This window comes from Bifidobacterium hapali (assembly GCF_002259755.1).
Taxonomy (GTDB): domain Bacteria; phylum Actinomycetota; class Actinomycetes; order Actinomycetales; family Bifidobacteriaceae; genus Bifidobacterium; species Bifidobacterium hapali.
In genome coordinates this window covers 1-57,671 of sequence record NZ_MWWY01000002.1, presented here as the reverse complement: position 1 = coordinate 57,671, position 57,671 = coordinate 1, and the positions used below count along the sequence as shown (strand labels likewise).

Below are 57,671 nucleotides of genomic sequence, written 5' to 3'. Positions count from 1 at the left end.
CAATATCTCGCGAATCTGTTCCCACTGAAGCTGGTTCATGAGTAGGTCATAGGCAGGTTTATCACGGCGAAAACGTGATATGCCAAAACGGTCAAACGCATACTCGCACACAGCGAGAAGCGCTTCCCCGCCGCCAAGCATCGTTGCATATTCCGTGGCTTGCACAGATTGCGATTCCACCCCATGCGTTCTCAGCTCAGTCATAGGTTTCCTCCTGTGTAGCATTATCAGCGTCATCAGCATCATCAGCATCATCATCCGTATCGAACGACTCACTATCTGAATCTGAAGGAAGATACTCTTCCACTGCATTCATCAGCGTTGTCCGACTAGGGAACATGTCTTTAATCTGCGCAGCTAAATCACAAGCCGCTTTAAGCCCATACACCGCTTCTACTTTTCTCAGCCAACGTTTCACGCGCATAGCGGAATGGCTATCGTCCCGCTCGTATATAGGAGCGTCCGGATCGCCAAGCATCCTCGTGATCTGCGCCAACGCGAGATGCGCATTGTCAGGTTTTACCGCAACCACATCCAACATACGGACCAGAATGTCCGTAGATTTAATACGACAATATCGTTTCGCTGCATCGGAAAGTCCCTCCTCCCTCAGCAGCCGCTCATACGCTGGATTGGTCGGAGCGTCATGTTCAAAAATACGGCACTTTTCATACAATCTGACGATTTCATCACAATCTTCCTGCCAGTGTTCGCCGCTGATATTGCGCAGTTTCTGCACATACACCGCTTCAGGATCTGTCTGCGCGATAAGGATGTAGTAGATGTACAGTCGACGTAAACCTTCGGCATCATGCAAGTATTCGTATGACGCTTCGAGAATCGTCATCCATGTATGTGGAAGTTCATCGAAATGCGAGACATCAACAAACGGGACAATAAGCCGCATATTTGCCATGTTCTCATCGTGCTCTTTAGCGTTAGCGTGGCGAACACGTGCCCGATACCGTGACTCGTGCTGTTCGTACAAGGTTTCATGGCGAGATTCATAATCGTTCTCCATAGCACGTCTCGCCTCACGACGTGTCTCTGCAGTCGATATGTCTTCGGCATTGTTAACGGACGAATTAGTGAACGAATCAAGCACGACCTTTTCATGCAGCAGTTTTAGGGTTTCCTTCGTCAACGCAGCATACAGATCATTCACGCACAACAGCGTCTCAAAAATATGCCGTATCGACTGCCAATCGGCCTCGTTCAAACCTCGACCAGGAAACTCGCGCCTTGCGTAACACATCACACAATTAAGCGCATCATCAGGAAACGGCGAGTCATCTGAACCGCGCTGCATCGCCTCCATAGCGGTGAGCACAGCAGCCACATGCTTGCAATACATCGCACGCTGAGCATACGGGCACGTACAAGCAGCCGATACCACGTTGCCGTTGCGCAATCGAATGTCCACTTGATAATCTTCAGTGCCACGAACTACCGCATGCCACAGATTTTCCGCAATCACCGATGGCTGTCCGACTTTGCCCGCGTCATAGTACGCGACGCCACGTTCAAGTATCTTGGAATTAAACAGTTTTATATACCCATCGTTGATGATGCGATCCATATGGCCTCCTCGCCGCTGCCAGTGTCCCCTTGCTATAATCTCAAGTCTAGCGTTACGTTTCTATTATTTCATTCCTCAGTAGCGTTTACCAATGACTGATTACGCAGACACGGCGCGTATATGCAATAGCACGATGATTCTCAGATAACTTCCAGCTACTGCCCACGTAATGTACTAAAACAGGTGGTTATATGACTGTTAGCAGCTGAACAACTGCGAACAACTGAACTTCCTTTCTTCTTCCTTCTCCTCGCTGATGAAGCCCGACTACCTACCGGTCGGGCTTCATTGCGTTAAACGGGTTTGTTGTGGGACCTTGAGTGGCAGAAAACGCTCGCTGACGAGGTCCTCAGTGAGCGTTTTCTGCCACTCACATCAGTACGTGGCGGTTTTGCTCGCTGAGCCTATCGTCAGCGAGCGTTTTCCGCCATGCTTATGGAGCTGCTGGGTCTAGCGTGTCTCGTGTCTACCTAAAAATGGTGAGCGCCAGCGAAAAGCCAGTACGCGGATAATACGGTCATGAATCATAACGCAATCCAACATGCAATATCCCACGCATTATCACGCATCATTGCACCGGCAATACCGATCATCATGGCGGCCGGTTGCGGCAGCGCTATACCATCATCATCTGTCAAACAACAGCCAATTGGCTTGTTATGAAGTATATCTTGCAGTTCTAGGTCAGTCAACGAGATATCACGTCAATATTCACTACGATGCAAATAGTAGAAAGCCCGGAATTCCGGGCTTTCTACTATTTCAGTTTCACTCGCAACAAGCGTCATACATGGCTCAACAACCTAGAACTGCAAGATACACCCCACAACAAGCCACAAACCCCAACAACCCATTCCAAACCAACCACACCCGCAACGCCCAAATTAACTCACTCAGCGAAACCACACCCGTGTCGCGCCACAATCGGCTGCTAGTCTAAACACGGACCGCGGGCGAAGGAGGAAGAAGGAGGCACACGTGGCGGTTTTCCAACTCATCCTGTGTATTATCGCGGCGGTTGTGCTGTCTTCATTCATCAGCCGGTTTATTCCGAAAGTTTCCACGCCACTCGTGCAGATCGCTCTCGGCGCGATCGCCTCGCAACTCCCGTTTTTTCCCGACGTCAGCCTCGACCCGGAATTGTTCATGGTGCTGTTCATCGCCCCGTTGCTCTACCTCGAAGCGCACGAAATCGACAAATCAGAGCTACTGCGTTCGATCAAACTGTCCCTGTCGCTCGCAATCGGCCTCGCCATCGCAACCATGATCGCGGTCGGCTTCATTCTGCACGCGATCTGGCCGGCCATCTCACTCGCCGCCGCTCTCGCGCTCGGCGCCGCGCTTGGCCCGACCGACGCAGTCGCAGTCAGCTCGCTCGGCAAAGAGGCGGCACTCACCCGTCGCCAAACCGGCGTGCTCAAAGGCGAGTCACTGTTTAATGACGCGTCCGGCATCGTCGGCTTCCAATTCGCGATTGCCGCAGCGGTCACCGGCCAGTTCGAGGTCGGCGAAGCAGCAGGCGAATTCGTCGCGTCGTTTATCGGCGGCGCACTATTCGGCCTTGCGATCGGCATGATCGCTAACTGGTTGTTCGAGACAATCCGTTCGCTCGGCTGGGAGACGACCACCACGCGCATCCTCATGGAACTATTTCTGCCGTTCCTGCTGTATTTGGCCGCGGAGGACATCGCGCACGTGTCCGGCATTCTCGCGGTTGTCGCGTCCGGCCTGTTCATCCGCTTCGACCGCACCGGCATCGGCCCGAATGTTGCGCGCACGAATATTGTGTCGAATAGCGTGTGGGGCGTGCTTTCGTTCGCACTTAACGGCGCGGTGTTTATTCTGCTCGGCATGCTGTTGCCCGGTGCGATGGGCACGAGTTGGGATGATCCTGGCGTGAGTAATGCGCTGTTGATCAGTGTGATTTTGCTCGTATCTGGCGTTGTGATTGTGATGCGGTTTGTGTGGGTGACGGTGATGTTGCGACTCGCGCGTGATGTGACGACTGGTCAGCGGCGGCGGATGACACCGGAACGTGTTCGTTCGGCTGCGGTGATGACGTTCGGCGGACCGAAGGGCACGATCACACTGTCGCTGATGTTCACAATTCCGTACATGCTGATTGACGGCACGTGGTTTCCGATGCGTGACGAACTGATTTTCGTGGCGTCGGGCGTGATTATCGTAACGTTGCTACTCGCGAATTTCCTACTGCCGCTACTCGCGCCAAACCGGTCGAAGGACACGTCGGTTGAGCTGACAGAGATTACGATCGAAGTGTTGCGTCGCACGGTTGAAGAGTTGACGGGCCGCGTAACTGATGAGAATCGTCGTGCGATTTTGATGGTGATCGACTCGTATACCAAGCGTATTACGCGCCTGAAGCAGCGCGTCGGCGAGCTGGACCCGCAAGGCTACGCGCAGTTGCAGATTGATGCGCTCGGCTGGGAGAAGGATTACGTTAAGCAGCGGCTGATCGATACGAAACGTAGCAAGGAGGGCACGCAAGCGAGCCGTGATCTGGAGATTGAGGCGTGCGAACGACTGCTTGATCAGATTATGAATTCGCTGCGGCATATTGATACGGATCGCAAGTCTGGCCGTACGCTGTGGCAGATTAAGGGTCGGGCGCGCGCGTTGCAGCGGCGCACGATGACGCTGATTCGGCGCACGTCGAGTCGTATTCGTCGCACGGCTCCGCTGGTGAGTGACGACGCGATTTTTGCGCACTCGCGTATGGTGCAGCTCGACGCGTTTGATCATGTGATTGAGCGGTTGTACGAGGAGATGACGCGCGACACATATAACACTGAGCATTGTTCAGCGCTGCTGCTTGATTATCGACGCGCGGAGTCGGCGTTGCGCGCGCGGCCGAATATGAGCGGTAGTGCGAAGATGATTACGATGGCGGAGGATGTCAAGCGCGAAAGTTACGCGATCGAGCTCGGTGTGATTCAGGATATGCTTGCGGCTGGCGATATTACGCGAGCGCAGGCAAAAACCTTGCGCCGCAACGTCTACGTGATGAGCGTCGACGCCGATTCAAGCATCTAGTTTTGCCTTGGCAAAGCAAGTGAGCCGCGAGGTGTTTAATCGTGGCTCCCCTTGTCAGGACGTTGTCGTTAAGCAAACAGCGGAGCTGTTTGTAGGCAACGTGTGAGCCGACAGGCGAGCCAGCAAACTGCGCGCTTCGCGCGTCCCTAATTGCGGAACGAGCTATCGAGCGAAGACGACTGAGGGGCAGTTACACGGGTTGAACGTTCCAAAGGTATGCTACCCCTCAGTCAGCTTCGCTGACAGCTCTCCCCGCAATTACGGACGCGTCACGCACGCAATTGGCTCCCGGTCACAAAATGCCTGGGGCGATGTCGTTGAGGAGGAGCCACTGACGCAGATCAGCGAACTCGTCGAGACTCACTTCGTGGCCGAGTCCGTGATAACTGTGTGTCGTCAGCCACGTATGCTCTTCAAGCCACGCAGTGGCCGCAAACAACTCGTATTTGGGAATCACCTCATCGTTCTTCCCATACGCGAAGAACACGGGCGTATCAAACGCAGGCAGCCGATCGTCCGCCGCCGCAGTACCGGGCGCAAGAAAGCCGGACAGTGAGATCGCCGCACGATATCGCTCGGGATGAATCCGCAGCAAGTGCACGGCCAGCAGTCCGCCTTGCGAAAATCCGATCGGCACAACGTCACGTTCGATCGAAACCTGTTCGTCAACCCACTGGTCGATCGCTGTCGCAGCGGCGAGCGCAGCACGGTCGAGATCGTCTCCGGTAGGTGACTGTGCGGGAAACCACGAGTATGCGCCAGATGTGCGATCGTCGCGCGCCGGCTGCAGTACGATCGGCGCGCGCAGTGACGCGTAATCGTTGTACGGCGCAATGTATTGCATAATGTTGGCGATGTCGGTTTCGTTAGACCCCCAACCGTGCAGGCATAGGAACATTGGGCGCGCGGGCATCGTATTACCGCCGCCGCGCGAGTATTGCACATGCGTGATCGTCATCGGCGCGCGATGTGTGTCGTTTGTTGCGTCTTCGCTCATATCGAACATGATACGCGACGAAACAAGAAACCCCGGCGTGATTGGCGCCGGGGCGAGAAAGGAGAGAGAAGAAGAAAGGGATTCAATTATCGGGAACTGCTGCTGTTCCTGTTCAGCTCTCGCTGACAGTTATTATGTAACCACCCCTTTCTTGAGACAATGATGTGGTTGTCTGAAAAAATTCTGAGAATTATTGATAGCGGAGTTGCCGGCGACGTAGCAGATTTATGGCGGCAGCTAGACTGGGGAAAGATTGAAAGAATTGTCCCAGCTATACAAGGAGTGCTCATGCTGCTGTCCGATCGCGACATCCTCGCCGCCAAGGAAGACGGTCACATTTCGCTGGACCCGTGGACGCCTGAGATGGTACAACCAGCATCGATTGACGTGCGACTGGACCGTTACTTCCGCCTGTTCAATAATCATGCGTACACGTATGTTGATCCGGCGGAAAATCAGGGCGCGCTGACTGAACAGTTCGAGGTTGCGCCGGACGAACCGTGGATTTTGCATCCGGGAGAGTTTGCGCTCGGCTCGACGTGGGAGTATGTCAAGCTCGATGCGACGATTGCTGCGCGACTGGAAGGCAAGAGTTCGCTGGGACGCCTTGGTATTTTGACTCACTCGACTGCGGGCTTCATTGACCCGGGATTCGAGGGGCATATTACGCTCGAGTTGAGTAATGTTTCGACTCTGCCGGTGAAGTTATGGCCGGGTATGAAGATCGGTCAGATGTGCTTCTTTAAGCTGAGTTCGCCGGCCGAGCATCCGTATGGGTCGAAGGGCACTGGCTCGCACTATCAGGGTCAGCGCGGTCCGACCCCGAGCCGCTCGTACATCAACTTCTACAAAGCGCGCATCGACGACTGAGGCGGGAAGCCGAGCAGGCCGTAAGTCAGCACTAACGCAACAGTAGTGCTGACTTACGGCCTGTTTCCATATCTCAAACGACCGTAACTCAGCAGGAACCACATCCTGTCATTGAGTTACGGCCTTTTTCATGCCCTCAGAAGGCCGTAACTCAGCGGTGTGTCGTCACTCCTGCTGACTTACGGCCTTCCGGAGGCGTTTTGGAGGCCGTAAGTCAATGGAAACGAGGCGATAGCGCTGAGTTACGGCCTCTATCCACACCTAAAACGACCTTAAGTCAGCACTAACACGACGATAACGCAACGGCCTGCGTACCTATAACAAAGCTCCCTCTGACGGGCAACATACTCGTCAGAGGGAGCTGGTCGTGTAAAGGTCTGAGGGACAGTCGCACCTTTGTGGCCTCCACCCCGTGTGACTACCCCTCAGTCAGCTACGCTGACAGCTCCCCTAGCAAGGGGAGCCGAGTGCTCACAAGCTCGTTTTGCGTTCCCACCATCGAACAACTCCCCAGCAAGGGGAGCCGAGGTGGCAAGTCTCTCAATTGGCTGGCTGACCAAGGACAGCCCCCAAGCACGGGGAGCGGAGTACTCGCACGAATAATCTCACGATTATGCCCGGGGACAGCCCCCAGCACGGGGAGCCGAGAGCGATAGCAGCTCGCTACGCGACTACGCCGCGACGCTTGTCAACAGCGCGCATGACCGCCTTGTAGATTTCAGAGGCCACGAGCACGACCGCTGCGAGTCCGATGCACTCGAACCATGCCACGAAGTCAAGCGGCGTGGTGCCGAACGCTTCGTTCAGGAACGGCACGTAAATCACCACCAGCTGCAGCAGGATCGAAATGCCGATCGCGCCCCACAGCCACTTGTTGCTGAACAGACCCACGAACGCGGACTGGCGAGACGAACGCGAAGCAATCGCGTTGAACAGCTGCGCGAACACGAGAATCGTGAAGCCCATCGTACGAGCCTCAGTCATCTGCGCATCGTGGCCGAGCGCGTCCACGGAACGGTCGGTGAACAGGCCACCCGCGAGGTGCATATCCATGCCGATCAGCGTCACCGCGGCCATAATCAGACCGATAAACGCAATATCAATCCACATGTCCTTGTCGATCACGCGGTCAGTCAGGCGACGCGGACGGCGAGCCATCACGTCGTCGGTCTGCGGGTCAACGCCCATTGCGAGGGCCGGAGCCGCATCGGTGAGCAGGTTGATCCACAGCAGCTGCGTGGCGAGCAGCGGCACGGTCACGCCTTGCGTGCCGGGCTGAGTAATACCGAGCACACCGGCGAGCATAACGCCGCCGAACACGGTGAACACCTCGCCCACGTTGGAGCTCAGCAGGTAGCGCAGGAACTTGCGGATGTTGTCGAAGATCACACGGCCTTCGCGCACGGCGGCGACGATGGTGGAGAAGTTGTCGTCCGCGAGAATCATCTTCGCGGATTCCTTCGTGACTTCGGTGCCGGTAATACCCATCGCCACGCCGATATCAGCGGACTTAACAGCCGGCGCATCGTTCACGCCGTCGCCGGTCATAGCGGCGATGTTGCCTTGACGTTGCAACGATTCGACGATCTTGAGCTTGTGCTCCGGGGCCACACGCGCGTACACGGAGACTTCAGAAGTCGCCTTGTCGAGACCGGCTTCATCGAGAGCATCGAGCTGGTCGCCAGTAAGCGCGCGACCACCCTTGGCGATAATGCCAAGATCGGAAGCGATACGCGCCGCAGTCAGCGGGTGGTCGCCGGTGATCATAACCGTACGGATGCCTGCGCGGTGAGCCTCGGCGACCGAATCGCGCACCTCGGTACGCGGCGGGTCGATGATGCCGACCATACCGGCCCAAATCAGGTCGGATTCGATCACGTCGGACTGTTCGGCGATATCGGTAACTTGACCAGCCGAGTTCGCGACGATACCGGGCACGTCGGTCAGCGAGGAAACGCCGAGCGGACGGTACGCCTCACCCAGCGTACGGTACGCCTCACCGGACAGCTTCTCGACGGTTGCGAGAATCGTTTGACGGTCGCCTTCGGTGAGCGGACGAACCGCGCCGCCCACGGCGATGCGCGTGCAGTAGCCGAGCAGCACGTCAGGCGCACCCTTGGCGAATACGGTCAAGTTGCCGGCGTCGGCGTTGTCTTTCGCGACGATCGCCATACGCTTGCGTTCGGACGTGAACGGTACTTCGGCCACGCGCTCGAAATTCGCATACTTGCGATCGGCGTGCACCTTACGCGCGGCAACGATGAGCGAGACTTCGGTTGGATCGCCAATCGCTTCCCACGTACCGGGCTTGGATTCGCTTTCGCGCAGGTCACCGTCGTTTGCGAGCGTACCAGCGCCGAGCGTCGCCATGACTTCGGTAGACACTTCGGCAGGAACAGTCAGATCGCCGTCAGCCGCGCCGACCATGACCATGCGGCCTTCCGGCGCATAACCGGTACCGGTAATCTGCACTTCGCCGGACGGCGTGACCACGCGTTCGACGGTCATTTCGTTACGAGTCAGCGTACCGGTCTTATCGGAGCAGATCACGGACGCGGAACCCAGCGTTTCCACGGACGAGAGCTTCTTGACGATCGCGTTGTGCTTAGCCATGCGCTGCACGCCGAGCGCGAGCACGACGGTCAGGATTGCAGCCAGACCTTCCGGCACCGCGGCGACGGCCAGCGAAACAGCCAGCAGCAGCGAGTCGATGATGTCGTGCACTGAGTGGAAGCCCTGCGTGATGGCGAGCGCAGCCAGCACGACCACGGCGATAATGCACACGGCGAGGCCGAGGATCTTGGAAACGTGAGCCATTTCCTTCTGCAGCGGCGTGGCTTCGTCGTCGGTTGCGGCGAGCATGTCGGCGATTTTACCGACCTGCGTATTCATACCGGTGCCGGTGACGATTGCGCGGCCGGTACCCTGCGTGACGGACGTGCCGTTGAAGATCATGTTCGCGCGATCGCCGAGAGCCTTGGCTTCGGCCAGCGTTTCCGGCTTCTTACCGACCGGCACGGATTCGCCGGTCAGGCTCGCTTCTGCGATGCGCAGGGATGCGGCGGCGAACAGTCGACCGTCGGCGGAGACGGTGTCACCTTCGCCGAGTACGACGATATCGCCGGGGACGACGTCGGTCGTGTTGATATGGACGACTTTGCCGTCGCGCAGGACTGCGGTTTGCGGCGCGGTCATTTGCGCGAGCGCGGCGACGGCCTGTTCGGCGCGGGCTTCCTGAATGTAGCCGAGGACGGCGTTGACGATCAGGATGAGCACGATGACGAGTGCGTCGAACGGTAACGGCTCGCCAGCGCCCGGCGTGTTGGCGCGTTCGATAAACCATGCGACCACCGAGATTGCGGTGGCGACGAGCAGCAGGTAGACCAGCGGGTCCTCGAACTGTGCGAGGAATTTCTTCCACTTTGGCACGGGCGGCGCGCTGGCCAGCTGATTCGGGCCGAACTTTTCGAGTCGGCGTGCCGCTTCGGCCGAGGTCAGGCCGGTAGCCGTGTCGACGTTCAGCGCCTTGGCTACGTCAGCCGCGTCGGTCAGCGAAGGGTCAGTATTGTTCAACAGCGCTTGCTGAGCGCGTACTTCTTCTGAAATAGCGTCCTCGTTCACTGCGGACGCCTTGGATTGACCGTTACGATCAACCATTGTCTTTCTCCTTGGTATAGCCGCGGAGTAGTCAGCCCTCGCACTGCTCGGATTCGTTCCCTACATCCGGTGCGCGCGATAAAGCTGCGCGGTTTTGTGGGCACCGGCGCAACTGCTGCCGATGCGTACGCGTGCCATTATTCCATAAGGTCGTAACCACGGCGTGGCACACACGCTAGGCATGTTGCCCAATTTTGCGCATAGTGTGTGTGCAATTGCGTGACGCTGTCAGCGAAACAAAAAACGGCTCCCTTGCTAGTGGAGCCGTCGAAGTCGACTGAAGGGTAGTTACACCCTTGGAGCGTCCGAAGGTGTGCTACCCCTCAGTCAGCTACGCTGACAGCTCGACCCGCAATAAAGGACGCGCTACGCGCAGTTTACTGGCTCGCCTGTCGGCGAGCACGTTGCCTACAAACAGTCCACTGGACTGTTTGCTTAACGGCAACGTCCTTCAAGGGGAGCCAAGGATACTATTTATCACGCGCGACGGCGGATGACTACCGTGACACCAGCCGCGGCAGCGAGGATGAGCATGATCGCGACCACAGTCATCACACCAGCACCACTCTGCGGCAGAGTATCCGTCTTAGCCTGCGGATTCTGCGTGTTCGTGTTGTTCTCAGTCGGCTGAGTCGGCTTCTGCGTATCAGTACCAGCAGTATTATCCTCGGAACCCGTATTATTATCTGGCTGCTGAGCCGCAGCCTTCACGGTCACACTATCCCACACCAGCTTCGACGGATCAGACCACAACTTCACCGCAATACGGTGCGTGCCAGCAGGCGTATCAGACGGAACCTTTACTTTCACCGTACCATCAGACGCCACGGTAACACCAGTAGCAAGCACACGCGGCGTAGAGAACATAGTCACGTCAGCCTTATCACCCGCATGATCAGCACCAACATTCACCGTCACTTCACCGCCAACAGTCACCGAAGTAGCAGCAATCAAACCAGTAGCCTGCGTGTCCTCAGTCAAATCACCCTCAGACGGGACAACAGTAGTAACCGTCACCGTACGTTTCGCGGTAGCAGTATTACCAGCCTTATCCTTCACCGAGTATTCAACGGTATACACACCCGGATTCGACGTATCAACCGGATTCGACGTAACCGTAACATTCCCAGTCACATCACCATCAGTCACATCAGACGCACTCACACCAGCCAACGGATCAAACGACGATCCCATAGGCAACGTCACATCAGACACACCAGCAAACTTCGGAGCCTGCGTATCCGGACGATCAAACATAACCAAGTAATCTTCGTAACCAGCAATGCCACCTACGCCAATACCATTACCACCAGAACCACCAGAAACATAATGATGGATTGCTACACCAGTAATCGCATCATTGTTCAACCAAGCAGCCAACACTTGACGCATATGCTCAGGCATTAAACCACTCACAGGAGCCTGCCCCGCAGCAATATTCACTTCAATCGTATTAAACGCATAGTAAAAAGTCTCATGCGGCGGATTCATCGCCACAGTGTAATCAAGATCTTCTTCAAAATCAGCACCTTTGCCACAATAAGCATGTGTCGGGTCATCATCATCCATGCCTCCCCAACAAACGGGTGTTCCATCCGCCCAGACAGGCGACACCGCGAAATCAATGCCATACGACGCTGTTTGACCAGGTTCCAACCCCTCGGAACTATACGTGTATCCCAATTGATTCACGTTCTCAGCAGTCAACGTGTCACCCGACAACGTCAACGACAGTCGCGGGTCCACATTCGGCGATGTTTCATATGCATTCGCCACGCTTGCACCGCTTAGCATCATTGCCAGCAAGCATGCTGTCGCGGCTACAATGCCAAGTCCCTTCTTCCAACCACCTCGCATAGTATGTCCTTTCTCACGAGGTCTGATAAGACACTCTCACCAATACCCCCCCCCGAGACAAAAACGCCCGGCATACCAACCACAATCAACCCAAAGCCATAAAAACAGTCACAACGCTTGAAACACTCAGGCCAACCGCCAAGCTAAACGCTCAGTCCAAACTAGGCCGAACCAGTCCAAACCCCAAGCCAAACTCACACCAAAGCTCATTCCGGAATGAAATGGGGCTAACGGAATGAAATAGGGGCTAAAGGTCAAACCGCGTGGCGGTTTTCGCTCACTAACAGTGCTCTCAGCAAGCAAAAACCGCCATTCCTACTCGCGCGTGGCGGTTTTCGCTCACTGAGCACCGTCTTAGCGAGCGTTTTCCGCCACGCTGCGTCATGAGTGGCAGAAAACGCTCACTGAGGAGCACTCAGCGAGCAAAAACCGCCACTACCGTATCAACCACCACACGGTGAAACAGCCATACGTGACATCATGACCACCATCACACCACTACCCACCACAACGGCACACTAAAAAGAACAAGTAGCGTGACATTCTGGCGATCAAACCATTCAACACCACCAAAACATCACGCCTAGAAGCGCATTACCGTGATGTTTTGGCGATCAGCCCATCTCTTGCCGCCAAAACATCACGCTCAGGCAATCACCAGCGTGACAATTCGGCGATCATCACACCACTGACCGCCATAATGTCACGTTCACACACCCAATTCCATGACATACGACCATCAAACCCGAAAACCCATGCCACACAAGATGGGTATAACGTTATATGACAGTTGTGTGTACACGAGATTTGCCACACAAACGAATTTTCGACGATTTTTCGGTTGTGTGGCAACACCCGTTAAAACGAGTACGGGGGCATACTACTCAAAAACGTTGAAATTCCAACAATTTAAGGATTATTAGGTTTGCCACACAAACGGGATATAACGTTATACAACAGTTGTGTGGCAACACGAATTGCCACACAACGGGATTTTTAACGATTTTTCGGTTGTGTGGCAGAGAGCGATGGATGATGGACGATCAACACACTCACGAGAGGCAACAAGCATTGACACGGGTTGGTCGTTCCAAGGGTGTGACTACCCCTCAGTCGACTTCGTCGACAGCTCGTCCCGCAATTAGGGACGCGCGAAGCGCGCAGTTTGCTGGCTCGCCTGTCGGCTCACACAGCACCTACAAACAGCTCCGCTGTTTGCTTAACGGCAACGAACCAGCAATTCCAGACGCGCTACGCGCGGCGTTTTTCTGGCTCGCCTGTCGGCGAGCACGTTGCCTACAAACAGCTCTGCTGTTTGCTTAACGGCAACGTCCTTCAAGGGGAGCCGAGATAAAACGCTTTGCTGGGCGGGCGGCTCGTTTGCGATTTTGGGCGCGCTGCGCGAGCCAAACCCGCGATGACGTGGAAATTTTGCACCCAAATGTAACGAATCGGGCCGAAATTTTGGCCTAATTCCCCACTGCCGCGTAGGATGGACGAAGATATGTAGAAAGGGATCACCATGAGCGTTCTCGACCGTTTTGAGAAAAGTGTAGAAGGCGCGGTCAATGGCGTGTTCGCCAAGTTCGGGTCTAAGGACCTGCAGCCCGTCGACCTCTCCAGCGCCCTCGAACGCGAAATCGACAATGAGGCGATGCCAGTAGGCCGCGACCGCACAGTGGCTCCGAACGAATATCGTTTCAAGCTGAGCACCCCCGATTTCGACCGCATCGAACAGTGGGGGTCCGAAACCCTCGCCAACGAGCTGGCCGACAATCTAACCCAGTACGCCAAGAGCCAGCACTACGCATTCGTTGGCCCGGTCGTCGTCATCTTTGAAGAAGATCTCGACCTGACCAAAGGCAACTTCAACCTAAGCTCCGAATCGGTGCAAGGCAACGCAGTCCCGGTCACCACGAACGAACAGTCGCAGTCCAACCCGATGCTCGAAGTCAACGGCAACCAATACCTACTCACCAAGGAAAAGACCGTGATCGGCCGCGGCTCCGGCTGCGACATCATCATCGACGACCCGGGTATTTCCCGCCGTCACATGGAAATCGATATCACGCCGAACGGTGTTATCGCGCGCGATCTCGGTTCCACTAATCACATGTATATTGAAGGCCATCAGGTCCCGATCGCCACGCTGCTCGACGGCAACACGATCACCATTGGCCGCACGCGTATCCTCTACTGGGCTTCCGCGCAGGATCAGGAGTAAGCCCGCGAAGGAGCCGTTCTATGACCGAATTGACCTTCGCCATTCTCAAGTACGGACTGCTCGCCCTGCTGTGGGTGTTCGTATGGCTTGCCATGCGTTCTCTGCACAAGGATATGGAGACGTTTAGTCCGCGCACATCGCGCACGCATCGCCGTAAAGAGCGTCGTGCGCGCAAGGCCGCCGCATCCCCGGCGCCCGTGGCGACGTCAACGGCCGTCCCGGTGCGCACTCCGGTCGCTGAACGTGCCAGCCAAGCGAATAACGATTTAACATTGCTCGTGATTATTGACGGTCCGCTTGCCGGCGCGTCAGTGCCGCTGACTGGCGGTTCGATTACGCTCGGCCGTGCCGCGTCGAATACCGTGGTGTTGGAAGACGAGTTCGCATCGTCGCATCATGCGCGCGTATATAAGGACCCTGTCACCGGTTCGTGGGCGATTGAAGATCTCGGCAGTACGAACGGCACTGTGGTCAACGGCCAGCGTATTAATACGCCTACGATTCTTGCGGCGCGTGTGCCGGTGCGCATCGGCGCGACCACCTTCGAACTGAGGTGATCGCGATGCCAAATTCTGCTGCTTCACAAACGCTTTTCCTCTACTCGACGACGGTTTCTGACGTCGGTACTGTGCGCGCTAACAATCAGGATTCGTCGTTCGCCGGCGAACATTTGGCCGCGATCTGCGACGGCATGGGCGGTCACGCGGGCGGTGATACTGCGTCTACGATTGCAATCCGTTCGCTCGCGCATATCGAGCAGGATGATGTCGACGGCGACATCCAAACCGTTTCGCACGTACTCGAATCTTCCGTAATCGCCGCGCACGACGCGATCGTCGGCAAAGCGAAACACGAGCGCAAGCTCGCCGGCATGGGCACTACGGTTGTCGCGTTGGTACTCGTGTCCGGATACTGGGTTCTCGCGCATATCGGCGACTCGCGCGCGTACTTACTGCGCGACGGCAAACTCACGCGCATGACGCATGATCACAGTTACGTGCAGCATTTGATTGATATGGGCCGCATCACGCCGTCCGAAGCGAAGAATCATCCGCAACGTAACGTGGTGATGCGCGTGCTCGGTGATTTCGACATCGACCCACGACCTGATATCGCGATCCGCAAGGCACATCCTGCGGATCGTTGGCTGTTGTGCTCGGACGGCTTGTGTGGCGTGCTCGAAGACTCGACAATCGAACAAGTACTGGCCGATTGCACTGATCAGGAAGAGTGCGCGCAACGGCTCGTCAGCATGGCGTTGAAGGCCGGCAGTACCGATAACGTGACTGCGGTGATCGCCGATGCAACACTCGCGCTCGACGCCAACGCATTCGATCTGCCGCATCAAACGCTGCTCGTCGGCGGTGCGGCAAGTTCTAGCCTCGAAACGATCGCGGATATCGTCAACGCACCGGTCGCCACCGCGCCCGCACTGCGGCCCGATTTGAGTTCGCCGGCCACGCGCGCGGCCAAGCTCATCCAAGACAGTAACGAAGGCAAAGATAAGCAGGTCGCAGCGAAACAGCCGACCTCGCGCGTCGCACAACCGTCGACTGTCCGTGAGGAAATCGGCGATCGTGAAGTGCCTGATACTGGCGAAATTCCAGTCGTTCAGAAGTCCGATGGCCGGATCACCACCGACCCAAGCGACCCAGAAGTCGCGCGCGCGATTCACCGCGAGCAAGCTAAACAGCGCAAAGTAACGCGCACCCGTCGGCATCGCAACCGGTTTATTGTGCTGTTCGCCTCGATTATTGCCGCGGCCGCGCTGGCTGGCTGCGGCTGGGGTGCGTATGCGTGGAGTCAAACGCGGTATTATCTCGCGTCGTCAAGCGACGGTGTGATCGCGATTTATCAAGGCGTGAACACGAATCTGTTCGGCCTGTCGCTGTCGCATGAGGTGAAGAAAACCGATATTCAGGTGTCTTCTTTGCCACAATCGTGGCAGTCGCAGCTTGAGCAGGGGATTACCGTTGACTCGCTCGACGCGGCCACCGCGCACGCTGAGTTTATTGAGAAGGAACGCGATAAGGAAGCGCAGAAGAGCCAGTCGGATACGCCGAGTTTCGGCGCTGCTGACGATGCGATCGACAACAACGGGGACGGCAAGCCAGATTCGTCCGAGAACTCGAGCGACTCAACGAAGGGAGGTAACGCGCAATGATACAAACTCGGCTGCGGCAGATTTCGCTGTTGCTGTTCGCTATCGTCATCGGTTTTGTCGCGTTCTTCCAAATGTTTGAGCGCACAACTGGCGGATTTCCAACGAATTACGCGATCTCGCTTGGCATAGTCACCGCACTGTATCTCGTGCTGTGGGCGTTGACGATTCGGTTCCAGCCGTATGCGAGCCAGTCGATTATGCCGTGCGTACTGCTGCTGAACGCGATCGGTACGATGATGATTGCGCGCATCGACCACGCCAAAGATACGGCAGTCGGTTTTCGTCAATTGCTGTGGGCGGCCGCGGCTTTGGTGATTTGTGGCGCGCTTATTGTGGCCTTACAGGATTACCGTATTTTGCGCCGATTTTCGTATGTAAGTATGGTCGTGGGCCTGATTTTGCTGCTCTCCCCTATGATTCCGGGCCTTGGCATTGATATCAACGGCGCAAGCGTGTGGATTAAAATCCCGTTCACGAACAGCACTGTGCAGCCGGCTGAGTTTGCCAAATTGTTCCTCGCGTTCTTCTTTGCCGCATACCTGTTCGATCATCGCGACCAGCTGGCCGTAGGCGGTAAGAAATTCTTAGGGATTCAACTGCCCCGTATTAAAGATCTCGGCCCGATTATTATTATTTGGGGCGTGTCGATGGGCGTGCTCATTATCCAGCACGATTTAGGCACGTCGCTCATGTTTTTCGCGATGTTCGTCGCAATGTTGTACGTCTCAACCGGTCGCAAAAGCTGGATCGTGATTGGTTTGCTCGCTTTCGCAGGCGGAGCCGTGGCGGCATCCAGTATTTTCAGCCATGTTGGCGCGCGCGTGGACGCGTGGTTGCACCCGTTCGATAACACGTTGTACAACCAAGAATTCGGCGGCTCATATCAGATCGTCAACGGCTTGTTCGGCCTCGCATCTGGCGGGCTTGCTGGCACGGGACTTGGCCAAGGTCACCCGGATATCACGCCGTTTGCAAACTCAGATTATATTTACGCCTCCGTTGGCGAAGAACTCGGTTTGGCAGGTATTCTAGCCGTACTCATGCTGTATTTGATCATCATTGCGTCCGGATTCATCACGGCCATGAAAATCAAAGACGGTTTCGGCAAACTGCTCGCTTCCGGACTCGTGTTCACGATGGCATTCCAAGTCTTCACGGTCGTCGGCGGTATCACGCTCGTCATTCCGTTAACCGGTCTCACTATGCCCTACATGGCGGCCGGCGGTTCGTCACTTATCGCCAACTACGTGCTCGCAGCACTGCTTGTCGTAATCTCGAACGCAGCAAACAAGCCAGAACCGTCCACCGATCTATCAGAAACGTTCCAATATGAGGCGCTGGCCGCCTTGCGCGACCATGAACTCAAGGAGCGTGGTGTCCGATGAACAAATCCTTACGTCAACTGTTCACGGCAGTCCTCGTCCTGTTCGTCATCCTCGGCATCTCCAGCTCCGTGTTCACTGCAGTCGTCGACAATAATCTCAACGCTGACTCACGCAACGCACGCTCGATTTACCGCACGTACGGCACGCCGCGCGGCGCAATCCTCACGTCCGACGGCACTGTCATCGCGCAATCAATCGGCACTAATGACTCGTTCAAATACCAGCGTCAATATTTCGACGGAGCACTGTACGCTCCGATCACCGGCTATTTTTCGATTACGCACGGCACTGGACCAACGTCCAACGGTATCGAAGGATCGCGTAACGATCTTCTGAGCGGACAGGCTGACGAGCTGCTGTGGGAGCGGTTCAAGGCAGTACTGTCCGGCGAGCAGAATACTGGCGCGTCTGTCGAAACGTCGATCGATTCCAAACTGCAAGCACTCGCGTACCAGCTTTTGGGCGATCGTGACGGCGCGGTCGTCGTGACCGAGCCGAAAACCGGCCGTATTCTCGCGATGGCAAGCACGCCGAGCTACGATCCGAACACACTCGCCACGCACGCTACAGCCGACGCAAACAAGGCGTTCGAGCAGCTCGTCGGCGACGAAGCGAACCCCATGCTCAACCGCGCCACGCGTCAGCTCTACCCGCCGGGGTCCACGTTTAAGACCATCGTGGCTCTGGCTGCGCTCGAAACTGGCAACTACCAGCTCGACACGCAAATTCCAGCCGGTGCAACGTACACTCTGCCTGGTACGGCGACCGATTTGATCAACTCCAGTGCAGCTGGCGGCGGTTCAAACGGCAAGATCTCGTTCCAAGATGCGATCACGTATTCGTCGAATACCGCGTTTGCGCAACTCGGTGTTGCGCTCGGCGCTGACAAAGTGCGTGCAATGGCGGAAAAGCTCGGGTACGACGAGCCGATTACCGTCGACGGCACGACCTCGACTGGTTCGCCAATGGTATCGGTCGCGTCGAAGTTCCCAGATAATCCGACTGATGATCGGCTTGCGCTAGCGTCGATCGGTCAGGGTGACAATCAAATCACCCCGCTGCAAAGCGCGATGATTGCGTCCGCGATTGCGAACGACGGCGTACTCATGAAGCCGACGATCGTGGACCGCGTGCGATCAAGCGATCTGTCGGTGATTTCGGAAACCAAAGCGCAGGTGTTAACGAAAGCGTTCAGCGCCGATACCGCGAATACGCTCACCACAGCAATGGAATCCGTGATCACCAAAGAATACCCGTCGCTGCAAATCGACGGCGTGAAAGTCGCTGCAAAAACTGGTACCGCGCAAATCGGTACGGCAAATCAGAGCATCGACGGTTGGATCATGGGCTTCGCGCCCGCCGACAATCCGCAGATCGCGATCTCGGTAGTAGTGCATAATACTGATCTCTACGGCTCGCTCGCCGCGGGTCCGATTATGAAGTCGTTGATGGAGGAGGCGTTGAAGAAGTGAAACTGATCGAAGGACAACTTATTCACCGCCGTTACCGGCTCGATCGACGGCTCGCGCAAGGCGGTATGGGCGAAGTTTGGAAAGCGTATGATATTCAGCTCAACCGTCCGGTTGCGATTAAAGCGTTGCGCTCCGATCAGTCCAATATGGAGTCCAAACTCCAGCGACTGCGCGCGGAAGCGCACAATTCCGCCAATCTTGCGCACCCGAATATCGCCGCACTGTTTGAATACTACGAGCACGATGGCATCGGCTTTCTCATCATGGAATACGTGCCGTCGAAGTCACTCGCGGACCTGTATCACGAGCGTGGCGCGATACCACCAACCGAGCTACTGCCGATACTTATTCAGACTGCGCGCGGCCTGTTCGTCGCACACTCTCACGGCGTGATTCACCGCGATGTCAAGCCAGCGAACATCATGGTTTCCGACAATGGCGAGGTGAAAATCACCGATTTTGGTGTCTCGTACTCGACCAATCAGGAGCAGATTACGCAAGACGGCATGGTCGTCGGCACTGCGCAATACATCTCCCCCGAGCAGGCGCAAGGCCAGCAGGCGACGCCGCAATCTGATATTTACTCGCTCGGTGTCGTCGCGTACGAAGGACTGTGCGGTCACCGTCCGTTTACGGGGGCCACGCCGGTGGATATTGCGGCTGCGCACGTCAACGATCCGGTGCCACCGTTGCCCGATACGGTTGATTTGCAGCTACGTCAATTTGTGATGTCGATGCTGGAGAAAGATCCGCGCGACCGTCCAAAGGATGCGCTCGTCGTTTCGCGCACGTTGGCGCGTATCGAACGCCGACTGCTCGATCAGCAGACCGAGGCCAGTGATGACACGTTCGTCGCGCCACCGTCCGGTCGTATGCCGCGTCGAGTCGCCAGCGCGCCGCATGCCGTCAACACGTTGCTGCGCGCAATGGACCCGAAGACGATCATCCCTGCCGGTGATGCGCCGATTCCGGCCGCGCCGATCGTGGCGGACGCGGCGTCGCTGAACGCGAGTGTGGCGGCGGCTGGTGCCACGTCGGCCGCCACGTCGGTTCCGCTGGCTGCGCCGGAAGTCATTGTACCGGCCCCGCCGGCAAACTCAGCCGCACCGATCGTGCAGCTGCCGGTCGCTGACATGCCGTCCGGCGTCGATCACAGCTTGGAAACGTCCGCAACCGCGGACTCATGGAAGGAACAGCAATGAGCAACACTATGCCCAATTCGCTTGCCGATGGCCGTTACCAGCTCGGCCAGCTGATCGGACGCGGTGGTATGGCCGAAGTACGAGTGGCGCTCGACACACGCCTCGGACGCACCGTGGCCGTCAAAATCATGCGTTCCGATCTGGCCAACGACAAGATATTCCTGTCACGATTCCGCCGCGAAGCACACGCAGTCGCGCAGATGAACAACTCGAATATCGTCAACATCTACGATTCGGGCGAAGAAACAGTGACGGCCGAGGACGGCTCGACCGAGCATCTTCCGTACCTCGTAATGGAGTACGTCAAAGGCCAGACGCTGCGCGATATCATCAAGGCGAACGGTGCGCTCTCCCAGCGCGACGCCGAACAGATCATGCTCGGCGTACTCAACGCGCTCGAATACTCGCATCGCATGGGAATTATCCACCGCGATATCAAGCCTGGCAACATCATGATCTCTGATCAAGGTGTGGTCAAAGTCATGGACTTCGGCATTGCGCGTGCGCTTGACGATTCCGCAGCGACCATGACCCAGTCGCAAGGCGTGGTCGGAACCGCACAGTACCTCTCCCCCGAGCAGGCGCGCGGCGAAACCGTTGACATGCGCTCCGACCTGTATTCGGCCGGTTGCGTGCTGTACGAAATGCTGACCGGTCGACCGCCGTTTACCGGCGATTCGGCGGTGGCAATCGCGTATCAGCATGTGTCTGAAGTGGCGACACCGCCGAGCGCAGTCGTGCCCGGATTGCCGCCAATGTGGGATTCAATCGTTGCTAAGGCGATGGCCAAGGATCGGCAGAACCGCTATGCGACGGCCGCAGAGTTCAAAACTGATATTTTAACGTTTATGAACGGCGGTGTGCCGGTTGCGGCCGCGTTCAACCCGCTCACCGATCTGTCGAATATGAAGGCGCGCAAGCAAGCTGAACAGGACAATCCGACTGCAACAATGGCCATGCCGGGCGTGCCCGGGGCTGCTGGCGTGCCCGGCAGTGCGCCGAGCGTGGGTGAGACGACGACTACACAGGCGTTCAATCCAGTCACCGGTCAGTTCGAAGTTATTCCAGCGACGCAACCTGCGGTCGGCAATACGGCAGTCAAATCACGCGCAGAACAGCGCGAAGAAGCCGCACAAGCCGCGCGCAAGAAGAAGAACATCATCATCGGCTCGGTGATCGGCGTTATCGTACTGTTGGCTGCGATCGTCGGCATTTTCTTTATGATGAGCGGCGGTACAGTCATCGAACAAACTGTTGAAGTACCAGACTTTACGTCCATGTCCGGCGTAACCAGAGACAAGGTACGCACCCAGCTCAAGGACCTCGGTCTGACGGCGAAAATCACCGACGACGACGATTCTGACAAAGCAGAAGGCACGGTAACCAAGCAGGATCCGGCCGGCGGTCAGAAAGTCGCCAAGGGTTCGACCGTGGAAGTCTTCTTCTCCACCGGTCCTAAGCAGGTGACCGTGCCGGACGTGAGCGACAAGACGCAGGCTGAAGCGCGCGAAGAGCTCACCAAGCTCGGCTTCAAAGTCAGCGACACCGTGCAAAGCGTCGACAGTACAATCGAGCAGGATAAGGTCGTGGAGACAGATCCGAAGGCTGGCACATCGCAGAAGAGTGGCACGACGATTACACTAGTCGTGTCGACTGGCCGCATGACCATGCCTGACCTGACTAATCAGCCGCTGCAAGCCGCGCAGAAGACGCTGCAAGAGATGGGCCTATACGCAAGCTCGACTGAGGAGTACAGCGACACGGTTGCACAAGGGTCTGTAATCAGTACCGACCCGGCTGCCGGCACGACGATTGATCCGAACATTACGGTGACGATCGTCGTATCCAAGGGTCAGGAACCGGTGAAGAAGGTTACGATTCCGACCACGATCGCGCTGGGTACGTCGAGTGCGACGGTGAGCGGTGTGCGTGCACAGCTGGAAGCACTGGGGTTGAAGGTTACGATTTCTGGGCCGTCTGATGACACCGCGATTGTGACCGCGCTCAACCCTGGCCTCGGTCAGGAGGTTGACGAGGGGTCTGAGGTGACGTTGACGACCAAGGCTGCGACGTCGACCGATACCGGGGATAACAACGGTAGCGGTGGTGACACTACGGGTGGCGGCACCGAGAAGGATGAGACTGGCGGCTCTGGTTCTAACGGGTCCGGTTCTTCCGGTTCTTCCGGTTCTGGGTCTACCGGTTCTGGCAGCAATTCCTCCAACAAGGAGTAAGCCTGCCGCCCGGCTTGTTAGGAATCATCTTGTCTGCAAGGCGTAGCCGACTGAGGGGTAGTCACACGGGTTGAACGTTCCAACGGTGTTGCTACCCCTCAGTCAGTTTTGCAGCTCGTTCTGCAATTATGGACGTGCTGTCTGACAAGTGGAGCTGAGTCTTACTGTTGTTTTGTGATATTGCGGCGGAGAACCCACTAACTTCCGCCGCAATATCACAGTAAAGACCCTATTTTTGTGATATTCCGGCGGAACTGTATCACCTCTCCGCCGGAATGTCACAGAAACAGCCCTATTTTTGTGATATTGCGGCGGAAAAGTGCCCTACATCCGCCGCAATATCACATTTAGGACAGGGTTTGCGTGATATTCCGGCGGAACTGTACCGTCTCTCCGCCGCAATAACACGCGAACAGGTTGCCGTGGGTCACGGGATGGAAAAATTGAAGATTTTGCCATCCCGTGCGCTATACATCAGGGATATGTGGAGCACGCGATGGATTGAAACGGGTCAATTCCATCGCGTGACCCAATATGTACGCAATGGTGTTACCTATGTACGCAATACCACCCTGTATTGCCGCTCGAGGACGCAAATAAGAGGGTTTTTTACTTCGTGACTTTGGGCTGAAGGCCGGCGGATTTCACAACGGCGCTCGGCTGACCGCACACCTTAAGCCAATTAGCGAGCAACCGGTACCCATCCTGCGTCATCACTGACTCGGGATGGAACTGTACCGCATACATCGGCAGATCACGGTGCTTGAGTCCCTGAATAATATGGTCACCCTGCGTCCATGCGGTCACGATCAGATCATCCGGTACTGAATCCGGTTCAACTGCGAGCGAGTGATATCGAGTTGCGGTCATCGGATTAGCCACACCGTCGAAAATCTCATCATCGATATGCTCGACTTGACTCGTCTTGCCATGCATAATCGTCGGCGCATGGTCAACTGTGCAACCGAATACTTCAGCGAGCGCCTGCAATCCGAGACACACGCCAAACATCGGCTTCTTTTCAGCCGCGCACAGTCGAATCACATCCTCGCTAGCGCCCGACTCAGCCGGCGCACCCGGGCCGGGCGAAATCAGCACGCCATCGTAACCGTCGAGTACGCCCGGCTGAGCCGCGTCAATCGCATCGTTGCGAACCACGTCAACCGTCACACCAAGCGTCTTAAGATACCCGACAATCGTATATACGAACGAATCGTAGTTATCGACCACCAGTATGCGTGCCGAATCCGTCATCCTGCTCTCCTTACGATATGACCCACAGTTCATCACTGTGGCTCAGTCTACGTCACGGTATGCGTTCCGTGCGCGCGGCATCCACTTCGCGGCGCAAGTCAGTCACGCGGGAAGCGGTGCGGGCAGTCGCTACGCCTGCCAGCCGCCAGCGCAGCCGGCCCAACCAATCACACCGTAAAGTTCGACATCTCCCGCAAGTACGGAATATTCCACGCGGCCCACGGGCACACCCACTCCACGACCACCATCGCAGCAACGATAAGCAGAATCGCAAGCAGTACAATCCGCACCGGCAATACGCCCGGCTGATGCCGCAGCAGCCAACCGTAGATACTCGCATCCGGACGCGGCTTCTCGCCGTTACGAATCGCGCGCAATACCGGGAACCGCCACGCCACGAGAGCCGCGAGGAACACGATCACATACGCTATGAGCAGCGCGATAATCATCGGCTTGAACGAGCCAACTTGCGCAACCGCGTTGGTGATCGCCTTCGCGTTGTTCGTGAACGATACGCCGGTCGTCGCGTTACTCGTCGCCATTTCCTGCGGAATACCGTCCGACACCTTCGCCCAATACTTGAACTCGCCGTAGCTAATCCAGCGGTGCGTCGGCGTTGAATACTTCGGTTCGCACGTCAGCAGTTCAACGAGTCGCTTGGTTGGCGTCTGACCGGGGTTCTTCGGGTTCGCATCGAGCACACGAACCTCGTTCGCGCCAACGATTTCGTAATCAGTGTACGTGTACACGTACCAGTAGTCCTTGGTACGAATGATGATCGCGTCGCCTGGCTGGAGCAGATCGACGTCGCCGAGCGGCTGACCGTAACCGTTGCGGTGACCGGCGAGCACGACGTTACCGACCTGACCGGGCATCTGCGAGTCCGCGTAGTGACCGAGGCCGAGCATGTTGAGTTGCACGAGATCAGTACCTTGTACGATGTTGCGTTTCCAGTCGGTACCGAATCGCGGAATATACGCGGTGCCGATCAGTTCGCTCGTGCTCGCGGATGACGGCTGCAGCGGCGGCTCGCCTTCCTGTGCTTTCGCGATTTTCGTAGTATCGCCGTTGCCCGGCTGTGACCAGTTGGCGGCTTGTGTGGTTGACATCTGCTCGTGCTCAGCTTGCACGCCTGTCCACCACATTTGCCAGACGATGTACAGTGCGCAGATTGCGGCGGCGGTGAGCAGTACTTCTGCGAAGACGCCGAGGATTTGCCAGCCGAGACTGTGTTTACCGGCGCCACGGCTACCATTACGTTGCTGTTGCGCGGCGCGGCGAGCGGCGGCACGCGTGAGCGGTACGTTTTGCGCGGACTGCTGCGCGGCAGCTGCGGCGGGACCGGCTGCCGCGGTTGCGGTTGCGGCGGCAGGACCAGCGAAACCGGACGCGCCGGCGAAACCAGTCGCCGCGCCGGGCATCGCTCCCCCACCTACCGGAATACTCGGCGGCATATCAGCCGCCATCCCGCCGACTCGCGGCAGATCAGCTGTCCGCTCCCCTTCTGGCTGTGCGAAATCACCAATCTGATCGAGCGAGTCCAACTCAATCGCATCATCAGACTGTATATTGCCGTTCTTTGCGTGTCTCACTGTGCATCCGCTTCCTGCGTCGTAGCGACGCTTGAGTATTGCAGCGACTGAAGTAGCGCTGTCGTTTCCGGGAACTGCAGGTCGTCCTTCGTCTCGACCTTATAACCAATGCCAAAGGCATTCACGTATTCTTGAAAAATCTTCATCGCACTCGAATTTTTCAGCGAGTCGAGCATCGCGTCGGTTGGTCCGATCGCGGAAATCGTGTACGGCGGCGAGTATTTACGACCCTGCAACAGCAGTACGTTGCCCTGACAGATCACCGCCGAATTGAACAGGACACGCTGATCCTGAATCATCATCGACTCGGCGCCGCCCGCCCACAGTGCGTTCATCACAGACTCAACGTCCTCTTGATGAATCACGTAATCGTTGATATTCGTAGCAGAACCGGAGTTATCCACCATGTTCTCCCACAGCGGCGAATCGTTGAGCGTCACCGTGACTCCCGGACCGTGCACCGCCGCGAGCATCGTGCCAGAACCGGCCGATTCACTGTCTTTCGATACGTCCGAACTATCAGTGCCAGCGAAATCCTTCAACGTTTCGATCTGCGAGCTGAGTTTCGTAATATCTTTCTGCAGCTGATCGACCTGTCGGACGCGCTGCTCAACCAAATCAGCCGTGTCCGACGACACAACCACCGTGCGATTAATACGCACGTTCGTCGCCAGCAGGAACCCACTCAACGCCACGACAAGGAACATAGCGACGCCACTGGGCCACGACGAGCGCTTCGCGACATGCCTACCGGTATGTTTCGCCATGCTTCCTCCGAACGTCGAGCTACTTGTTCCTGAATTCGAGTCTAGCCACTATTATGACGTTTAGCCTACATAAAGGAGACTACGCTCATGGCAGATACCGAGCAGAAAGACTGGCAGGCCGAGACCGGCGATAAGGGTACCGCGGCTGGCACTGCAGCGGACGAGGATACGACTGCGACTAACGACTCGACTTCGGCCGCTTCGGCCACAGGTTCGGCCGACTCAACCGACTCAACCGATTCAACCGACGACGAAACGTACGGTGTACCGATGGATCAGGTGGAGGCTGTACTCAACGCCACCGCCGACAAGGCCGCACTCACCCCGCAAATGCAGCGCATGATGGCGCGTCAGGCGGAGAACACGAAGCGCGTTGAGGAGACGATTAAGGGGACGAAGTCGAATCCGCGCTGGTTTGTGCCGCTGTTCTGCACGCTCATGATTATCGGCTTGATTTGGGCAGTCTGCTACTACATCACTTCGAATTATCCGATTCCGGGCATCGGCGCGTGGAATCTGCTCATCGCGTTCGTGATTATCATGGTCGGTTTCATTATGACCATGTGGTGGCGGTGAGTCTGGTCAGTACCTCTAAGCGGGAACTCTGCGTGGGTTCCCGCTTTTTTGTGGCCGCTAGTCGTTGGTACGTCGTTGGTACGTCGTCGGCACGTCGTCGTCTCGTCGTGCCGTTCGGTCATCAGGCCGTAACTGAGCACCAAGTCGTTCCTTTCATTGAGTTACGGCCTCCAAACGCCTTCCAGAGGGCCGTAACTGAGCAGGATCACGTCCCTTTCATTGAGTTACGGTCGTCTGTAGGGCTTGCGAAGGCCGTAACTCAATGAGAACGTTGCGTTGATGCTCAGTTACGGCCTTCGTTGTTCTGTAACGCGCCCACAATGGTCCCGTAAAGTCCCGTAGATAGCGTAACTACGCGCAATCACGATACGTGCGCGCACTTACGCTTATTTTTGGGGCTGAAATCAAGCGTAAGTGCGCGCAGGCATGGATTTTGCGCGCAGTTACGCTTGCTGGGAGTGCAAAGTGTGTCCATAATTGCAGGACGAGCTGGCTCATGGAGCGTTTTAGTGCGGCTCCCCTGACAAAGGGAGCCACACGAACATAGCGAACAAATTTCTGGCGCAGAATCTGGCATAAGAGATAGCGCGCAGTCATCGCTCAATCCCCCCATCACGGCTTGTGACAGCGAATCAGGACGTGCTTGGCTCCGGCGAGCGTGGTCGCGAACAGATACACGTCCCCGCCGTCGCCGAGCCGCAGTTTCTTGCGTAATTGCGCGACCGTAAGCGGGAAATTACGCACCGCAATATTCGCTCGCGTCACGCCGGCAAGTGCGGACTTGACATCCCGCTTACTGAGCGTCGTGATCGTGTCGACTGCGAACGTACGTCCCGGAAAATCGGTGATCGGCTCGCTGGAAACGAACAAGTGACTGTTCGGGCCGATCTGTGCGACATGATAGTGGTCCTCGATGAGCGCGAAACAGCCGACTTTCATAATCGTCGCGTTCGGCTCGTACAGATACGTGATCGTCTGCGGCGCGCGGCTGAACTCGGCTGTCAGTTGCGGCGCGACAGCGGCGTCGGCTGAATCGTCGCGGTTGTTTATCGGCGCAAACTGACTGGACTGGCTGGACTCGGCGGCGGTCGGCTGCGACGCGGCAGTGGCGACAGTGGTCATGCCAGCAGCATTGTCATGACCGCTGATCGCCACGAACTGACCGAAGAACCGGCTGGACTCGGTTGCCGCGCACGTAGTCAAGTCAGCGGTACATTTGTTGGACTGCAAATCGTAGTCAACGTCCAGTCGATCACTGTCGTTGACACAGTACACGCGCACGTGCGTATTGCGGTTGCGGTCGAGGACGAGCAGCAGTTCCTTGCACTCGTTGCCGGTCGCAACGATGTGAACTTCAGCGACCGCGCCACGAAAGTCGGCCACGGCCTTACGCCAGTCGAGCATCGGAGACAGTTTGATCATGACGTGCGGCGCGGCGGCGAGTAGTTGGTCGCGCAGCGCGAGCACGTTCGGCGTGCAATCTTCAATCGCAACGGTGCGACCGCCGTGCGCATCACGGCGTGCGGGATCGATGAAGATGAGGGGTATGGGCGGGGTCGTAGCGCCGGTTGGTTCGTCGACTGTCGCTGGGTGCGAGCGATCGGCGCCGGGTTGGAAATGAGTTGACAAGCTGCTCACCGAATGACTGTTTTCCGCACGATCCGCGTCAATGTCAGCATCCGTATCGGTTTGTGGACACGATGCTAAGGATGACATTGCGACACAATCTGCTACGAGAGCGTCGTTTGTATGGTCCACGGTATTAGCGACGTCAGCACCAGCTTGCGGGCACGGTGTTGAGGATGATGTTGACGCACTGTCAGATTCCGCGCGTTGCGCGAGGGCATGTGCGTTGCGCAAGTCGGCGAGTATTGTTTCCGCATCACTGTTGACGACTGTCACATGATTCAGGCCGAGCGCGCGCATATTATGCTCGGCCAGCTCGCACAGGTGCGGTTGACGTTCGACGTAGATGGCGTGCTCGAACACGCGAGCTAGGTAGGAGCAGTCCACGCCGAATCCGCCCGTGAGATCGACGAGACAGCCGGGGAGTGGTTGCGGTTGCGTGTCGGCGGGTGCTGACGACGCTGTTGTGATTTGCGTCTGTGGCTCGCTCGGCACAGTTTGGGCAGCTTGAGCAGCATGGACTGTCGGTTCGGACGAGGTTTCCCATGTTTTCGCCGCTGACGAAGTGCCTAATTCAGTCGGCACGGCTGATGTTTTCAGCTCATTCGATGCGTTCTGCGCGACCGGTACTTCGGGTGTTACTGGTGTCGTACTTGGCGTTACCGGCGTAAGCTGCTCGGTCAGCTCAGTTTGCGATGCGCTTGGCACGGCGGGATCGGGTAGTTTCGACGATGTCAATTCGCTTGGTGCAGCGATGCGGCGCGCAACTTCGGCTTTGTATCGGGCGGTGAACTGGGATGAACACTGTTCCATTGAGATATGTGGCGGGTAGATGATGCCGTCGCACGCCGCCCATTCAGGCAGTTTGGTTTGTGCTGTCTGCCATCCGGCGATTTGGTCGAGCGCGAACGGTAGGTCGAGGCCGTCGGTGCGCTTGGCTTTGAGCGCAAGATCGCGCACGTCTTCGGTGCGGTGGACGGCAACGAATTGAGCAGTTTCGGGCGACATCAACATGTCTTTTAGGGTAGCTGTGTGCCGGGATGGGCTGGGGATTAGTAAAGATTATTGAGTGATTTACCGCCGCGGACTTATCCACAGACGAGAATGGCGGAATTTCAATGGTTATGGTGAGTTATCCACCGATTATCCACAGTGTATCCACCGGATGCCCACCAATTATCCACCGATATTAACTGAGTTATCCACGAGTTATCCCCATAGTTATCCACATTATGTGGACAACATTCGCCGTGGCGCTGTCCACAGCGATGTGGATAACTAGTTATGCACATTATCCACAATCAATAATCGTTGCAATTCTGCGGATACTGCACTTGAGATGTACATTAGTAATGCATTTATCCACGAGTTATCCACCAATATTCCAGAGTTATACCCAAGTTATCCACAAGGTTTTCCACATTATGTGGAAAACTACACGCCTGTAATTCCACAATGGCCTGCCAGTATCCTGCATCATAAATACGTTAACGTATTAATACAGTCCGAGAACACCTAAAGGATTAAACAGGTTGCACAGTGCAATCAGCACAAGCAGCAGCACGAACACAGCCGTTCCATACACGGTTGTGCGATATTGCAAACTCTTGCCGCGCGACCACGTGAGTTTAGGCGACACCAACAGCCACGTGAACAGTGCGCCGATCACGAATCCGCCCACATGCGCCTGCCACGCAATCCCGCGCACCACCACCGGCATCGCGAAATTAATCACCATCCACACCATCATCGAACTGATATCCGCACCAATGCGACGATACACAACCAACATCGCCGCAAACAAACCAAACAGTGCGCCAGACGCACCATACGCCGCACTCATCCAGCCCGAGCCGCCCGGCCAAATCACGCCCCACGCCATCATGCCAAGTCCACCGCCGACGCCAGAGAGCATATACAACGCCAAAAATGGCCAGTGACCCATCATGCGTTCAAGCAGAGGCGCAACCGACCACAGCGTTAACATGTTAAATAAAATGTGCAGAATCGACGTCGGCTGATGCAAAAACATCGACGTAATAAACGTCCACGGATGACGCGTAGCCAGCATCGGCTGGAACATGCCCACGTTTAGTAACGCGTTTAGTCCGCCCGGCCAGACAATCGACAGCAGCAGTTCGATCACCCACATAGCGACGCAAATCAGCAGAATCGCGGTAGTGAATACCGGACCATTGTCGCGCCAGTGGTAGCGAATCGCGCGCTTGTTGAACAGATCACGCAGGGAAGGAGAGCTGGGAAACAGATTAAAACCGTGGTATGCCATGCCTCTACTCTACCGAAACCCTGTCGAGTCTGGCAGACCGATACGTCACAATCATGCAACTACGGGAGGGTACCCGGCCAATATGGCGAGATTGCCCAAGCGCGACGACATGCCGGCAAGAAATCCACTCAATCGTCACAATCGACGGCCTAAGATAGGGAACAGAGTTGGCTTGGACGGGCAAGTCGGCCGCACGATTGGGAAAGGAGCCGTCATGGAGAACAAGTCTTCTAACGGTTGGAAGTTCTTTGCGCTGCTGTTCGGCGCTCTGCTCGCTGGTCTGGTGGGCCTGTACATCTACAAGCAGCAGAACCCGGATTATGATCCGTGGGAGGAGCCGTGGGAAAACAGCTCATCGCCGGTCGATCTCGGGCTGAACAAGGCTGAAGATGAGCAGCCGGCAGCCGCCGAGCCGGAGGCAGAGGCCGCTGAGCCTGAAGCCTGATGATTAATCCCGCGCCGTTTGCGACGCGGGATTTTTTTATGCCCGGAAAATGCGCAGCGAATGGTTCTCAATAAGAAAAGTGTGAGCCTGACATAGTGTCAATCGAACATCGCAGTTCGTAAAGTGCCGGAATACCGCGGTTTTTCTAATGTGCGATTGTCCGATTTTGTTCGTTTGGCTCACACTTTTCTTATTGAGAACCATTCGCTGCTAAAAAATACCCCCGCCCAGCAAATGCCAAGCGGGGATATATCACCAATCAGGCGAGCGGACCGGTGTGCCAGAGTGCGCGCCGTTAAGGACTGTTTGTAGGCGACGCCGAACGACGACAGTCGTGAGGCAGAAACCAGCGCGCAGCTGGCAAACCGCGTCCGCGCAGCCGTCAGGCGAGCGGACCGGTGTGCCAGATGCGCTCCAAATAATCCTCGATCGAGCGATCGGAGCTGAAGAAACCGGAGTTCGCCACGTTGAGCAGGGCCTTGCGGTTCCACTCGAGCGGGTCGCGGTAAAGCTGCTCGATCTCGCCTTGAATATCAGCGTAGGCGGAGAAGTCAGCGAGGGTCATGAACCAATCCTTGGTCAGCCAGTCGGCGACGAGCGGCGCGTAAGCGTTACGGTCACCGTTGGAGAAGGTGCCGTCGGCGACGAGGTTCACAGCCTGCTTGAGGCGCGGGTCAGCTTCGTAGTACTTGGCCGGATCGTAGCCGTCAGCGTACTGCTTCTCAACTTCTTCGACGGTCATGCCGAAGAGGAAGAAGTTCTCAGCGCCGACGCGCTCACGAATCTCAACGTTCGCACCGTCGAGCGTACCGACGGTGAGTGCACCGTTGAGCGCGAACTTCATGTTGCCAGTACCGGAGGCTTCCTTACCAGCCTGCGAAATCTGCTCGTCGAGTTCGGTGGCCGGGATGAGGTTCTGCGCCATCTCGATGTTGTAGTTCGGCAGCATGTAGACTGCGAGCTTGCCCTTGACATCCGGGTCGTTGTTGACAACGCGAGAGACGTTGTTGATCAGCTCGATGGTCATCTTGGCGAGGTAGTAGCCCGGGGCAGCCTTCGCGCCGAAGAAGACGGTGCGCGGCAGGATGTCGTCAGCCGAGACGGTGCCGTTCTTGATGGCAGCGTACTTGGAGATGACGGCGAGGATCTTCAGCGACTGACGCTTGTACTCGTGCAGACGCTTGACCATCGTGTTGAACAGCGTGTTTTCGTCAACGTCGATGCCGTAGTGCTGCTTGGCGAACGCGACGAAGTTGTGCTTGTTGGCGTTCTTGACGGCAGCGAACTTCTTGACGAATTCGTCGTCCTGAGCCAGCGGAACCAAGCCCTCGAGCAGTTCGAGGTTGGAGAGCCACTTGTCGGTGCCGAGGCCTTCGGTGATGAGGTCGGACAGGCCCGGGTTGGCGAGCTTGATGAAGCGGCGAGGGGTCACGCCGTTGGTCACGTTGGTGAACTTGTCCGGATATGCGTCGGAGAAGTCCTTGAGCGTGACATCCTTGAGCAGCTGGGAGTGCAGCGCGGCAACGCCGTTGACGTAGGAGCCGCCGTAGGTGGCGAGGTAGGCCATGCGGACCGAGTCGCCAGTGTAGATGCGCATACGCTCGATGGTCGCGTCGTCGATGCCCTTGCCCTTGAGCTCGTCTTCAAACTGCTCGTTGATCTTCTTGATGATCTCAAGGTGACGCGGCAGCAGCTCGCCGATCAGGCTGGCCGGCCAAACTTCGAGGGCTTCCGGCAGCAGCGTGTGGCAGGTGTAGTTGAAGGTCTTCTGGGTGATGGACCATGCGGTATCCCAGTCGTAGTCGTACTCATCGATGAGGATGCGCATGAGTTCCGGAATGCCGATGACCGGGTGGGTATCGTTGAGCTGGAACGTGATCTTGTTCGGGAACGTGGTCAGGTCCGGCTTGGCTTCGCCCGGGTAGAAGACGCGGATTGCGTCGTGCAGGGAAGCGGAGACGAAGAAGTACTGCTGCTCGAGGCGCAGTTCCTTACCAACCTTGGTGGAGTCTTCCGGGTACAGGATCTTGGAGATGTTCTCAGCCTTGACCTGCGGCTTGACGGCGTCGAGGTACTCGCTCTTGTTGAAGGTGAGCAGATCGAACTCGTCGTAGCTCTTGGCGGTCCACAGGCGCAGCGTGTTCACGCGGCCGGACTCGTAGCCAGGAACCATGTAGTCAACCGGCACTGCGCGCACGGACCAAGCCGGCTTCCAAACCTTCTTGCCGTTCTCTTCGACAACTTCGCCACCGAAGGAGACCTTCTGGTCACGGTTGTAATCGATGTGACCCCACGGCTCTTCGTTGTTGAGCCAGTAATCCGGCGTCTCAACCTGCTTGCCGTTCTCGTCGAACGTCTGCTTGAAAATGCCGTACTTGTACTGGATGCCATAGCCGAACGCCGGCACGCCGAGGGATGCGAGGGAGTCGATGTAGCACGCGGCGAGACGACCGAGGCCACCGTTGCCGAGGCCCGGCTCGTACTCAGCGTCGACGATGTCCTTCGGCTGGAAGCCCAGCTCCTTGACGGCTTCGTCGAACTGCTCGGTCAGGCCAGCGTTGAGCAGTGCGTTCTCGAGTTGCTTGCCCATGAGGAACTCAGCGGAGAAGTAGCCGACGGCCTTGGTGTTGCCGTTGACCATGTCCGACTGAGTCTTGAACCAAGAATCGACGAGATGGTTGCGCACTGCCTTGGACGCAGCAACATAGACGTCGGCAGCGGTTGCCTGCTCGGCAGTAACGTTCTGCGTGTACTTGAGTTGTTCGCGAATTTCGTCGGCGAACTCGGCGGTCGTGACCGGCGACTTTGGTGCGGTAATTTCAGTCATAGTGACTCTCTTTCCGTATGTGGTTTCCCTTGTTATTATGCCTTGACGCGGTGACCGGTCACCAACGTTGAGGTTAACGCTACGTGACGTCTGTATGCGTTTCCTGCGTGTGATCGCAACCCGTTCGCGCTGTTTGACGCAACGTAGTTTTGTCGTTGACGCTCGTTCATATCGGACATCGATATCCGATATGCTGGAGGCGTACGGGAACCTGACAATGACCGTTGGGTAAGGAAGGGGAATCATGATCGATTTCGGCGCTCAATTCACCAAAATGAGCAACGCGGATCTTGGGGAGGCTAACGCGCTTCTCGACGGGTTACTGCTCGACGGTGAGACAGTACATGCTGCGTTCAAAGGCGCAAACAATTATTGGGCGGTATTCGCCGATCGGCGTTTGATCACCGTGACCGCGCAAGGTATGACCGGCAAGAAGAGAGAGTACTCGACTTTACCGTATTCGAGTCTGCGAGCAACGAGCGTCACCACGGACGCCAAGATAGAACTGTGGTTCGCTGATTTGGGATTCGCTGTTCTGGGAGGGATGTCCATGCCGTACAGGCTTCGTCTCGAGTTTGTGCCCGACGTCGATGTGCGAGCTCTCGAACGTTTCGTTGTTGGCAAAATACTGTAAGGAACCAATTTTCTGTGATATTCCGGCGGAGGGTAGCCGCGTGTCCGCCGAAATGTCACACTAACAGCCCTGTTTTTGTGATATTCCGGCGGAACAATGGCCTACTCCCGCCGCAATATCACAAAAAACACCCCTCAAGCGTGACATTCCGGCGGAATATCGGCCATCATCCGCCAAAATGTCACGCTGAAGGGGCACGTTGCGTGATATTACGGCGGAGGTAAGCGGATTTACCGCCGGAATACCACGCTAAGCACCCTGTTTCTGTGATTTTCCGGCGGATGATCATACTGCTCCCGCCGCAATATCACGAGAACAGGTCGTCATGGGTCACAGGATGGAAAAATTGGCTGTTTTGCTATCCCGTGACCGCAGACATAAGTCACGGGATGAAAAATCGAGTGTTTTTGCTATCGCGTGATTATGGTCATGGTCACGCGATAGCAAAGAGCCTAGAATTTCCATCTCGTGCGCTGAAAAATAGGGAAATTGAGGTCACGCGATGGCATGAAACCGGTATCGTGCCATCGCGTGAGCATTACCCATATCACGCGATGGAAAAAATAGAGGTTTTACCATCTCGTGACCTACATACCGGAAATACATAGGCCACGCGATGGATTGAAACGGGTCAATTCCATCGCGTGAGGTACAAACATGCCTGCACTGACGAGTGAGGTACTCGATACTCGGTTCCCCTTGCCTGGGAGCAGATCAAGGGGGATTGATGATAAACTGCTCAGTCCCCTTGTCAGGAGACGTTGCCGTTAAGCAAACAGCAGAGCTGTTTGCATGCGACGTGCAAGTCGACAGGCGAACCAACAAACTGCGCGCGTAGCGCGTCCGTGATTGCAGGCGAGCATCTTTGTATCGTGCCCCCTTGGCAGGGGAGCCACGGGGCTGGCAGGTCCTGCATTACAACAAAAATCGACATTTCTGACTATTGTCAGTTTTGTCAGGAATTTGGTATCATGATCTCAATGTAAGGAGGAATCATGCCTGCCATGCTTGATACTCCCCAACACAAGGGGACAACAATTCTACGTGGCGACCGAGCGCTTGTCAGCTCTAACGGCGACGTGGTTGCGTTAAACGCCGAAGCATATGAAGCTGCTTTGAATGCGGCACTCGGCGTAATGGGACAGCGCCATATGATTACGACCGGCGAGGCTGCGAAATTACTTAATTGCTCGTCTCGTACAGTGGCGCGCATCCTTGACTCCGGCCGTCTTCCGTTCACTCGTAACGGGACCACCGGCCGTCGCATGGTCAACGTAACCGATGTAATGGACTACCAAAGATGCGAGCGTGAACAGATGAGGCAATCCCTGTCATCAATGCGTCAGGCAGCCACAGAGATGGGCTTATACGACGAGGATGATGCGGCTTACGTCGCCGATTTTGACTGAATAAGCTGGAGGCCTCACCGTGGCGAAACCCGTCGTATTGCTCGATGCAAATATATTTCCCGCAATTTGGTTGCTCGATATCATGCTCACGTTGGACGAAGAGCAGGTGATTGATGCCGTATGGTCTGAGCGTATTCTAGAAGAGACTCGTCGCGCCCTCATCGAGCGCCGAGGACGGACACCAAAGCAAGCAGATCGTTTGCTGTCATTCATCACACCGATGAATCCCACTCACTGCATCTATGGGTGGAATCAACTCGAATCGACACTTGACCTGCCAGACCCAGATGACAGGCACGTCCTTGCTGCTGCTTTAGTAGCTGATGCTGATTATATTGTCACTTACAATCTCAAAGACTTTCCAGCCGAGAACCTTGAACGATATGCAGTAGCAGCCGTTCATCCTGACGAGTTCCTGACCATGATGCTGGAGCATGATCAAGAAAACGTCCTGAACGTAATGAATGACGTCGTTGCCAGTAAGGACAACCCACCGCGGACCATGAATGAAGAGCTGAAACATCTACGTAAACTACGTCTTAATAGATTCGCTGACAGCATGGAACAGTTCATTCGATAAGAAGACTGAACTAGCGGCGAAGCTGTTTGCTTCACGGCAACGAACCAGCAATTTCAGACGCGCTACGCGCACGTTCTATTGGCTCGCCTGTCGGCGAGCACGTTGCCTACAAACAGCTCCGCTGTTTGCTTAACGGCAACGTCCTTCAAGGGGAGCCGAGACATCGTAAACGAACTCTTGACACTATTAAATCCTCCCGTTGACATGCCGGGCGACGGTGCGGTGCGCGATCATACTCCGAGTGGCGGTTTTCGCTCACTAAGGAGCGCTCAACGAGCGTTTTCCGCCACGCGATCTGGGCAGTGGCGGTTTTCGCTCGCTTACGAGGCTGTCAGTGAGAGAAAACCGCCACTACAGAAATGTCTGGACTGCTATGCGACTCGTAGGGCGGGCGTGATGATGGCACAATGGTGGCTATGGCTGTGATTCGGGAACAGGATATGGAAAAGGGTCGCCGCGCGTGGCGACAGTGGGTTGAGGCGGCGCGAGCACAGGCTGCGGCACACGCTGGCGGTGACGCGGTGCGAGCGGGAATCGCTGCATATGACCGGTCAGCAGCAGGGGAGCCGTCAGTCGCAGCACCGGCGAGCGCGTCACCGGCTACGCAGAACACACTGGCGAATGCTGCGCAACCCGACCATGTGAACGACGCCGATGCATCCGCCCTGTCGATCAGTCCGGAGCTGCCACGACCAGTGTGGGCAATGGCAGTGCGATATACCTTATTTCTATTGGAACGTCGAGCGCCGGGACCGGGCGTGGAGGTGCGCGTGGCACCGTGGGGGGCGATCAAGATCCTCGACGGTCCGGCGTCGGACCCGCATAATCTCACGCCACCGGACGTGATTGAACTCGATCCTGACGTGTGGTTGCGACTCGCGGCTGGCATCACGACGTGGGCGCAAGAAAAGGACGCCGGTCATATCACCGCAGTCGGCGAGCGCGACGATTTGAGCGATCTGTTGCCGCTGTGATGTGACGATCAACAATACGCACGCGTTTTACTGGCTCGCCTGTCGGCGAGCCGCGACCGCCAAGACACCAGAACTCACTTCGCGTAGTACTGGGCTTGGGCGTGCCATAGGGCGTGGTACTTGCCGGCCGCATCGGCGACGAGCTCGTCGTGCGTGCCGAATTGGACGATCGAACCGTGGTCAAACACCGCAATGTCGTCGCAGAATCGGCATGAGGAGAGTCGGTGACTGATGTATACGGCGGTTTTGTCGCCGGCAATCTCGTTGAATTTCGCGTAAATCTGCGCTTCGGCGATCGGGTCGAGCGCGGCGGTCGGCTCGTCGAGAATGATGAACGGCGCGTCGCGGTACAGTGCGCGCGCAATCGCGATTTTCTGCGCTTCACCGCCGGAAATCTGCACGCCGTTCTTGTCAAGTTCGCGGTACAAACTCGTATCCAATCCGCGCGGCAACGTGGCGAGCCGATCACCGAAATCAGCTTTTTCGAGACAGTCGGTTACGCGAGCGCGATCGTAGTGCGCACTCGCGGCAACGTTCTGTCCGATCGGCAGCGCGAGCAACCGGAAGTCTTGGAAAACGACCGCGAAAATATGCATATACTCGTCGTAGCGGTACTTGCGAATATCGATACCGTTAAGCAGAATCTGGCCTTCGGTCGGGTCGTACAGTCGGCACAGCAGTTTGATGAACGTGGTTTTACCGCTGCCGTTTTCGCCGACAATCGCAAGCCGCGAGCCGATACGGAATCGTAGGTTGACGTGACGCAAGGCCCACGCATCGGCCGGCGCGTTCGGATAGCGGAACGAAACGTCTCGAAATTCGACGTCATATTCTCGATCGGCGCGTTTTTCAGTGGTGAGCGACCCCTGATACATCGTGTTCGGTGTATCGAGAAAATCGAACACAGACTTCAAGAACGGCACATTATTGCGCATGTCACCGATTCGCTCCAGCAATGCGGACAGGCCGGTGAACATCGTCGTAATCGCGCCCACGTACTGCGTGACCGACCCGATGCCGAACGCACCACCCCACGCTTTGAGGCACACGAACACGTACACGATACCGATCAGCATCGTGTTCACGGCAACCGACAACGCGATCCATCGTGACATTGGGCCGAAAATCCGGCGCAAAGCAGGGGAGTGGAGATCGAACATATTATTCGCCCGGAAAAACGGTATCGCCACGCGCTCGAACTGACCGTACACGCGGCAATCCATCGCGCGCTTGTCATTGGCGAACAACATACCGAAGAAACGGAAAATACGGTTGCCAAACCGGCCATACTCCGCGTAATCAACCCAATAATGGTCGCCGTGCACATAGCAGGCTGTCGACAGCATAATGTCACCGACGAGCACAGCAACCATCGCCAGCGCAAACCACGGACTGTTCAATATCGCAAGCCAGCCCGCGTCCGCCGACACGGTGGACGTGAACAACGATACGGATAGTGCGATGCCGCCGATGATCTGGAACACGGCAGGCAACGACTGTTCGAGAATCGTCTGCGTGCTCGGCAGTCCTTTGCCGGTAAAGTTTTCGTTCTGCTCGATATTTGACACCGTGTCGAAAGTACGCGGATCGTCTTCTACCGGAAAGTCAAGATCCATGAGTTTGTCAGAAACTACAGTCATGCGGTCGAGCTCGATCGTATCGTCCGCGGCGGCTTTCCAATGATGGCAGGCGGCAGCAGCCAACGTCAGTACTACGGCAGTCGCAAGAATAAGTATTACCCATGATTTGAGCGCGGCTGGGTCGCGACGACCGGCGAGTTCGTTGATGAGCTGCGCGGAGAACCAGATCGTTGCGTACGGGACGGCCGCCTGAAGCAGCGCGTCCAGCACGGTCGCGACGAACCATTGAGGACGCATGCGCCACCACAGGCCGCATGCGCGCAGTTGGTAGCGCCATGCTTGCAGCAGGCCGTCATTTTCAGCGTTTGTTTCGGTGTTCGTATCACTCATCGTCATCCGCCTTCTTCATCGCATCGCGCTCGTCGTTGCGGTAATACTTGCTTTGCACGTTGAACAGTTGCGCGTACTCGCCACCCGCCGCGAGCAGCGCATCGTGCGACCCTTCCTCAGCGATACGGCCGTTTTTCATAAACAGAATCCGATCGCAGAACCGCGTCGACGCAAGCCGGTGCGAAATGAACACGCTCGTGCGACCTTGAGTCATACGGTTGTAATGCTGGTAAATATCGTTCTCGGCGATCGGATCGAGCGCGGCGGTCGGCTCATCGAGCAGCAGTATCGGCGCGTCCTTGTACAGCGCGCGAGCCAACATCAGCCGCTGTGTCTGCCCGCCGGACAGGTCGACGCCATCCTCGAACAGTTGCCGACCGATGTGCGCGTTCAGTCCGCCCGGCAGTGACATGATCTTGTCCGTCAGTCCAGCCTCATCAAGACATGCGCGCACACGCGACATGTCGATGCCGTCGAGCCGTTGCGCCACATTCTGAGCAACCGTCGTATCGAGTACGGAAAAATCTTGGAATACAGCCGCAAACAGCGTGTAGTAATCGCGGCGGTTGTACGTGCGAATATCCACGCCGTCAAGCAGTACACGACCGGCAGTCGGGTCCAGAAAACCGCAGATCACCTTGATCATCGTGGTTTTGCCGGCGCCGTTCAAACCAACCACGGCGATCTTTTCGCCCGGCCGAATCGTCAGATTAATATCATGCAACGTATCGTGATCAGCATTCGGATACCTAAATGAGACATGATCCAGTCGAATCTCGTACAAGTGACCCGGCTGCTTCGTGATCGGCTCACCGCTGTCCAAATCGTACGGCTCTGGCCAATCCAAAAACTCACGAATCTGCGCGATCTCCAAACTCTCTTTATTCAGCTCGCTGAACTTGTCGAGAATACCGGTGATCCACGTTGCGAAACCGCTGATCGCCGTGAAATACAGCAGAAACTGCGACGCCGGCAGGTTTTCGCTGAGCGTCAGCCAAATCAGGTACACGTACGCAATGCCGTTACGCGCGAACGTCAGCACCACGTCGATCACGTTCGCCCACATGTAGATGCGCTCGCGCTTGGTATAGAACGCCTGCAACGTGCGCATGATGCCGCTGCGCAACTCGATAATCCACGGGCGGAGGCCGAAAATACGGATGTCTTTCGCATACTCGCGGTAATCGCGGCCGCCGGCTACCTTGTGCTGCAGATAGTAGAACTGGCCGAATGCAGTTTGTTCCTCGTCGCGATGGCGATACCCCCACTCGTTGATGCGTTTGCTGGAAAAATAGCTGGCGACGGCAGTGACCAGTACCAGTGCGATCAGTGCAGGATTCAGGCTCGACAGCACGAGCAGGTAGAGCACGAATCCGATGACGTTCGTGCAAATTTCGGTATAGGTTGTCCACACTTGCTCGCCGGCGCTGTTATTGCTCATGCACGATTTTGTGGATTTGTCTTCTTTCGCGCGGAAGTTCGCGTCCAATGTGTTGATGTACGACGTGCTCGCGGTTTTCAAGCCGATCTTTTCCAGCACGCGCACGCGCACGGCGATGCGGCCGAGCGAAGTGTATGTTTCGCACCAGTCGTAGGTGGCGGCGAGCGCGACGAGCAGCAGGGTAAAGCCGCCGATCGCGAGCAGCATGCTCGGCAACGACGCATGCGTTTCGATGCGATTGAGGATTACCGGGGCCACGAACATTTCCGTGGTGGTGCGGGCTGCGGCGGCTGCGGCAAGCACGAGCACGAATACCGGTACGCTGGGGACGGATTCGCGGGCGATGCGCAGCATGAAGCGCGTGGTGGACCACATGGAGTAGCGGGGGGTTGCCGGGGTTGCTGCTGGATGAGCGGGTGACGGTGTGCCGGATACTGGCGTCGATTCAGGCGACGGAACGGTTGCGGATGCAGGTTCGCCGGATGCCGGTTCGGACGAATCGCTGTTGCGTTGTCGTTCTTCGATGTTGTCACACATTGACATTCCTTTCGCTTATCTATCATCCAGTGATAGACCACGATCGCGCGGCACGTGTGCAATACGTGACGAATCGTCAAACATCGGGGACGAAACGCACACGGCGATACAGCAGCCGCGTGGCAGAAAACGCTCGCTGAGAGTGTTCTCAGCGAGCGTTTTCTGCCACTCACACCAGTGCGCGGCGGTTTTTGCTCGCTGAGCACACCCTCAGCGAGCAAAAACCGCCACTCCGTGCTAAGACTCCGGGCTAGTGGACGCGGCCAGTCCATCCGTTACACCTTCAGACAGTTGCGTAACATGTTGGCAGCGAACCAGCAATCACTGCTGCGGCAGGAGGATCTCGGTCGTGAACGCACCATCCTCGGAGTTACGGCTCAGATATCCACCGGCGTTCTCGACAATCTCATCGATATGTAGCAATCCAAAACCGTGACCTTCACCGGACTTAGTCGTATGGAAACGACCATGATTCTTGCGTGGTTTGTGCGCACCCGTTGTATTCGTGAACGAAATATACAGTTGCGTACCTTTCATATCCATGTACACGCGAATCATGCGTTCGCCTTCGGGCAGATCGGCGTTCGCTTCGATCGCATTGTCAAATAGGTTGCCAAGTACGCAGCACAAATCAAGCTCGGAAATCCGCAGTTTCACAGGAATATGCGCGTCTACGCGTACGGCAATACCGCGCGACTGCGCAAGCGACATTTTGCTGCTCAAAATCGCGTCCGCCATCGCATTGCCTGATTTGATCGGACTATCGAGCACGATCAACTCGTCGTCGAGCTTGTCAAGATAGTCACGAATACCAGCGAGATCGCCGTTCGCAGCCAACGCTTTCAACGTTTGCAAATGATTGCGATAGTCGTGCCGCCACATGCGCATCTTCGTGTACATGTTCTCGACCTCGCGGTAATGCGTGTCGAGCAGCTCACGCTGGTACGCAGCGAGTGCACGTTCCGATCGCCTGCGACGAAACCACATCAGCCCACTCATCTCCCCTCCTCGCGCAACGAAACGTAACGTTAGTCCATGCCGATAATCGCGCGGTTAAGCGGCTCGTACGCGCCACGCGGCAAGGGGAGCACTGTACCATCAGTGAGCTCAACTGTACTGCGTGTCACGCGACGAATCATCCGCAAGTTGACAATCATCGCACGACCAACGCGGCAGAAATCGCGTCCCAACTCCGACTCGAACGCAGCCAACGGTCGCTTGACTGTGTAGTCACGCGCGCCGTGCACGGTCACATAATTGCGCCGCACATCGAGATAACGGATCTCATCTAGTGGAATCCTGACCAGTCCTTCGGCACACTCAAGGTCGAGACAACGCGCCGACCGTTGCAACCGTTCTACCGCTCGGTCGAGCACACTCGCCAGTTTGCTGGCATCCACAGGCTTCATAAGATAGTTGAGCGCCTCAACGTCGTACCCATCGGCAATGTAATCCGAATAGCCGGTTACGAACACAATCTGGACAGTGCGGCTGGTCTTGCGCACGGTTTTCGCAAGTTCGACGCCGTCCATCGCACCCATTTCCACGTCGAGCAGCAGAATATCCCAATCCTGCCGTTGATCGAAACTGCTGATAAACCGCTCGGCAGAAGGGAACGTCTCAATCTGCGCATCAACGTGACGCGAGTCAGCCCACTGCGCGGCGAGCGCACGAACGTACGCGGCGTCCGTGCTGTTGTCATCACAAATCGCGATACGCAGCATCACACGCAACCTTATGCAACCTTGAGATCGTCAATCAGCTGTAGCCGCGCGGCCCCAGTCCGACCCACGATTGACCGTAGATCATTGACCGTAGATCAGCGGGACTGCGCGGCTCGTCAACTCACTTCTTGGGCTTGAGAGCGCTCGGAATCGGCATAGGAATTGGCTTGTGTGGCTTCGGCATCGGGATTGGCTTCGCCGCAGGGAACTCGCCGCTCGTCGCCTTCGCGGCAGCCTCGGCCGCCCACTTGGCATACTCGTCGAGATCGTCGTCAACCGACGACTGAGTAGTCTCACCATCATCGACGCTCACATCATCAGCAACGTCCGAATCTGCGTCCGTATGCTGGTCATACTGTGCTTCGATATCAGCAAACGGGTCCGGCGAACCCACGCCCGGCTCCTGCTCGCTCAGCTCCTTGGCGAGCTCATCGTAATCAGTATCGGTGGTCAAATACTTGAGCTTTCGGGCAATTTTCTGCTGTTTTGCTTTCTGACGTCCGCGGCCCATGTGACCCCCTGAAATTACTGTACGTGTTGAATCATCACATAAGAGAGTACCACCTGATCACGTCTATGGGCTTGTCGTCTCGCACTTTTACGATAAAAGCGATATTTTCAGGTGTTTCAACACGCGCGACAGACGCGCAAAAGGCGGGACAACGAACCATGACGGACGAAACCCAAGAGCAGCAGATCACCGCTGCCGGTAACGAAATGAGCGCGAGCTTCCTCGCAGCGAAGAAGCGCTCCGACGAGACGCTCGCCAAGCTCGAAGCCAATCCGGGCAAATTCACGATGCTCACCGGCGACCGTCCGACCGGGCGTCTGCATCTCGGCCACTACTTCGGTTCGATTCGCGAGCGTGTCGCCATGCAGGAACGCGGCGTGAACACGAACATCATTATCGCGGATTATCAGGTCATCACCGATCGCGACACCACCGAGCATATTCAAGACAACGTCTTGAATCTCGTGCTCGACTACATGGCCGCGGGCATCGACCCGAAGAAAACCATGATTTTCACGCACTCCGCCGTACCGGCCGAAAACCAGCTGCTGCTGCCGTTCCTGTCGCTCGTCACTGAGGCTGAGCTGCACCGCAATCCGACCGTCAAGTCTGAAATGGAAGCGTCCGGCCACGCGCTTACCGGACTGCTGCTCACTTACCCGGTGCATCAGGCGTGCGACATCCTGTTCTGCAAGGCGAACGTTGTGCCGATCGGCAAGGATAACCTGCCGCATGTGGAAATTACGCGCACGATCGCGCGCCGCTTCAACGAGCGTTATGCGAAGAAGCACCCGGTGTTCCCGGAGCCGGCCGCAATTTTGTCTGAGGCACCGGAAATTCCGGGCCTTGACGGGCGCAAGATGAGCAAGTCGTATGGCAATTCGATTATGCTCGGCGCGACCGCGGAGGAAACGGCGAAACTCATCAAGAAAAGCCCGACCGATTCCGAACGCCGCATCACGTTCGACCCGATTGCGCGTCCGCAGGTGTCGGCACTGCTCACCACCGCTGGTCTGGTCACCGGGCGCGACCCGAAGGAAATCGCTGACGAGATTGGCGAGGCGGGTGCAGGTGCACTTAAGGCGTATGTGATCGAATCGGTGAACGAGTTCCTTGCGCCACATCGTGAGCGCCGCGCCGAACTGGCCAAGGATTTGGATTATGTGCGCGATGTGCTGCATGACGGCAACGCGCGTGCCAACGCCATCGCCGAGGAAACCCTTGAGCAGGTGCGCGAGGCAATGGGCATGAAGTACTGAGTGGCGAGTGGCGAGTGCCGCTCGTCGGTAGGGGGGTGAAACCGGAGTGGTTTCACCCCCCTTACTGTTATTGACGGGTGTTTATGGCGAGCGCCATTATTTGACCGCGGATTGAGAGGCAGGATCGTGGGTTTGCGTGAATTGATTTGGTAACGTTCCGCCATCTTTAACGCCTAAAACATCATATATACGGGGTTCGGGGGCATGCATGCGTTTGACACCTGCCGCTCGATCGTCAAACTACCCCTGGCATTTGTTGGAACCTGCCTCTTGAATGAGGCTCTTTTAATCTGAGAGGCAGATTTTATTGTTTGTTGGGGTCTTTCTTCAATCTGAGAGGCAGTGGCTTTCCCTCATTCCCCAATTTCGGGGGTGTATATGGGTGTTATGCGGCTTTGCTCCGGCATTGACTGCCTCTCAGATTGAAGAAAGACCTCGGCAAACAATAAAACCTGCCTCTCAGATCGAAAAAGCCCACATTCCTTCCTCTACACACTAGCTTTCTTGCCATCAATTCATACTTCAGTTCGCGAAAGGGGACTAAATTCATTAACACGCTAATGGCGCAAAACGCATGTAACTTGATAAGCGCATCAAGTTATCCACATATCCACAATTAGGCCCATCGCCAGTAGCATATTGAGAGTAACCCACGTATGGTCAGCAATGTGACCAATGATGCAATCTCATTAACAGCTCTTACCGAGCTTAAAGCCATGCGAATGAACGCCTGTGACGAACTGCAGCGACGCAGCCGCCAGCCGTTCGTATATGCCCGAGACACGGCGCTGGAATTATTGGGCATTGAGAAGCCACGCTCATATGCGCGATCGAAACACCGAGGCTGCATTCAAGTGGTTGTACCTTCACTGGCCAAACGCAGCCACGTATCAAATGTGCAATATCTAGCGTGGACTGGCCCTATCGAAACCATTATCGTTGGCCGTAAATTCGAATGCTTGACGCCAGTATGCGCGTGGGCTCATTATGCATCCGTGTTGACGCTAGATGAGCTGATCATACTCGCAGAATCAATGATGCGTCGCGACCGACGGCTCAAAAAAGCTGAAATCAGTGATTTCACCCGATTCATCAATCAGGCAAAACGGTTTGAAGGCATTCGCAAATGTCGGCGCGCTCTGAGAGTGATTCGGGAACACACGGACTCGTCAATGGAAACGCGCACTCGACTTGCGCTCATGCGCTATGGGCTGCCGTCACCAGTGGTAAATTACGAGCTGCAAGTACCAAACACATCGCGTACGCTATTCCTCGATATGGCATATCCAGCATTACACATCGCCGTCGAATACGACGGTAACCATCATCGGTTTAGCAGTGCTCAAGTATTAGCAGACGATAAGCGACGAGAAATGATCGAAGCAGCTGGATGGGCGTATATCAAAGTCACATTTGTCGATTTACGCAATGAGCTCGCTGAAGAAGAATTGGCTCAGCGGGTAGCTACCTCGATAGAACGGGTGCTTCATGTGCCAATTCCGTTAGAACCGAGGCTTTCCATTGAACAGGTGAGTGACGGTCACCGATTGCAGCGTAAGCCACTATGGGATCTTTCTCTAAACTGAGAGGCAGATTTTGCGTATTGCGGGGGTCTTTCTTCAATCTGAGAGGCAGTGGCTTCCCTTCATTCCCCAATTTCGGGGGTATATATGGGTGTTATGCGGCTTTTGCTCCGGCACTGACTGCCTCTCAGATTGAAGAAAGACCCCAACAAACAATAAAATCTGCCTCTCAGATTAAAAGAACCTCATTCAAGAGGCAGGTTCCAACAAATGCCAGGGGTAGTTTGACGATCGAGCGGCAGGTGTCAGACGCATGCATGCCCCCGAACCCCGTATATATGATGTTTTAGGCGTTAAAGATGGCGGAACGTTACCAAATCAATTCACGCAAACCCACGATCCTGCCTCTCAATCCGCGCCTCGCAGCAAAACACGATACCCCCTCCCTTAAGCCATAAAAAGTTCCCACCGACAGACCCGCCAACCGTTAAATGTCATAGCGCCACGACTTGTCGGTGATCACGCGGGCCATCGCCAAACCAATCGGCAAACACACGATCACCATAAACGCACGGAATCCCCAATCAAGCGTGGATTGAATGTCGAACGAGCCAAGATGGAACATGGCCTGATACATATACAGACCAGGCACCATGATCACGATCGACGGCACAGTCAGGCAAATGCGCGGATACCCGAGGTGTGGCGGCAACCACCCGTGCCGCACCGAGGACCGCCACGCTGAAGCCAACAAGCCGGCGAGCAACGCGCCAATAAACGCGCCAGCTTCCGGCGGCACGCCCATATCCACAATTTCCAGTCGCAACGTGTCGGTAATCGCGCCAATCACCGCCGCGGTCAAGCACATACGCTGTGGCGAGTTGAACATAATGGAGAATCCCCACACCCCGAGGAATGCGAACACGAAGCGCAGCAGTCCATTCACCCACGCGTTCAACCCAAGCGGCTCGAACCCTTCGGGGTTGAGATGCACAATTGTGGCAACCATCCATCCGGCGAGCGTGGCCATCAGCACGATGCACAGGAAGTACGACAGGCGTTGAATACCGGACGGGAAATCGATTTTCGCCATGTCAAGACCGCTGGTAATGAGCGGAAATCCTGGGATAACGAACAGCATCGCGCCGATATATGCCGTGTCGTGTTGCAACGCGACCGGGTCGAACAGGCCGATGAGTCGTAGCGTTCCCGTGCACGCGAGCGCCGCGACCGCAACGCACACGAACGTGACGAAAAATTGGTTGAGATGATGCGCGAACAGCCGTCGACGCAGCCAATGACCGAGTCCAGCACCGACGAACGCGCCGACCATGTCGTAAGGCCCGCCGCCGAGCAGGAACACGAAGGATGCGCAGGCGATTGCGGAGGCGAGACCGGCGAAAGCGGGGGAGTAGAGCGGCTTGCGATGTTCGATCATGTCGAGTCGCTCGTGAGCTTGGCGCACGGTGATGCCCGGCCGGCCGGTTACGCGCTCTTTGCCGACGTGGTCAAAGTGGGCTGCATACTCGCCTTTTGGAGGCTTGTGCGCATGCGTATGTTTGCGCGCGTCGCTGGTGGGCACGAATCCGTCGTCGACTAGCGCTTTGCTGTGGCTATTGCTGCGATGGGCTGTAGTGCGCGGTGCGGTGCCGTGAGATGCGCTCACGGCACCGTCCGCAACCTCGTTGTGTGACGCTGCGGCAGTATCCGCAGATGACGAGGCGGTTTTGCCGGCTTGATCGGCGGCTGCGCGCGCAGCCAATGATTGAGTCATCGCTGACTGCGACCAGTCGGTTTCATGCACGGCGAGTTGCGGCGCGATCGGCTCGCCGGGGTCGATGTGTGCACTGGCTGCTTCGAGCGCGTCGAGTACGGCGTCTTGCCCTGGCTCATCTACGCCGGTTTCCGATTTCTTGCCGTCAGGATGCGCATCTCGCTCTTCTTCGCGCAGCTGCTTGGCCAGTTCGGCGGATACCTGTGACGCGTCCTTGCTGTCGAGGTGTTGCATGAGCCCTTTCGACACTTCGGGCCGGCTGTGGTACATGGAGTCTTCGCCGAGGTTGACGCTGAACCAGTCGGCGTAGTGTTCGAGTAGCCAGATTCGTTCGGTATTGACGCCGGTGGTCGGCAGATCGATGACCTCGGTGATGCGGTCTTTGCCGTCGGTGCAGGCGGCTTCGATGTCGGTGAGGTTGACGTCGGCACGCACGTGCACGCCGAGCGGATAGGCGATGCGGTGCATCATTTCGCGCACGCGGAATGATCCGGTGCCTGCGGAAAGATCAAGCAATCCGACGCGCACGATAACGCTGGCTTTAGCGGCGATACCTGCTTCGGCGATGGGCTTGTCCCAGTCACGCTCGATGTCTTCCATGTCGAGCGGGATGGAATGCGTGTGGAAATGCTGTACTGCGACGGCGCTGCTTTCGCCGTCCTCTCGTTCATATTGATGCCCCTGACTCACGATTTCAGGTTTACCGCGCGCCGTGGGCGAACAGGTAAACGACCACAATTGAGTCCGTATCGTGGACACAGCTGTCTCATATACGCGCGACACGCACAGTCCACACACAGACACTGCACAGCCATAAATTCCATAACCCGAAACTCGTAACCTAACTGTCGATTAGCGAGTTTTACAATAGCCCCACAACCGTTGAACCAACGGCTTTGGGCTTGCAACGGCCGGCCAACACAACCGCGGAGGAGCCGCGGATGACCGGTAGACCGAGCAACCGGGAGTTCAGCAAAGGAGGTCTGATGACAACTAATGATCAGCAGATCACGCCCGCCGACGCCACTATCGTGACGTCCGGTTTGGGGACCAAAGGCCCCGAAGAGCGTGATCTTCCCGAATCCCTCAAATACGACATGGATCTGTGTCTGCGCATCCTGCGCGATGTGCTAGGGGAGTTCGATCCCGATCTGCTTTCCACATTCGACACGGTACGCAATTACGCCGTGGAAGCCAGCGCCGAGCATTTTGAAGGCATGGTTGACCCGAATCCCGATCAGGACGGTCTCAAAAAGGCTGTGGAAACCATCGATGCCATGTCGTTGCATGACGCGCAACTGCTTGCCCGCGCGTTCACCACATACTTCCATCTGGCGAACTTGAGCGAGGAAAACTACCGCGTCTCCGTCCTGCGCCAGCGTGAAAACGAGGTTTCCGGCGACCAAGCGTACGATCCGGTCAACGAAATGACCTCCGCCTACCACCAGCTCATCAACGAGATGGGCCCAGCCAAGGCGCGAGATCTGCTCGAAAAACTCGAGTTCCATCCGGTATTCACTGCGCACCCGACCGAAGCTCGCCGTAAGGCTGTCGAGGGCAAGATTCGTCGTATCGCGGAACTGCTTGAGCAGCATCGTGCGCTCGGCGGTTCGGATCGCAAGGAAAACAGCCGTCGCCTGTACAACGAGATCGATGCACTGTTCCGCACGTCGCCGATCGCGCTGAAGAAGCCGACGCCTGTTGAAGAAGCCGACACGATTCTCGACATTTTCGACAACACGCTGTTCACCACGATTCCCGCCGTCTACCGTCGCTTCGACGACTGGGTGCTCGGTGACAAGGCCGGCCTCGTCGAGCCGGTTTGCCCCGCGTTCTTCCACCCGGGCAGCTGGATCGGCTCCGACCGCGACGGCAACCCGAACGTCACCGCGAAGGTCAGCCGTCAAGTCGCCCGCAAGTTCTCCGATCATGTAATCGCCGCTCTCGAAGAGGCCACGCGCACGGTCGGCAAGAACCTGACGATGGAAACTGGTACCACGCCAGCCAGCGCAGAACTGCTCAACCTGTGGAATCATCAGAAGGAAATGAGCGAGCGACTGACTGACAAAGCCGCGCTCATCTCTACCAAGGAAATGCACCGCGCAGTCATGCTGGTCATGGCCGATCGTCTGCACTACACGATCGCGCGCGACGCCGATCTCATGTACCACTCGGCCAACGATTTCCTCGCTGATCTGAGGGTCGTGCAGCGTTCGCTGGCCGCAGCTGGTGCGCGTCGTTCCGCGTACGGCCCGCTGCAAGATCTGATCTGGCAGACCGAAACGTTCGGCTTCCACATGGTCGAAATGGAGTTCCGCCAGCATTCCGTCGTGCATTCGCGCGCGCTTGAAGACATCCGCGAGCATGGTCTGCACGGCGAACGCGGCCCGCTCCAGCCGATGACTCACGAGGTGCTCGACACGTTCCGCGCGCTCGGTTCGATCCAGAAGCGCAACGGTATCAAGGCTGCGCGCCGTTACATCATCTCGTTCACGAAGTCCGCACAGAACGTGCGCGACGTGTACGAGCTGAACCGGCTTGCATTCGCGCATCCCGAAGACGTGCCGACGATCGACGTGATTCCGCTGTTCGAGCAGCTCGAAGATCTTGAGAATTCCGTGAACGTGCTTGAGGAGATCGTCAAGATTCCTGAAGTGCAGGCGCGACTCAAGGCCACCGGCAACAAGATGGAAGTCATGCTCGGCTACTCCGATTCGTCGAAGGATGCCGGTCCGACTACCGCAACGCTCGCTCTGCATTCCGCCGAGCAGCGCATTGTCGCGTGGGCCGAAGGTCATCACATTGATCTGACGCTGTTCCACGGCCGCGGCGGTGCCGTTGGCCGCGGTGGTGGCCCAGCGAACCGCGCGGTGCTTGCCCAGCCGAAGGGCTCGGTGAACTGCCGCTTCAAGCTGACCGAGCAGGGCGAAGTTATTTTCGCTCGTTACGGCAACCCGGTTCTCGCGGTGCGTCATATCGAGTCGGTTGCGGCGGCCACGCTGCTGCAGTCTGCGCCGAGCGTCGAGAAGACGAACACTGAGATGACCGCGAAGTATGCGGACATGACGGCAAAGTTGGATGAGGCTGCACACAACCGCTTCCTCGATTTGCTGCAGACGCCGGACTTCGCGCCGTGGTTCTCGACCGTCACGCCTCTGACCGAGGTTGGCTTACTGCCGATCGGTTCGCGTCCGGCCAAGCGCGGTTTGGGTGCGAAGTCGCTCGACGATTTGCGTACGATTCCGTGGGTGTTCTCGTGGGCGCAGGCGCGCATCAACCTCGCTGCTTGGTACGGCTTGGGTACGGCGTGCGAACAGTTTGGCGATTTGGAGACGCTGCGCGAGGCGTATGAAGAGTGGCCGCTGTTCTCGACGTTCATCGACAACATCGAGATGTCGCTGGCGAAGACTGACGAGCGTATTGCCAAGATGTATCTGGCGCTCGGCGACAACGATGAGCTGTCGAAGAAGGTGCTTGACGAGATGGAGTTGACCACGAAGTGGGTGCTCAAGATCGTCAACGACAAGTGGCCGTTGCAGCATCGTCATGTGCTCGGTCAGGCGATTCGCGTGCGTTCGCCGTACGTGGATGCGCTGTCCGTCACGCAGGTGCTTGCGTTGCGTTCGCTGCGTAAGAAGGTGGATAAGGAAGAGCTCTCGCAGAGCCAACAGGCTGGATTTATCTACCTGATCCTGTGCACTGTTTCGGGTGTCGCAGCCGGCCTGCAGAACACGGGCTGATGTTGAAAAACAGTCCGGTGGACTGTTTTTCAACATCAGCCTGAGCGAACCCGATAGGGTAAGCGAAGGTCGAAATAGGTCCGAACGCAGTGAGGTCCTTTATTGCAGGGGCCGAAGGCGAGCAGTTGAAAAACAGTCCCATAAGGAAAGGGCTTCCGCTCAATGAGCGGAAGCCCTTTCCTTTTTCTCTCGATGATGCAGTCGCCGCAAGTCGCCGCGACCACTCATCGCATTCGTCCCCCAATCAATGCCTCAATACTCACTTACCGGCACACCATCTCCCCTTTCAAGAATTCTGTCGCGCAACCGCCTGCAACCCCACATCACCGCGCAAATACAACGCTATCTTGCAGTTCTAGGTTTTTCGCAGTATTAATACGACAGCAAGCCCTTGAACAAGAAACATGCAAATCGTTGCAATTCCGCCATTTGTACGACATCGATGGCATAGCGGAAACCTCTTTTGTTCCTCGAATACCAGCCATTATTACCTAGAACTGCAAGATACGGTACAAAACAGGCCAAAATTCCGAGTTAGAACGCATAACAACCCCATAATGGACCACATCGTCCGCCCCTACATCGCCGCTGAGCGGGGCAGAACACGCATCACATCAGCAAACCGCCCCGTACATAACCCCTAAGTTAGAATGGCTCCCCTTGTCCGAGCCAACAAAACGCGCGCAGCGTATCTGAAACTGCAGGTCGAGCTGTCGTCGTAGACGACTGAGGGGTAATTACACCCTTGGAACGTTCCGAAGGTGCAACTACCCCTCAGGCCGCTTCGCGGCCAGCTCATCCTGCAATTAAGGACGCGCTACGCACGTCCCCCACCCCACTACAGCAGTTTTACGCTTACGCACCAATCAGGCTGAGCATCTGTGTGACGCTCTTCTTGCCGAATTCGACCTGCTGCGAACCATCAGGGCGGTTGATGACAATGCACGGCACGCTCATTGCACCATATTCGTCCTTGAGTTCGGGGAAGTGCGAGATGTCGTATGCTTCCGCACGTACACCCGGGTTGAGCGAGGCAATGCGCTGCGAGGCGAGCACTGTTTCTGGGCACATCGTGCAGGTGAGCGAGACGAGGATCATGATGTCGGTCGGGCTTGCCGCAACCGCGCGCGCCCGCAGATCATCATCCAACGGCTGACCCGGACCGGCAGCGTTGTACAAGCCAAGTACGAACGAGTTGAACTCGTGGCCGCTCGGCACCCCGTGGAATGCAAGCCCGGTTGCGACCAAGCGCCCGGCATCCTCATCCCACACGCACAGTCGCACGCACGGCCGCGCACCCGGGAGCACACCAGCCGCATCGAACTCAGCACGCCCAGTCTCATCCAGCGAACCGTAGGCCGGCAGCACCGACTCATCATCGCCTGCTGCGCTAGCAGCGGCACCGTCACCGGCGCCAGCACCCTCGAAACCGGCCGGCAGCGCAATCGTCACCGGTTCACCAACAACCACCGCACTCGGCACATTCGCACCATCCACAGCCGTGACCAATCCAGCCGCATCTATCGCAACCGAGTTCAGCTTGCCGTCAGACAGCGCAACCATCTCGCCGATAAATCCTTGCAATTCCGCCGAAAGTGGCGTGTTATCCAGCTCAAGAGCGAGCGTAATCGGACGAGTCATGCGGCCAAACACCACGTTCAACTGCTGTTTGATCGCGTCGGAGAACAGTTCGCCCGGCTTGCGCGCGGCCGCACCGGCAGCGGCAGCCGCGTCCGCACTACGCTTGACCGGCGCGGGAGCCGGCGTCGTGCCGGACTGCGCGGGAGAAGCAGCAGCGGTAGCAGCCGCAGCCTCAGCCTGCTCGTACGCCGAGGCCGTCGGGCGCGGCGGAACCAGGCCGGTTTTCTCGCTCATCGACTTCGCGTACCGCTCAAGTTCGACGGCTGCGATCGCACCGTCAGCGGTCGCCGTGACGACCTGACGCAAGTTTTTGACGCGCAGGTCACCGGCCGCGTACACGCCCGGCACCGACGTTTCGAGATAGTCGTGCGTGACGACGTATCCGTGCGAATCCAGTTCGACGATGCCGCGCACGAGATCGGTCGCGGGCACGTATCCAGCGAACACGAACACGCCGAACGTACCGTCGTCGGCCGGCTTCCACGTTTCACTCTCGCCAGTTGCAACGTTGCGAATCGTGGCCTCGCGCAGACCGCCCTGGCCAGCCGTCACGCCGTCAAGTACCGTGTTGTACCGCACTTCGATCTTCGGATTGCGCTTCGTTTCGGCCGCGACGGACGCATCGCACGTAAAGTCCGGTTCGCGCACGAGCACCGTGACTTTGGACGCGTACTTCGTCAGGAACACGGACTCTTCAGCCGCCGCGAATCCGCCACCGATGACCAGCACTTCGCGACCGGTGAAGAACTCGCCGTCGCAAGTCGCACAGTAGGCGACGCCGCGACCTGCGTACTCGGCCTCACCCTCGAAACCGAGCTTGCGCGGAGACGCGCCAGTAGCGAGCACAATACCGAACGTTTTCAAGTCACCGCGCGACGTGTGCACGGTTTTGATATCGCCGTCGACGTCGAGACCGGTCGCCTCGGCGGACAGGAATTCCGCGCCGAAATCCTTCGCCTGCTGACGCATGGTCTGCGTGAGCGCGCGGCCGGTCGTGCGACCCACACCAGGATAGTTGACGACTTCGTTGGTGATGGTGATCTGCCCGCCGAAATCGTCCTTTTCGAGGACGAGCACACGGTAGCGAGCGCGGGCGAGATACAGGCCCGCGGTCAGTCCCGCCGGACCGCCGCCGATTACGACCACGTCGTACAGATTGCTGGTGTCAATGCTGGTATCAGTCATGAACAAGCTCCTTATCTACAGAAACAGAGATGAAAAACGGCTCCCTCAAGCGAGAGAGCCGTGGAATACGTCAGATCAGAGCAGGCCGACGAGGTCAAGGCTCGGCTCGATCGTGTCCTCACCAGGCTGCCACTTGGCCGGGCAGACCTGATCGCCGTGCTCGTACACGAACTGCGATGCCTGCACGCGACGCAGCAGTTCGTCCGCGTTACGACCGACGTTCGAGGAGATCACTTCGTACGCCACCACGCGACCTTCCGGGTTGACGATGAAATCGCCGCGCTCGGCCATGCCGTCAACTTCGTTGTAGGTGTCGAGGTCGCGCGCGAGCAGTGCGGTCGGATCGGCGAGCATCGGGTACTGGATCTTCGCGATCTTCTCGTTCGCGTCGTGCCATGCCTTGTGCACGAAGTGCGTATCGGTCGACACGGAGTAAATTTCGCAGCCGATCTTCTTGAAGTCCTCGTACTTGGCGGCGAGGTCCTCAAGCTCGGTCGGGCAGACGAAAGTGAAGTCGGCCGGGTAGAAGAAGAACACGGACCAGTGGCCGAGAACGTCGGCCTTGGTGACCTCGTGGAATTCGTTGTTCTGGAATGCCTGGACCTTGAAATCAGTGAGTTCGTGCTGCAGAAGAGTCATCATCGTTCCTTTCCGAAACAGCGCGGCACATGCGCAACGACGGCGCACGCGTGAACTGTTTCACGATTTCGTCCGAAAGCCGGACGCTTCGGACACTGATTTAATCGTATCCTGAACGCACGCGCCACGCACAAAACTGTGCCGCAAGCGCACATGAGAATTATCACATCGCGATTGTGAGACGGTGAATCTCATCGGATCGGCCGTTTGTCGCTGGCTCGCGCACTGTGAGCGGTATCAGCTGCTGATGGAAACGCTGGAAATACTGACTGAAACGCCCATCACATAACGCCCGTGTTCTACTATGGATTCGTTTATGGACTCGTTTGGACCAAGTCAATCGACCCAATCAATTAGACCCAGTCGAAGAGGAGCATGATGTCAGAAGACCAGTTCGAACAGGAAAATGCTTCGGCCGCGGCGTATGATTCCGCCGACACCACAAATCAACCGCACGAATCGACCGCAAACTCGACGTGGAGTCGCATGTTGGCCGGAAACCGCCGGTTCGCGGAAGGCAAGCCGGAGCATCCGTGGCAGGATACGACGACGCGCGAGTCGCTCATCGATCGGCAGAATCCGGACGCGGCGGTACTGTCGTGCTCGGATTCGCGCGTGCCACCGGAGATCGTGTTTGACGCTGGCCTCGGCGATCTGTTCACTGTACGAACGGCTGGTCAGATTCTGGACGACGCGGTGATCGCAAGCCTTGAGTACGCGGTGGTGAAGCTGCACGTGAGTTTGCTGGTCGTGCTCGGCCACGAAGGTTGCGGTGCGATCGACATGGCCGCGCACGAGTTGGACGATATGATCGCGGCGACGACGGACAATGCGGCTGGTTCGCTGGAAGCTGCGGACGCGATTGACGATCTGGATGAGCGGATTGCAGAGGCTGAGTCGATTGTGCTGCGGTCGGTTGGTATGTCGGTATGGCAGGCGCGACAAGCTGAGTTGGATGCGCACGAGGATTTCGAGCGCGTGCATGTTGCGCACACGATCGAGGAGTTGGTGACGCGTTCTGAGGTGATTCAGGATGCGCTGGCTCACGATCAACTGATGATCGTCGGCGCACGCTACCAGCTGTCCACCGGCAAGGTCGAGGTGTTGAGTTTCTAGGCGGCTAGGGGTTCTGGGGGTTGTTAAGCCAAAACTGGCATTGATCCTTCCCTCGGTTCCCCCTGTCAGCGAACCCGCCCCAGCGAGCGTTTTCCGTCACTCACCTCTGTTAGTGGCGGTTTTCTCTCACTGAGACGGGTGTCAGTGAGCGTTTTCTGCCACGCAATCCAGACAGTGGGGGGTGGTGCTGTTTTCTTGGACTGTGATCCAAGGAGGAAACGGCCATGGCGAGGTACAGCAAGGAGCAGCGTCGGCGTGCGGTTGAGTTGTATGTGCGGTACGAGTGCTGCGCTGCGGATGTGATCCGCGAGCTGGGTTATCCCAGTCGGGAAGCGTTGCGCATGTGGCACCATGACTGGCTCGAGGAGCAGAGGACTGGGGTGCCGTCGAGTCGTGGGGAGCGGTATGCGCGCTACACGGCGGAGCAGAAGCGGGCGGCAGTGGATCATTATCTGACGCACGGGCGGCGGGCGAGCCGTACAATCCGCCGGTTGGGGTATCCGAGCAAGACGCTGCTGGCCGCGTGGATCGACGAGCTCGCGCCGGGCGAACGTCGTCTGTGCCATGGGCCCATACCCGAGGAGCTCAAGCGTGAGGCCGTGCTCCGGGTCGCGTCCGGCGAGATGAGGTCGCGTCAGGCGGCGGAAGAACTGGGCGTGGATTCATCAGTCGTGAGAAACTGGAAGCGGCAATTGCTCGGCGAGACGAAAGGGGCCGCGGTGGCGAAGGACGAACCGGAACGCGAGGATGCCGCTCCACAGACGGATCCGGATGCGCTGCGTGGCGAGATCGCCGCGCTGAACGCCGATCTGAAGCGATTGCGCGCCGAATACCGGGCGATGGAGATCAGGCTGGCGATCATGAAGGGATCGGCGGAACTGGTGGGAAAAGAGCCGGGCGCAGACCCGGACAACCTGACAAGCCGGGAAAAGACGATCCTGATCA

At 57.0% G+C, this 57,671-nt stretch carries 37 protein-coding genes and 4 pseudogenes (1 of these 41 running past the window's edge); 20 read left to right on the top strand and 21 right to left on the bottom strand.

Features of this window, described 5'->3' with window-relative positions:
• Positions 1-246: the 5' end (the start) of a hypothetical protein gene (locus BHAP_RS00395; protein ID WP_143248694.1), read on the bottom strand. 771 nt of this gene lie to the left of the window's left edge; 246 of the gene's 1,017 nt are visible here — the first part of the coding sequence; its start codon is at positions 244-246; the stop codon falls past the left edge of the window.
• Entirely contained in the window at positions 197-1,579 is a 1,383-nt protein-coding gene (locus BHAP_RS00390) for an SWIM zinc finger family protein (protein WP_094728548.1), read from the bottom strand. The genes BHAP_RS00395 and BHAP_RS00390 overlap by 50 nt, the downstream gene beginning before the upstream one ends.
• A gap of 978 nt (positions 1,580-2,557) precedes the next feature.
• Here BHAP_RS00390 and BHAP_RS00385 point away from each other — a divergent pair.
• A complete protein-coding gene (locus BHAP_RS00385; RefSeq protein WP_094728546.1) occupies positions 2,558-4,633 on the top strand; it encodes a cation:proton antiporter in 2,076 nt (691 codons plus the stop codon).
• Positions 4,634-4,925: 292 nt separating this feature from the next.
• On the opposite strand, the gene BHAP_RS00380 is transcribed toward BHAP_RS00385, so the two are convergent.
• Positions 4,926-5,591 (bottom strand): alpha/beta hydrolase, encoded by a 666-nt coding sequence (locus tag BHAP_RS00380; protein ID WP_420807695.1) that lies wholly within the window; start codon positions 5,589-5,591, stop codon positions 4,926-4,928.
• A 327-nt stretch (positions 5,592-5,918) separates the two neighbouring features.
• On the opposite strand from BHAP_RS00380, the gene dcd reads away from it, so the two are divergent.
• The gene (gene dcd / locus BHAP_RS00375; RefSeq protein WP_094728544.1) at positions 5,919-6,500 is read left to right on the top strand and encodes a dCTP deaminase; all 582 of its coding nucleotides are present in this window, start codon (positions 5,919-5,921) and stop codon (positions 6,498-6,500) included.
• 663 nt (positions 6,501-7,163) lie between these two features.
• On the opposite strand, the gene BHAP_RS00370 is transcribed toward dcd, so the two are convergent.
• Entirely contained in the window at positions 7,164-10,157 is a 2,994-nt protein-coding gene (locus BHAP_RS00370) for a cation-translocating P-type ATPase (protein WP_094728542.1), read from the bottom strand.
• 477 nt (positions 10,158-10,634) lie between these two features.
• The gene (locus BHAP_RS11795; RefSeq protein WP_094728540.1) at positions 10,635-12,014 is read right to left on the bottom strand and encodes an immunoglobulin-like domain-containing protein; all 1,380 of its coding nucleotides are present in this window, start codon (positions 12,012-12,014) and stop codon (positions 10,635-10,637) included.
• Positions 12,015-13,536: 1,522 nt separating this feature from the next.
• Between BHAP_RS11795 and BHAP_RS00360 the strand changes: the two genes are divergently transcribed.
• From BHAP_RS00360 to pknB, 7 genes and pseudogenes are all read left to right on the top strand, one after another.
• Positions 13,537-14,238 carry an FhaA domain-containing protein gene (locus BHAP_RS00360; RefSeq protein ID WP_094728538.1) on the top strand — a complete coding sequence of 234 codons (702 nt, stop codon included), beginning with the start codon at positions 13,537-13,539 and terminating at the stop codon, positions 14,236-14,238.
• Positions 14,239-14,258: 20 nt separating this feature from the next.
• The gene (locus BHAP_RS00355; RefSeq protein WP_094728536.1) at positions 14,259-14,795 is read left to right on the top strand and encodes an FHA domain-containing protein FhaB/FipA; all 537 of its coding nucleotides are present in this window, start codon (positions 14,259-14,261) and stop codon (positions 14,793-14,795) included.
• A gap of 5 nt (positions 14,796-14,800) precedes the next feature.
• Positions 14,801-16,402 (top strand): PP2C family protein-serine/threonine phosphatase, encoded by a 1,602-nt coding sequence (locus BHAP_RS00350; protein ID WP_094728534.1) that lies wholly within the window; start codon positions 14,801-14,803, stop codon positions 16,400-16,402.
• Positions 16,399-17,787 carry an FtsW/RodA/SpoVE family cell cycle protein gene (locus BHAP_RS00345; protein WP_094728532.1) on the top strand — a complete coding sequence of 463 codons (1,389 nt, stop codon included), beginning with the start codon at positions 16,399-16,401 and terminating at the stop codon, positions 17,785-17,787. Before BHAP_RS00350 ends, BHAP_RS00345 begins: the two co-directional genes overlap by 4 nt.
• Complete coding sequence (locus BHAP_RS00340; protein WP_094728530.1) at positions 17,784-19,259, top strand: peptidoglycan D,D-transpeptidase FtsI family protein; 1,476 nt, start codon at positions 17,784-17,786, stop codon at positions 19,257-19,259. Before BHAP_RS00345 ends, BHAP_RS00340 begins: the two co-directional genes overlap by 4 nt.
• Positions 19,256-20,161: pseudogene (locus BHAP_RS00335) on the top strand (serine/threonine-protein kinase); the annotation flags it as partial. The gene BHAP_RS00340 and the pseudogene BHAP_RS00335, both read left to right, overlap by 4 nt.
• Positions 20,162-20,457: 296 nt before the next feature.
• Entirely contained in the window at positions 20,458-22,695 is a 2,238-nt protein-coding gene (pknB, locus tag BHAP_RS00330) for a Stk1 family PASTA domain-containing Ser/Thr kinase (RefSeq protein ID WP_094728528.1), read from the top strand.
• Positions 22,696-23,304: 609 nt separating this feature from the next.
• Here the strand turns inward: pknB and BHAP_RS00325 are convergent.
• From BHAP_RS00325 to BHAP_RS00315, 3 genes are all read right to left on the bottom strand, one after another.
• Positions 23,305-23,949: an anthranilate synthase component II gene (locus tag BHAP_RS00325; protein WP_094728526.1), complete on the bottom strand. Its 645-nt coding sequence runs from the start codon at positions 23,947-23,949 to the stop codon at positions 23,305-23,307.
• Positions 23,950-24,116: 167 nt separating this feature from the next.
• Positions 24,117-25,370: a class E sortase gene (locus BHAP_RS00320; protein ID WP_094728558.1), complete on the bottom strand. Its 1,254-nt coding sequence runs from the start codon at positions 25,368-25,370 to the stop codon at positions 24,117-24,119.
• A gap of 167 nt (positions 25,371-25,537) precedes the next feature.
• A complete protein-coding gene (locus BHAP_RS00315; protein ID WP_094728524.1) occupies positions 25,538-26,308 on the bottom strand; it encodes a DUF881 domain-containing protein in 771 nt (256 codons plus the stop codon).
• Between the two features lie 87 nt (positions 26,309-26,395).
• On the opposite strand from BHAP_RS00315, the gene crgA reads away from it, so the two are divergent.
• Positions 26,396-26,884 (top strand): cell division protein CrgA, encoded by a 489-nt coding sequence (crgA, locus tag BHAP_RS00310; RefSeq protein ID WP_094728522.1) that lies wholly within the window; start codon positions 26,396-26,398, stop codon positions 26,882-26,884.
• A gap of 612 nt (positions 26,885-27,496) precedes the next feature.
• Here crgA and BHAP_RS11570 read toward each other — a convergent pair.
• From BHAP_RS11570 to BHAP_RS00295, 4 genes and pseudogenes are all read right to left on the bottom strand, one after another.
• On the bottom strand, positions 27,497-28,006 hold the full coding sequence (locus tag BHAP_RS11570; protein WP_158216393.1) for a THUMP-like domain-containing protein: 510 nt from the start codon (positions 28,004-28,006) through the stop codon (positions 27,497-27,499).
• A gap of 128 nt (positions 28,007-28,134) precedes the next feature.
• A pseudogene (locus BHAP_RS00305) lies at positions 28,135-28,432 on the bottom strand (SAM-dependent methyltransferase); the annotation flags it as partial.
• Between the two features lie 828 nt (positions 28,433-29,260).
• Positions 29,261-29,524, bottom strand: a pseudogene (locus BHAP_RS12060) (SAM-dependent methyltransferase); the annotation flags it as partial.
• A 481-nt stretch (positions 29,525-30,005) separates the two neighbouring features.
• Positions 30,006-30,797 carry a rhomboid family intramembrane serine protease gene (locus BHAP_RS00295; RefSeq protein WP_094728520.1) on the bottom strand — a complete coding sequence of 264 codons (792 nt, stop codon included), beginning with the start codon at positions 30,795-30,797 and terminating at the stop codon, positions 30,006-30,008.
• Between the two features lie 214 nt (positions 30,798-31,011).
• Here BHAP_RS00295 and BHAP_RS00290 point away from each other — a divergent pair, with 214 nt between their 5' ends.
• Positions 31,012-31,242: a hypothetical protein gene (locus tag BHAP_RS00290; protein WP_094728519.1), complete on the top strand. Its 231-nt coding sequence runs from the start codon at positions 31,012-31,014 to the stop codon at positions 31,240-31,242.
• 382 nt (positions 31,243-31,624) lie between these two features.
• On the opposite strand, the gene BHAP_RS00285 is transcribed toward BHAP_RS00290, so the two are convergent.
• On the bottom strand, positions 31,625-34,069 hold the full coding sequence (locus BHAP_RS00285) for a glycogen/starch/alpha-glucan phosphorylase (protein WP_094728517.1): 2,445 nt from the start codon (positions 34,067-34,069) through the stop codon (positions 31,625-31,627).
• Positions 34,070-34,313: 244 nt separating this feature from the next.
• On the opposite strand from BHAP_RS00285, the gene BHAP_RS00280 reads away from it, so the two are divergent.
• The 4 genes and pseudogenes from BHAP_RS00280 to BHAP_RS12025 form a co-directional block, all read left to right on the top strand.
• Positions 34,314-34,703, top strand: coding sequence for a PH domain-containing protein (locus tag BHAP_RS00280; RefSeq protein WP_094728515.1), 390 nt, complete (start codon positions 34,314-34,316; stop codon positions 34,701-34,703).
• A 995-nt stretch (positions 34,704-35,698) separates the two neighbouring features.
• Entirely contained in the window at positions 35,699-36,112 is a 414-nt protein-coding gene (locus tag BHAP_RS00275; RefSeq protein WP_094728513.1) for a helix-turn-helix domain-containing protein, read from the top strand.
• A 19-nt stretch (positions 36,113-36,131) separates the two neighbouring features.
• Positions 36,132-36,692, top strand: a complete 561-nt coding sequence (locus BHAP_RS00270; protein ID WP_094728511.1) for a PIN domain-containing protein — start codon at positions 36,132-36,134, stop codon at positions 36,690-36,692.
• 665 nt (positions 36,693-37,357) lie between these two features.
• Positions 37,358-37,666: pseudogene (locus BHAP_RS12025) on the top strand (sterol carrier family protein); the annotation flags it as partial.
• A 74-nt stretch (positions 37,667-37,740) separates the two neighbouring features.
• Here the strand turns inward: BHAP_RS12025 and BHAP_RS00260 are convergent.
• From BHAP_RS00260 to BHAP_RS00240, 5 genes are all read right to left on the bottom strand, one after another.
• Positions 37,741-39,636 (bottom strand): ABC transporter ATP-binding protein, encoded by a 1,896-nt coding sequence (locus tag BHAP_RS00260; protein ID WP_094728507.1) that lies wholly within the window; start codon positions 39,634-39,636, stop codon positions 37,741-37,743.
• Positions 39,629-41,614 (bottom strand): ABC transporter ATP-binding protein, encoded by a 1,986-nt coding sequence (locus tag BHAP_RS00255; protein WP_211279646.1) that lies wholly within the window; start codon positions 41,612-41,614, stop codon positions 39,629-39,631. The genes BHAP_RS00260 and BHAP_RS00255 overlap by 8 nt, the downstream gene beginning before the upstream one ends.
• A 321-nt stretch (positions 41,615-41,935) precedes the next feature.
• Complete coding sequence (locus tag BHAP_RS00250; protein ID WP_244569181.1) at positions 41,936-42,613, bottom strand: sensor histidine kinase; 678 nt, start codon at positions 42,611-42,613, stop codon at positions 41,936-41,938.
• 29 nt (positions 42,614-42,642) lie between these two features.
• A complete protein-coding gene (locus BHAP_RS00245; RefSeq protein ID WP_094728506.1) occupies positions 42,643-43,338 on the bottom strand; it encodes a LytR/AlgR family response regulator transcription factor in 696 nt (231 codons plus the stop codon).
• Positions 43,339-43,459: 121 nt separating this feature from the next.
• A complete protein-coding gene (locus BHAP_RS00240; RefSeq protein WP_094728504.1) occupies positions 43,460-43,849 on the bottom strand; it encodes a DUF3073 domain-containing protein in 390 nt (129 codons plus the stop codon).
• 158 nt (positions 43,850-44,007) lie between these two features.
• Here BHAP_RS00240 and trpS point away from each other — a divergent pair, with 158 nt between their 5' ends.
• Together trpS and BHAP_RS00230 are read left to right on the top strand one after the other, a co-directional pair.
• Positions 44,008-45,108 carry a tryptophan--tRNA ligase gene (gene trpS, locus BHAP_RS00235; RefSeq protein WP_094728502.1) on the top strand — a complete coding sequence of 367 codons (1,101 nt, stop codon included), beginning with the start codon at positions 44,008-44,010 and terminating at the stop codon, positions 45,106-45,108.
• Positions 45,109-45,776: 668 nt separating this feature from the next.
• Positions 45,777-46,694: a hypothetical protein gene (locus BHAP_RS00230; RefSeq protein WP_143248693.1), complete on the top strand. Its 918-nt coding sequence runs from the start codon at positions 45,777-45,779 to the stop codon at positions 46,692-46,694.
• Between the two features lie 424 nt (positions 46,695-47,118).
• Here BHAP_RS00230 and BHAP_RS00225 read toward each other — a convergent pair whose 3' ends face one another.
• Positions 47,119-49,005: a threonine/serine exporter family protein gene (locus BHAP_RS00225; RefSeq protein WP_094728552.1), complete on the bottom strand. Its 1,887-nt coding sequence runs from the start codon at positions 49,003-49,005 to the stop codon at positions 47,119-47,121.
• A 386-nt stretch (positions 49,006-49,391) separates the two neighbouring features.
• Here BHAP_RS00225 and BHAP_RS00220 point away from each other — a divergent pair, with 386 nt between their 5' ends.
• Positions 49,392-52,145, top strand: a complete 2,754-nt coding sequence (locus BHAP_RS00220; protein ID WP_094728499.1) for a phosphoenolpyruvate carboxylase — start codon at positions 49,392-49,394, stop codon at positions 52,143-52,145.
• 855 nt (positions 52,146-53,000) lie between these two features.
• Here BHAP_RS00220 and BHAP_RS00215 read toward each other — a convergent pair.
• Together BHAP_RS00215 and ahpC are read right to left on the bottom strand one after the other, a co-directional pair.
• Complete coding sequence (locus BHAP_RS00215; RefSeq protein ID WP_094728497.1) at positions 53,001-54,971, bottom strand: FAD-dependent oxidoreductase; 1,971 nt, start codon at positions 54,969-54,971, stop codon at positions 53,001-53,003.
• 75 nt (positions 54,972-55,046) lie between these two features.
• The gene (gene ahpC / locus BHAP_RS00210; RefSeq protein WP_094728495.1) at positions 55,047-55,610 is read right to left on the bottom strand and encodes an alkyl hydroperoxide reductase subunit C; all 564 of its coding nucleotides are present in this window, start codon (positions 55,608-55,610) and stop codon (positions 55,047-55,049) included.
• A 486-nt stretch (positions 55,611-56,096) separates the two neighbouring features.
• Here ahpC and BHAP_RS00205 point away from each other — a divergent pair, with 486 nt between their 5' ends.
• On the top strand, positions 56,097-56,726 hold the full coding sequence (locus tag BHAP_RS00205; RefSeq protein ID WP_169713128.1) for a carbonic anhydrase: 630 nt from the start codon (positions 56,097-56,099) through the stop codon (positions 56,724-56,726).
• Positions 56,727-56,950: 224 nt separating this feature from the next.
• Positions 56,951-57,671, top strand: a 721-nt coding sequence (locus BHAP_RS00200) for a transposase (protein ID WP_143248692.1), incomplete at its 3' end; no start/stop codon positions are given.

Bases quoted from the DNA above. Each gene is read 5' to 3' on its own strand.
- BHAP_RS00370 (WP_094728542.1), bottom strand. From the start codon at position 10,157: ATGGTTGATCGTAACGGTCAATCCAAGGCGTCCGCAGTGAACGAGGAC.
- BHAP_RS11570 (WP_158216393.1), bottom strand. From the start codon at position 28,006: ATGACCACTGTCGCCACTGCCGCGTCGCAGCCGACCGCCGCCGAGTCC.
- trpS (WP_094728502.1), top strand. From the start codon at position 44,008: ATGACGGACGAAACCCAAGAGCAGCAGATCACCGCTGCCGGTAACGAA.
- BHAP_RS00215 (WP_094728497.1), bottom strand. From the start codon at position 54,971: ATGACTGATACCAGCATTGACACCAGCAATCTGTACGACGTGGTCGTA.
- crgA (WP_094728522.1), top strand. From the start codon at position 26,396: ATGGCAGATACCGAGCAGAAAGACTGGCAGGCCGAGACCGGCGATAAG.
- BHAP_RS00380 (WP_420807695.1), bottom strand. From the start codon at position 5,591: ATGACGATCACGCATGTGCAATACTCGCGCGGCGGCGGTAATACGATG.
- BHAP_RS00260 (WP_094728507.1), bottom strand. From the start codon at position 39,636: ATGAGTGATACGAACACCGAAACAAACGCTGAAAATGACGGCCTGCTG.
- BHAP_RS00275 (WP_094728513.1), top strand. From the start codon at position 35,699: ATGCCTGCCATGCTTGATACTCCCCAACACAAGGGGACAACAATTCTA.
- BHAP_RS00255 (WP_211279646.1), bottom strand. From the start codon at position 41,614: ATGTGTGACAACATCGAAGAACGACAACGCAACAGCGATTCGTCCGAA.
- BHAP_RS00225 (WP_094728552.1), bottom strand. From the start codon at position 49,005: ATGGAAGACATCGAGCGTGACTGGGACAAGCCCATCGCCGAAGCAGGT.
- BHAP_RS00290 (WP_094728519.1), top strand. From the start codon at position 31,012: ATGGAGAACAAGTCTTCTAACGGTTGGAAGTTCTTTGCGCTGCTGTTC.
- BHAP_RS00315 (WP_094728524.1), bottom strand. From the start codon at position 26,308: ATGGCGAAACATACCGGTAGGCATGTCGCGAAGCGCTCGTCGTGGCCC.
- BHAP_RS00295 (WP_094728520.1), bottom strand. From the start codon at position 30,797: ATGGCATACCACGGTTTTAATCTGTTTCCCAGCTCTCCTTCCCTGCGT.
- BHAP_RS00280 (WP_094728515.1), top strand. From the start codon at position 34,314: ATGATCGATTTCGGCGCTCAATTCACCAAAATGAGCAACGCGGATCTT.
- pknB (WP_094728528.1), top strand. From the start codon at position 20,458: ATGAGCAACACTATGCCCAATTCGCTTGCCGATGGCCGTTACCAGCTC.
- BHAP_RS11795 (WP_094728540.1), bottom strand. From the start codon at position 12,014: ATGCGAGGTGGTTGGAAGAAGGGACTTGGCATTGTAGCCGCGACAGCA.
- BHAP_RS00245 (WP_094728506.1), bottom strand. From the start codon at position 43,338: ATGCTGCGTATCGCGATTTGTGATGACAACAGCACGGACGCCGCGTAC.
- BHAP_RS00360 (WP_094728538.1), top strand. From the start codon at position 13,537: ATGAGCGTTCTCGACCGTTTTGAGAAAAGTGTAGAAGGCGCGGTCAAT.
- BHAP_RS00240 (WP_094728504.1), bottom strand. From the start codon at position 43,849: ATGGGCCGCGGACGTCAGAAAGCAAAACAGCAGAAAATTGCCCGAAAG.
- BHAP_RS00325 (WP_094728526.1), bottom strand. From the start codon at position 23,949: ATGACGGATTCGGCACGCATACTGGTGGTCGATAACTACGATTCGTTC.
- BHAP_RS00350 (WP_094728534.1), top strand. From the start codon at position 14,801: ATGCCAAATTCTGCTGCTTCACAAACGCTTTTCCTCTACTCGACGACG.
- BHAP_RS00205 (WP_169713128.1), top strand. From the start codon at position 56,097: ATGTTGGCCGGAAACCGCCGGTTCGCGGAAGGCAAGCCGGAGCATCCG.
- ahpC (WP_094728495.1), bottom strand. From the start codon at position 55,610: ATGACTCTTCTGCAGCACGAACTCACTGATTTCAAGGTCCAGGCATTC.
- BHAP_RS00285 (WP_094728517.1), bottom strand. From the start codon at position 34,069: ATGACTGAAATTACCGCACCAAAGTCGCCGGTCACGACCGCCGAGTTC.
- BHAP_RS00390 (WP_094728548.1), bottom strand. From the start codon at position 1,579: ATGGATCGCATCATCAACGATGGGTATATAAAACTGTTTAATTCCAAG.
- dcd (WP_094728544.1), top strand. From the start codon at position 5,919: ATGCTGCTGTCCGATCGCGACATCCTCGCCGCCAAGGAAGACGGTCAC.
- BHAP_RS00355 (WP_094728536.1), top strand. From the start codon at position 14,259: ATGACCGAATTGACCTTCGCCATTCTCAAGTACGGACTGCTCGCCCTG.
- BHAP_RS00220 (WP_094728499.1), top strand. From the start codon at position 49,392: ATGACAACTAATGATCAGCAGATCACGCCCGCCGACGCCACTATCGTG.
- BHAP_RS00320 (WP_094728558.1), bottom strand. From the start codon at position 25,370: ATGCCCGGCGCGGCGACTGGTTTCGCCGGCGCGTCCGGTTTCGCTGGT.
- BHAP_RS00250 (WP_244569181.1), bottom strand. From the start codon at position 42,613: ATGAGTGGGCTGATGTGGTTTCGTCGCAGGCGATCGGAACGTGCACTC.
- BHAP_RS00345 (WP_094728532.1), top strand. From the start codon at position 16,399: ATGATACAAACTCGGCTGCGGCAGATTTCGCTGTTGCTGTTCGCTATC.
- BHAP_RS00340 (WP_094728530.1), top strand. From the start codon at position 17,784: ATGAACAAATCCTTACGTCAACTGTTCACGGCAGTCCTCGTCCTGTTC.